This window comes from Rhizobium sp. PEPV16 (genome assembly GCF_008919455.1).
Lineage (GTDB): Bacteria > Pseudomonadota > Alphaproteobacteria > Rhizobiales > Rhizobiaceae > Rhizobium > Rhizobium leguminosarum_Q.
This window is the reverse complement of sequence record NZ_VSZV01000317.1, coordinates 1-46102: the sequence shown is the minus strand read 5'-3', so window position 1 is coordinate 46102 and position 46102 is coordinate 1. Positions and strand designations below refer to the sequence as shown.

45 protein-coding genes and 1 riboswitch are annotated in these 46102 nt (G+C 61.5%); of the genes, 18 read left to right on the top strand and 27 right to left on the bottom strand.

The window, feature by feature from the left end:
• Positions 1–95 precede the first annotated feature (95 nt).
• The 13 genes from thiD to FY112_RS19705 all read right to left on the bottom strand — a co-directional run bounded on the left by thiD (position 96) and on the right by FY112_RS19705 (position 14356).
• On the bottom strand, positions 96–905 hold the full coding sequence (gene thiD / locus FY112_RS19765) for a bifunctional hydroxymethylpyrimidine kinase/phosphomethylpyrimidine kinase (protein WP_151519095.1): 810 nt from the start codon (positions 903–905) through the stop codon (positions 96–98).
• Positions 902–1537: a thiamine phosphate synthase gene (gene thiE, locus FY112_RS19760; RefSeq protein WP_151519094.1), complete on the bottom strand. Its 636-nt coding sequence runs from the start codon at positions 1535–1537 to the stop codon at positions 902–904. The genes thiD and thiE overlap by 4 nt, the downstream gene beginning before the upstream one ends.
• A complete protein-coding gene (gene thiM / locus FY112_RS19755; RefSeq protein ID WP_151519093.1) occupies positions 1534–2337 on the bottom strand; it encodes a hydroxyethylthiazole kinase in 804 nt (267 codons plus the stop codon). Before thiM ends, thiE begins: the two co-directional genes overlap by 4 nt.
• 50 nt (positions 2338–2387) lie before the next feature.
• Positions 2388–2484, bottom strand: a riboswitch (TPP riboswitch).
• 89 nt (positions 2485–2573) lie between these two features.
• Positions 2574–3902, bottom strand: coding sequence for a hypothetical protein (locus FY112_RS19750; protein WP_151519092.1), 1329 nt, complete (start codon positions 3900–3902; stop codon positions 2574–2576).
• Between the two features lie 9 nt (positions 3903–3911).
• Positions 3912–5588: a S8 family peptidase gene (locus FY112_RS19745; RefSeq protein WP_151519091.1), complete on the bottom strand. Its 1677-nt coding sequence runs from the start codon at positions 5586–5588 to the stop codon at positions 3912–3914.
• A 135-nt stretch (positions 5589–5723) separates the two neighbouring features.
• Entirely contained in the window at positions 5724–7412 is a 1689-nt protein-coding gene (locus FY112_RS19740) for an ABC transporter ATP-binding protein (RefSeq protein ID WP_151519090.1), read from the bottom strand.
• Positions 7409–8353, bottom strand: coding sequence for an acetamidase/formamidase family protein (locus tag FY112_RS19735; protein WP_094088635.1), 945 nt, complete (start codon positions 8351–8353; stop codon positions 7409–7411). The genes FY112_RS19740 and FY112_RS19735 overlap by 4 nt, the downstream gene beginning before the upstream one ends.
• 69 nt (positions 8354–8422) lie before the next feature.
• Positions 8423–10042, bottom strand: coding sequence for an ABC transporter substrate-binding protein (locus tag FY112_RS19730; RefSeq protein ID WP_151519089.1), 1620 nt, complete (start codon positions 10040–10042; stop codon positions 8423–8425).
• 25 nt (positions 10043–10067) lie between these two features.
• Positions 10068–10988, bottom strand: a complete 921-nt coding sequence (locus FY112_RS19725) for an ABC transporter permease (protein ID WP_094088633.1) — start codon at positions 10986–10988, stop codon at positions 10068–10070.
• Positions 10988–11836, bottom strand: coding sequence for an ABC transporter permease (locus FY112_RS19720; RefSeq protein ID WP_003547924.1), 849 nt, complete (start codon positions 11834–11836; stop codon positions 10988–10990). Before FY112_RS19720 ends, FY112_RS19725 begins: the two co-directional genes overlap by 1 nt.
• Positions 11836–12417, bottom strand: a complete 582-nt coding sequence (locus FY112_RS19715) for an ANTAR domain-containing protein (protein ID WP_151519088.1) — start codon at positions 12415–12417, stop codon at positions 11836–11838. The genes FY112_RS19720 and FY112_RS19715 overlap by 1 nt, the downstream gene beginning before the upstream one ends.
• Entirely contained in the window at positions 12414–13547 is a 1134-nt protein-coding gene (locus FY112_RS19710) for a transporter substrate-binding protein (RefSeq protein WP_151519087.1), read from the bottom strand. Before FY112_RS19710 ends, FY112_RS19715 begins: the two co-directional genes overlap by 4 nt.
• 224 nt (positions 13548–13771) lie before the next feature.
• Positions 13772–14356 (bottom strand): DUF1349 domain-containing protein, encoded by a 585-nt coding sequence (locus tag FY112_RS19705; RefSeq protein WP_151519086.1) that lies wholly within the window; start codon positions 14354–14356, stop codon positions 13772–13774.
• A gap of 226 nt (positions 14357–14582) precedes the next feature.
• Between FY112_RS19705 and FY112_RS19700 the strand changes: the two genes are divergently transcribed.
• From FY112_RS19700 to FY112_RS19675, 6 genes are all read left to right on the top strand, one after another.
• Positions 14583–16109 (top strand): ABC transporter substrate-binding protein, encoded by a 1527-nt coding sequence (locus FY112_RS19700; RefSeq protein ID WP_151519085.1) that lies wholly within the window; start codon positions 14583–14585, stop codon positions 16107–16109.
• Between the two features lie 80 nt (positions 16110–16189).
• A complete protein-coding gene (locus FY112_RS19695; protein ID WP_181018245.1) occupies positions 16190–17131 on the top strand; it encodes an ABC transporter permease in 942 nt (313 codons plus the stop codon).
• Complete coding sequence (locus FY112_RS19690; RefSeq protein WP_094088629.1) at positions 17131–18000, top strand: ABC transporter permease; 870 nt, start codon at positions 17131–17133, stop codon at positions 17998–18000. Before FY112_RS19695 ends, FY112_RS19690 begins: the two co-directional genes overlap by 1 nt.
• 50 nt (positions 18001–18050) lie before the next feature.
• Positions 18051–18563 carry a RidA family protein gene (locus tag FY112_RS19685; protein WP_131628851.1) on the top strand — a complete coding sequence of 171 codons (513 nt, stop codon included), beginning with the start codon at positions 18051–18053 and terminating at the stop codon, positions 18561–18563.
• Positions 18564–18631: 68 nt separating this feature from the next.
• The gene (locus FY112_RS19680) at positions 18632–19828 is read left to right on the top strand and encodes an aminotransferase class V-fold PLP-dependent enzyme (RefSeq protein WP_131628852.1); all 1197 of its coding nucleotides are present in this window, start codon (positions 18632–18634) and stop codon (positions 19826–19828) included.
• Between the two features lie 35 nt (positions 19829–19863).
• A complete protein-coding gene (locus FY112_RS19675; RefSeq protein ID WP_131628853.1) occupies positions 19864–21699 on the top strand; it encodes an ABC transporter ATP-binding protein in 1836 nt (611 codons plus the stop codon).
• A gap of 31 nt (positions 21700–21730) precedes the next feature.
• On the opposite strand, the gene phaZ is transcribed toward FY112_RS19675, so the two are convergent.
• The gene (gene phaZ / locus FY112_RS19670; protein WP_131628921.1) at positions 21731–22945 is read right to left on the bottom strand and encodes a polyhydroxyalkanoate depolymerase; all 1215 of its coding nucleotides are present in this window, start codon (positions 22943–22945) and stop codon (positions 21731–21733) included.
• Between the two features lie 123 nt (positions 22946–23068).
• Here phaZ and FY112_RS19665 point away from each other — a divergent pair, with 123 nt between their 5' ends.
• The 3 genes from FY112_RS19665 to FY112_RS19655 all read left to right on the top strand — a co-directional run bounded on the left by FY112_RS19665 (position 23069) and on the right by FY112_RS19655 (position 25209).
• Entirely contained in the window at positions 23069–23722 is a 654-nt protein-coding gene (locus FY112_RS19665) for a glutathione S-transferase (RefSeq protein WP_026158397.1), read from the top strand.
• A 115-nt stretch (positions 23723–23837) separates the two neighbouring features.
• Positions 23838–24656 carry a bifunctional allantoicase/(S)-ureidoglycine aminohydrolase gene (locus FY112_RS19660; protein WP_017958082.1) on the top strand — a complete coding sequence of 273 codons (819 nt, stop codon included), beginning with the start codon at positions 23838–23840 and terminating at the stop codon, positions 24654–24656.
• A 19-nt stretch (positions 24657–24675) separates the two neighbouring features.
• Positions 24676–25209 (top strand): GNAT family N-acetyltransferase, encoded by a 534-nt coding sequence (locus FY112_RS19655; protein ID WP_017958083.1) that lies wholly within the window; start codon positions 24676–24678, stop codon positions 25207–25209.
• Between the two features lie 369 nt (positions 25210–25578).
• On the opposite strand, the gene FY112_RS19650 is transcribed toward FY112_RS19655, so the two are convergent.
• Positions 25579–25947 (bottom strand): helix-turn-helix domain-containing protein, encoded by a 369-nt coding sequence (locus FY112_RS19650; RefSeq protein ID WP_131628854.1) that lies wholly within the window; start codon positions 25945–25947, stop codon positions 25579–25581.
• Between the two features lie 100 nt (positions 25948–26047).
• Between FY112_RS19650 and FY112_RS19645 the strand changes: the two genes are divergently transcribed.
• Positions 26048–26794: an NADPH-dependent F420 reductase gene (locus FY112_RS19645; RefSeq protein ID WP_151519084.1), complete on the top strand. Its 747-nt coding sequence runs from the start codon at positions 26048–26050 to the stop codon at positions 26792–26794.
• A 165-nt stretch (positions 26795–26959) separates the two neighbouring features.
• On the opposite strand, the gene FY112_RS19640 is transcribed toward FY112_RS19645, so the two are convergent.
• Positions 26960–27952, bottom strand: a complete 993-nt coding sequence (locus FY112_RS19640) for a LacI family DNA-binding transcriptional regulator (protein ID WP_151519083.1) — start codon at positions 27950–27952, stop codon at positions 26960–26962.
• Between the two features lie 214 nt (positions 27953–28166).
• On the opposite strand from FY112_RS19640, the gene FY112_RS19635 reads away from it, so the two are divergent.
• The 6 genes from FY112_RS19635 to FY112_RS19610 all read left to right on the top strand — a co-directional run bounded on the left by FY112_RS19635 (position 28167) and on the right by FY112_RS19610 (position 33399).
• The gene (locus FY112_RS19635; protein ID WP_151519082.1) at positions 28167–29114 is read left to right on the top strand and encodes a sugar ABC transporter substrate-binding protein; all 948 of its coding nucleotides are present in this window, start codon (positions 28167–28169) and stop codon (positions 29112–29114) included.
• 129 nt (positions 29115–29243) lie between these two features.
• Complete coding sequence (locus tag FY112_RS19630) at positions 29244–30365, top strand: ABC transporter permease (protein WP_131643722.1); 1122 nt, start codon at positions 29244–29246, stop codon at positions 30363–30365.
• 2 nt (positions 30366–30367) lie between these two features.
• Positions 30368–31168 (top strand): ATP-binding cassette domain-containing protein, encoded by an 801-nt coding sequence (locus tag FY112_RS19625; RefSeq protein WP_131628859.1) that lies wholly within the window; start codon positions 30368–30370, stop codon positions 31166–31168.
• Between the two features lie 25 nt (positions 31169–31193).
• A complete protein-coding gene (locus FY112_RS19620) occupies positions 31194–31991 on the top strand; it encodes a TIM barrel protein (protein WP_131628860.1) in 798 nt (265 codons plus the stop codon).
• Positions 31992–32020: 29 nt separating this feature from the next.
• Positions 32021–33043, top strand: coding sequence for a Gfo/Idh/MocA family oxidoreductase (locus FY112_RS19615; protein WP_131623570.1), 1023 nt, complete (start codon positions 32021–32023; stop codon positions 33041–33043).
• Positions 33044–33075: 32 nt separating this feature from the next.
• Entirely contained in the window at positions 33076–33399 is a 324-nt protein-coding gene (locus FY112_RS19610; RefSeq protein WP_131623568.1) for an RpiR family transcriptional regulator, read from the top strand.
• Between the two features lie 101 nt (positions 33400–33500).
• On the opposite strand, the gene FY112_RS19605 is transcribed toward FY112_RS19610, so the two are convergent.
• Positions 33501–33719, bottom strand: coding sequence for a hypothetical protein (locus FY112_RS19605; RefSeq protein WP_131623566.1), 219 nt, complete (start codon positions 33717–33719; stop codon positions 33501–33503).
• A gap of 60 nt (positions 33720–33779) precedes the next feature.
• The gene (locus tag FY112_RS19600) at positions 33780–34625 is read right to left on the bottom strand and encodes a pirin family protein (RefSeq protein ID WP_131643723.1); all 846 of its coding nucleotides are present in this window, start codon (positions 34623–34625) and stop codon (positions 33780–33782) included.
• Between the two features lie 266 nt (positions 34626–34891).
• On the opposite strand from FY112_RS19600, the gene FY112_RS19595 reads away from it, so the two are divergent.
• Both FY112_RS19595 and FY112_RS19590 read left to right on the top strand, forming a co-directional pair.
• Positions 34892–35374 (top strand): DMT family transporter, encoded by a 483-nt coding sequence (locus tag FY112_RS19595; RefSeq protein WP_131640574.1) that lies wholly within the window; start codon positions 34892–34894, stop codon positions 35372–35374.
• Positions 35371–35811 carry a DMT family transporter gene (locus FY112_RS19590; RefSeq protein WP_131640575.1) on the top strand — a complete coding sequence of 147 codons (441 nt, stop codon included), beginning with the start codon at positions 35371–35373 and terminating at the stop codon, positions 35809–35811. Before FY112_RS19595 ends, FY112_RS19590 begins: the two co-directional genes overlap by 4 nt.
• Positions 35812–35919: 108 nt before the next feature.
• Here FY112_RS19590 and FY112_RS19585 read toward each other — a convergent pair whose 3' ends face one another.
• The 9 genes from FY112_RS19585 to FY112_RS19545 all read right to left on the bottom strand — a co-directional run bounded on the left by FY112_RS19585 (position 35920) and on the right by FY112_RS19545 (position 45991).
• Complete coding sequence (locus FY112_RS19585; RefSeq protein ID WP_151519081.1) at positions 35920–37080, bottom strand: amidase family protein; 1161 nt, start codon at positions 37078–37080, stop codon at positions 35920–35922.
• A 12-nt stretch (positions 37081–37092) separates the two neighbouring features.
• Complete coding sequence (locus FY112_RS19580; RefSeq protein WP_131643725.1) at positions 37093–37800, bottom strand: ABC transporter ATP-binding protein; 708 nt, start codon at positions 37798–37800, stop codon at positions 37093–37095.
• Entirely contained in the window at positions 37793–39550 is a 1758-nt protein-coding gene (locus tag FY112_RS19575; protein ID WP_131708736.1) for an ATP-binding cassette domain-containing protein, read from the bottom strand. Before FY112_RS19575 ends, FY112_RS19580 begins: the two co-directional genes overlap by 8 nt.
• Positions 39543–40376 carry a branched-chain amino acid ABC transporter permease gene (locus tag FY112_RS19570; RefSeq protein ID WP_131628866.1) on the bottom strand — a complete coding sequence of 278 codons (834 nt, stop codon included), beginning with the start codon at positions 40374–40376 and terminating at the stop codon, positions 39543–39545. The genes FY112_RS19575 and FY112_RS19570 overlap by 8 nt, the downstream gene beginning before the upstream one ends.
• A gap of 51 nt (positions 40377–40427) precedes the next feature.
• A complete protein-coding gene (locus FY112_RS19565; RefSeq protein WP_151519080.1) occupies positions 40428–41576 on the bottom strand; it encodes a substrate-binding protein in 1149 nt (382 codons plus the stop codon).
• Positions 41577–41605: 29 nt separating this feature from the next.
• Positions 41606–42451 (bottom strand): nitrilase family protein, encoded by an 846-nt coding sequence (locus FY112_RS19560; RefSeq protein ID WP_151519079.1) that lies wholly within the window; start codon positions 42449–42451, stop codon positions 41606–41608.
• A 188-nt stretch (positions 42452–42639) separates the two neighbouring features.
• Complete coding sequence (locus FY112_RS19555; RefSeq protein WP_062940271.1) at positions 42640–43263, bottom strand: ANTAR domain-containing protein; 624 nt, start codon at positions 43261–43263, stop codon at positions 42640–42642.
• 1 nt (position 43264) lies between these two features.
• Positions 43265–44398 carry a transporter substrate-binding domain-containing protein gene (locus FY112_RS19550; RefSeq protein ID WP_151519078.1) on the bottom strand — a complete coding sequence of 378 codons (1134 nt, stop codon included), beginning with the start codon at positions 44396–44398 and terminating at the stop codon, positions 43265–43267.
• A gap of 144 nt (positions 44399–44542) precedes the next feature.
• Positions 44543–45991 (bottom strand): M20 family metallopeptidase, encoded by a 1449-nt coding sequence (locus FY112_RS19545; protein WP_131623548.1) that lies wholly within the window; start codon positions 45989–45991, stop codon positions 44543–44545.
• Positions 45992–46102: the final 111 nt, after the last annotated feature.

Genomic DNA, 46102 nt, shown 5'->3' with positions numbered 1-46102 from the left:
CCCCAGGGTTTCAACGCAAAGTAGGTGCCGAACGCAAAAACGGCCCGGGAAGGGCCGGGCCGTCTCGATTGGCGATATGTTGGCTGAGCGAGCGTCTATTCGCCCTCTTTCCATAGCGCATGAAAATGCTGCACTGGGCCGTGGCCGGAACCGACGGTGAGGCGTCCGGCAGCCGCGACCGCGCCGGCGAGGTAATCCTTGGCGATGGCGACGGCCTCCCGCGCCGAGGCGCCCTTGGCGAGCTCGGCCGCCAGCGCGCTGGAGAGCGTGCAGCCGGTGCCGTGGGTATTCTTGGTCGGCACGCGCCGGGCTTCGAACCAGTGCAGGCCGGCGGCAGTGGCAAGCACGTCAGGGCTCTCGTCGCTGTCGAGATGTCCGCCCTTGACCAGCACCGCGGCCGGACTAAGCGCCAGCAGGCGCTCGGCCTGTTCCGCCATCTCAGCACGGTTTGTCGCCACCGGCTGGTGCAGCAGGGCGGCGGCTTCGGGCAGGTTCGGGGTCAGCAGTGTGGCAAGCGGAAGCAGCCGGCGGGTGAGCACGTCAACCGCTTCAGGCGCGAGCAGGGCGGCTCCACCCTTGGCGATCATGACAGGGTCGATAACGATCGGAATGTCGCGGTGGTCAGACAGCGCACCGACAACGGCATCGGCGATGCCGGCATTGGCGATCATGCCGATCTTGACCGCATCGACGCGGACATCGGCAAAGACGGCATTGATTTGGTCGGCGACGAATTGCGGCGGCACCAGGTGCACGCCGCTGACGCCTTGCGTGTTCTGCGCCGTCAGCGCGGTCAGCACCGCCATGCCATAGACGCCGCGGGCGGAAAAGGCCTTGAGATCGGCCTGGATGCCGGCGCCGCCGGAGGGATCGGAACCGGCGATGGAGAGAACATTGCGGATCATGCGCGGACCTTTCGAATTTCTGCAGCGATACGGCGCGTAGCGGCTTCCGGATCGGGCGTGCCGCAGATGGCGGAGACGACGGCAAGCCCACTGGCGCCTGCGGCAAACACTTGGGCGACATGATCGGCCTTGAGCCCGCCGATCGCGACCGATGGCACCGGCGAGGCCTTTACCAGCATTGCAAGTCCGTCAAAGCCGATCGGCTGCTTGTGATCGGCCTTGGTCGGTGTCGCAAATACCGGGCCGACGCCGGTGTAATCGACGAGATCAGGATCGACGGCGCCGGCAAGCGCCTCGCTCTCGACAGACAGGCCAAGGATCATCTCAGGGCCGATCATCGCCCTCGCTCTCATCGCATCCATGTCCTCCTGGCCGATATGCAGGCCGTCGGCGCCGATGGCGATTGCCGCCTCGACGTCATCGTTGACAATGAGCAGGGCGCCGGTCCCATCCAGCGCCTGTTTCAAGGCGCGGCCGGTCTCGATCATCCTGATGGTGCCGGCATGTTTGTCACGCAACTGCACCATGGTCGCACCGCCGGCAACGGCAAGGCGCGCGGTTTCGACCATGCCGATCTCCGCGCAGAGATCGGGGTCGAGGACGAGATAGAGCGAAAGGTCGAAAGCCTTCATGCGGCTGATATCCTTGCCCTGGCGTCAAGCATTTCGGCGTCGAGCGCGGCCAGCGCATCGAGAAAACGCCAGGAGAAGGAGCCAGGCCCGGCCGCACCAAGGGCGGCTTCCTCACCGGCGATGGCGAAGGTTGAAAGTGCGGCGACCGTCGCGCCGAAGATATCCTCAGGCGCCGTCGCGGCAAAGGCGCCGACGAGGCAGGTGAGCGAGCAGCCGAGCGCGGTGACTTGCGGCATCAAGGCCGATCCGCCTTCGATGCGCACGGCCCGCTCGCCGTCGGTGACGAAATCCACCGCACCGGTAACGGCAACGACCGCCCGCTGCCGCTCAGCCAGCCATCGCGCCGAACCTTCCGCCTGCTCGACCGGATCGCGGCTGTCGACTCCCTGGCCGCGGCTTTCTCCGCCGGCAAGCGCGATGATCTCGGAAGCGTTGCCACGGATGATGGTCGGTCGCAGGGCGAGCAGTTCGGCGACCGCATTGCGGCGGAAAGCCGTCGCATAATGGGCGACCGGATCGAGCACCCAGGGTTTGCCGGCGGATGTCGCCGCTTTCGCAGCCGCCTGCATGCCGTCTACCCACTGCGTCGACAGCGTGCCGATATTGATGGTCAGCGCACTTGCGATCCCGGCGAATTCGCCGGCTTCTTCCGCCGCATGCACCATGGCGGGCGAGGCGCCAGCGGCGAGCAGAACATTGGCGGCGATATTCATGGCGACGTAATTGGTGATGCACTGAACGAGCGGCGGCTTTTCGCGCATCGCCTTCAGCATCGCTCCTGGTGTGGTCCTGGTCTGCATATGGCCCCTTTCAGGCGGGGGCGGGCACGGGGCGGTTCGTGCGGACGGTGCCGCGGCCCCGAGCGACTCCCTCCGCCGGCATTATCCGGTTCAGGTTCGAAGGGTGCTTCTCAGCCCGTCTGTCGACGAACGCCCCTGTCTCTCATCGCGCTCTTTTCGCAGAGAACGGGACTGATGTCATCCCGAAAATGACAATTCCACGACCAACGCCGCCGCGTCTCTTTTACGAAAGGCGATCAGCCGACGATCTTTGCCAACAGCCGTCCGACATCCTCGTTGTCGACATTGTTATGGGCATCCGACGCCGCCGTCTTGATGATGTACTTGTCCGCCAGGAAGGTGTTGACCTTGCCGGCCTGCGGCGTGAACACGGCATCCGCATCGTCCTCGACGGCCTGTCCCGCCTTCAGGTGCTGCGGACCGTTCGCCCCCATCGCCCCGAACTCGTCGTTGGCATCGCCGATGCTCTTGGCGATATCGCGCGATAGGCGCGACGCCAGCGCATAGGCGAGCGTGCAGGCGAGATCGTTGTGGGTGTGGGTGATGCAGATCGGGCCGGTCGGCTTGCCCACGACATCGGGAAAGGCGCCGGCAAGGCCCGGCTTGATCTCCTTGGCGAAGCCATTGTGCGAGAAGGCCCCCTGCAGCAGGGTGAGCGAGAAGAATTCCAGCTTCGGGACCGGCGCCAGCCCGTTTGCCGCCGCCGCGACCAGCCGGGCGCCGAAGCTGTGGCCGACGAGATGCAGGCGAATTGGCTGCTGCAGCACGAGCTTCGACAGCACGCTTTTCGTCAACGCCTCGCCGACGATGCCGGCGCGCTTCTTCATTTCGTAATAGGTCAGCTGGTTCAAAAACCGCGCCACCGCCGCTCTCGGGCCGGAGATCAGGCCCGAGACGACGTCGCCAAGCCCTTGAGCCTTGCCGACGGAGCTTTCGAGGTTGAATGTCGGCGCCGCGATGAGAGCTTCCATCAGCATTTTGGCGCTGGTGGCATCGTCGGTGGCGAGCGCAATCGGCGCTGAATCCGCTTTGAGTTCGGAGTCCGTTCCCGGAGAACCGAGTGCTTCGTTGCCGTTCTTGACGAGGAAAAACGACGTCGTTTCATCGAGCGTCTTCGCTGCCGCCCGCGCCTTTTCGGCCGTTGCGGCGCCATCCGGCCCGAAGAGATCCTCGAAATCCTTCAGCACGTTTTTGAAGGCCGCATCGTCAAGATCCTCAGGGCCTGCCACCGTTCCATCTGCCGCCAGGGTCCCACCGCCGCCTGGCGTCACCAGCGTCTGTTCGTCGAAATCGGTGCGATAGGCCTTGGCGGGCCAGACGACGCCGGCGACGACGGTGTGGCTCGCCTTGTCGGGCGCAAGCTTCTTGCGGGCGTTCGCCCACAGCGTTCCGTAGAGCTTGAGGGCATCGTCCTTGGTATTCTTCCAGCCATGCGACATGACCACCAGATCGGTCGTTCCGGGCTGGTTGAGCAACGCCGCGAGACTTGTCGTCGTCGCGGGATCGATCGCGCCATTCTTGTCGAATTCGAGCCATAGGAATGGCGAGGGTCCAAGCGTGTCCATATGTCCTCCTTACACAGCCTGTAGCGTTCGCATCAGATCGAGCAGGCCGGCGCCCTGAAACTCCGGCCGCCGCTTGAGATCGGTCGCGGCGCCGATGAAGATCTCCTTGACGCGTTCCGGGTGGCCGAGAAATTCACGCCGAACCGAGAGAAACGCGGCGATCGCGCCGGAGACATGCGGCGTCGCCATGCTCGTTCCGGTATCCTCCCGGAACGGCGCTTCGCCTGACTTGGCACCGTTGTAGAGCGCGCATGAGATGATGCGCTCGCCGGGTGCGACGAGATCGGGCTTCATGCGCCCATCCGCGGTCGGTCCCTTGGAGGAAAAATAGGAGACGCCGTAGGTATGCGGCATGTCGCGATGCGTCGAGCCGACAGTGATGGCGAGCGCTGCGTTGCCGGGATCCATGATCGTGCCGCTATGGGCGGCGCGCTCCGGCGCGCCTGAGAACTGCGTCACCGTACCGTAGCCGGCATTGCCGGCCGCGACCACGACGCAGACGCCCGAACGCACCAGCCTGTCGACCTCGACGCAGAGCGGGCTTTGCCCTGCCGCGAACCAGACCGGATCGAACGGATAGCCAAGGCTGAGATTGATGCCGTGGATCTTGATGTTGCGCCCGTAGTCGTTCGAGCGCTGGACATAGCCGATCGCAGCCAGCAGATTGCTGAGCTTGCCCTGCTTCTCATTGGCCAGCACTTTCAGGCTCAACAGCTTGCAGTGCGGTGCCATGCCGGTGATGACGCCGTCATGAGCATCCTTGACGGTTGATTTGGTCCCATCCTCGTTGCGCACCTCCGATTTCACGCAGATATTCCTGATCGCGTCCGTTTTCGGTTCGTCCAGCACCGATGTGCGGCCGGCGATGATGCCGGCAACATGGGTTCCATGGCCGGCACTATCGATCAGCGCCGCAGCCGACGCCACGGCCGGGTCCGGATTGTCGGCCGTGAAATCCCGATGAAAGAGGCCGTCCGGCAGATCGAGCGTTCTCAGTGTTTTGAAATGCGGATGTGTCCCGTCAATGCCGGTATCGGCCACTGCCCAGACAATGCCTTTTCCGCTGGCTGCGAAGGATGCATGCGCCGCATCGCATTTGATTGTCCTGACGGATTCATAGACGCAGCGTTTGATCTCGTGATCGCACCAGATCTTGTAGACGAGTGGTGTCTTTTTATTCTTGCTGCCGCTTTTGGTTTCACCCTTATTCTTGTCGTCATCCTTTTTGGGCATTGTCCAGCTCGAAAGCCGGTCAATGGCTTCCCGGGTCAGGGTCGCGAAGGCGTAGCTGTCGGTCCAGAGGGATTTGGCGGCAATCCTGCTTCCATTCGAAAAGATCTGCGAGAGGTCCAGTTTGCTGTCCTCCGAGACCGCAGGCATGCCGAGCGGCGGGGACATGCCGAAACGCCACAGGTTGTTGCTCTCGTCAGTCGCCCCAATCCTGTTGAGGTACAACAGGAATGCTTCGAACAAGAGTTGCCGCGCCGCCGTGCCGCCGCCCGGAAAGTCGCGGTTAAATTCGATGATGACATCGAATTGCTTCGCCTTGCCAATCCCCTTGGGGGGATCCGTCTTGCCCTTCATGAACGACGAGAGATCGCCCCCAATCCGCGTCTTGACGAGGTTTTCTTGAATGTTGCTCTCGGATTTTCTCCGAGGCCGTGCTGGCTGCTGCGCTCTCGCCATGCGGTTCTCCTCCCTCTTCGGAAAGAATAACAGCGACAACCATAGGTGCAATATATTTCTGAAATGCAGCTCTATATTTACTAAATATCCGAATGACTTTAAAATCGCCGATCTACACTCGCTCCGGCAATGCGCTCATGCATGAACCCCTTTCACGCGGTAGACCTCCGGATCGGGAATCGGGACCGCGGCGATCAGCGCCCGGGTATAATCATCCCCAGGGTTTTCGAATATCTCTCGCCGCGTGCCGGTTTCGATGATGCGGCCGGCGCGCATGACGGCGACGTTGTGCGACATGCGCTCGACCACCGCCATGTCGTGGGAGATGAAGAGATAGGCAAGCCCCATCGTTTCCTGCAGTTCGAGCAGCAGGTCGAGCACGCGGGCGCGGACAGAGACGTCAAGGGCTGCGACGCTTTCGTCGGCGACAATCAGCTTTGGCTCCAGCGCCAAGGCCCGGGCGATGCAGATGCGCTGGCGCTGGCCGCCTGAAAACTCGTGCGGATAGCGCGTCGCCGCATCAGGCGTCAGGCCGACCCGGCGCAGCAGTTCGGCGACGCGGTCCTGCCGTTCACTCTGGTTGCCGATGCCGTGGATGACCATCGGTTCGCCGATCGCCTTGCCGACGGCCATGCGCGGGTCAAGCGAGGCATAGGGATCCTGAAAGATCATCTGCGCCGAGCGGCGCACGGGCCGCATCTCGCGCTGGCTGAGGCCGGCGATATTGCAGCCGTCGATCAGGACATTGCCCTTGAAGGGGATGAGGCCGAGGACAGCCTTGCCCGTCGTCGATTTGCCCGAGCCGCTTTCGCCGACGAGGCCGAGCGTTTCGCCCGGCAGGATATCGAAGGAAACGCCTTCGACGGCTGCGACCGGCGGCTTGCCCTTGAAAAACCGGCTTGCGGCACTGCCATAGGTGACGGTCAGATCGCGCACGTTCAGCACCGGCGTGCGGTCCGGATGCAGCGTCTCGACCGCGCGTTGGGTGATGCGCGGCGGACGGTCGGTGCCGGCAAGCGCGCCGAGCCGCGGGACGGCGGCGAGCAATTGCTGCGTATAGGCCTCCTTCGGCCGCTGGAAGATGGCGAGCGCCGTTCCCTGCTCGACGATCCTGCCATTCTGCATGATGACGACGCGGTCGGCCATTTCGGCGACGACGCCCATGTCGTGAGTGATGAGGATGATCGAGGCGCCGAATTCGCGCTTCAACTCACGCATCAGCTTGAGGATTTGCGCCTGCACGGTGACGTCGAGCGCCGTCGTCGGCTCGTCGGCGATCAGCACCTTCGGCCGGCAGGAGAGCGCCATGGCGATCATCACCCGCTGGCGCATGCCGCCGGAAAGCTCGTGCGGATATTGCTTCAGCCGCCGGGCCGGCTCGGTGATCTGGACGGCATCGAGCATCTTCAGCGCCACCGCCTCGGCATTGTCGCTGCCCTGGTGCGCGCGGATTGCTTCGGTCAGCTGGTTGCCGACCGACATGACCGGGTTCAGCGAGGTCATCGGTTCCTGGAACACCATGGCGATATCGCCGCCACGGACGCCGCGCATCGCCCGGTCGGAAAGCGTGAGCAGGTCGCGCTCACCGAGCATGATGCTGCCGGAGGCGACCTTCAGCGAGGCCTTCGGCAAGAGCCCCATGATCGACAGCGAGGTGACCGACTTGCCGGAGCCGGATTCACCGGCGATGCAGAGCGTTTCGCCGCTTGCAAGCTCGAAGCTGACGTCCTCGAGCACTGGCTTGCGGCCTTCGGGCGTGCGGGCATCGACGCTCAGCTTGCGAAGGCTGAGCACCGGTGCTGCGGCGGGCATGGCTTCGTTCACGCGAACACGATCCTCGGGAAGTAGAAGGAAACCACCCAGTTCGGCTGGTCGACGATCTCGCTGATCCGGAGATCGCCGCAGACCGAGCAGAGCAAATAGGCATCGATGGCGCTCATGCCGTGTTCGGCGCCGAGAAGATCGATCATGCGCATGACGCTTTCACGCGCCCCGGTCATCAGATCAGGGCCGATGCCTGTCGTGACCTCGTAGCCGGCGCCGTCGAGATGGCGGGTCACCGGTTCGGTGGTGGTGAAGCGCGGCGTTTGCAGCCTGGCGTCCTTGACGAGCTCGATCGTCGCTTCGACGTTCATCTGGCTTTCGATCGCCGTGCCGCAGACTTCGCCATCGCCCTGGGCGGCATGGGTATCTCCGATCGAAAACAGCGCGCCGTCGACCTCGACGGGCAGATAGAGCGTCACCCCCGCCGTCAGGTCGCGGATATCCATGTTGCCGCCGACGCGACGCGGGGGAACGACGGAGTGGGTGCCGGGCTCGGCGGGTGCGACGCCGATCGTGCCGGCGAAGGGCTTCAGTGGCACGCGACCGCCCGGACCGTAAAGGGCGGGCACCATGCTGTTGGCGTCATAGGACCAGACGTGCAGTGCCGGATCCTTGAACTGGTCGGCAAGCAGGCCGAAGCCTGGAATATTCGCCGTCCAGCCGACACCCGAGGGAATGAACTTGCGCAGAGTCACCTTCAGCGCATCGCCGGGCTTGGCGCCTTCGATATAGACTGGGCCGGAGACCGGGTTGATCTTGCCGAAATCGAGCGCGTTCAGCGTTTCCAGGGTGGCGTCGCTTCCGAGCTGGCCACCGGATGAATCCATGCATTCGAAGTGGATCGTCTCGCCGGGCTTGGCGACGACCGCGGGGGTGAAATCCTTGTTCCAGCCGAAATTATGCTGGGCGCGGTGGATGGTGTGGGTGCAGGCGATGCACATGTCATGTGTCTCCCTCGATTTTATAACGCCTTCCCGGGCGGGACCGGGAAGGCTTTGTTTCTTCAGGGCTTATTGCTTGACGTAGATCGCGTCGTAATTGATGACGCGGGTCGGATCGATGTAGATGTTGTCAGCACCGCCCATGCGCAGCGACTTGGCGACGACGCGGCGTTCGTTGATGACAGGGATCCACGGCGCATCGGCCATGATATCGGTGAAGATCTTGCCCCAGGCGACGGTGCGCTCGGCGGCCTTTGCCGGATCGGACATCGAGTCGGCGGCAACGGCGCGCTTGTCGAGATCGGCATTGCAATACCACGACCAGTTCCAGCCGCCCGGAACCGCGCCGGCGCAACCGAGGATCGGGCCGTAGAAGTTGGACGGATCCGGGAAGTCGGCGATCCAGGCCATGCCGCCCGACCAGATCATCGGCGCTTCGCCTTCCGTGCCGCCGGCCGCGATGACGTTTGCCTGGGCGAGTGCCCGGACTTCGGCTTTGACGCCGACAGCGGCCAGGTCTTGCTGTATCGCCTGGGCGATACGCGGCTGCGGGTCGGTGTTGGTCGAGTAGAGCACGGTCTCGAAACCATCGGGATAGCCGGCTTCGGCAAGCAGCGCCTTGGCTTTCGCTACGTCATAGGCGTAGCCGGTGAAGGCCTTGTCGTAGCCCGGCATCAGCGGCGGCAGCGGCTGGTTGGCGGGCGTTGCGCGGCCGTTGAGGATGCGGGTGATGCGGTCCTTGTTGATTGCCATGTTCAGCGCCTGGCGAACCTTGACGTTGTCGAAGGGTTTCACCTTGGTGTTCAGCGTGATGTAGCCGGTGTGCAGCTGCTCGCCGTCGACGATCATCTGCGCGCCATCGGCCGAATTCTTGATTTCGAGGAACTTCGCCGGCGGAATGCCGTCGCCGGCAATATCGACCTCGCCCTTCTGCAGGCGCAAGAGCGCCACCAGCGGCTCCTGGCCGACCTCGACCTTGAAGCTGTCGATATAGGGAACGCCCTTGACGAAATAATCCTTGTTGCGCTCGAAGACGAGCTGCTGGCCGATCGTCCAGTCCTTCAGGATGAAGGTGCCGGAGCCAACCGGCTTCTTGCCGAAATCGCCGGCGGCTGCCTCGACGGCTTCCTTCGGCACGACAGAGGCGAAGTTGATCGCAAGCACGTGCAGGAAGGTGGCGTCGGGGCGCGAGAGGTTGAAGATGACGGTGCCGTCATCCGGCGTCTCAATGCCGGAGAGCGTCGTCGTCTTGCCGCCGGTTTCATCCTCGAAGCCCTTGATGGCGCCGAAGAAACCCGCGCCAGGCCCTTGAGTCTTCGGGTCGACGGCGCGTTCGATCGAATATTTCACGTCGGAGGCGACGACCTCGCGGCCGTTCGAGAACTTTACGCCCTTGTGCAGCTTGAAGGTATAGGTCAAGCCGTCGGGCGAAACGGTGAAGCTTTCGGCAAGCGAGGGAACGGGGTTCGGCGTGCCGGGCGCATAGTCCATCAGGCGGGAATACAGGCTCTTGATCATCGACCAGTTGACCCAGTCGTAGCCGATTGCCGGGTCGAGCGTGGTGATGTCGTCCTTGTAGGTGACGACGATATCGCCACCCTGCTTGGGCGTTTCCTGAGCCATGACGGACAATGGGGCGAGCGCCACCATCGTTGCCATGGTCGTCTGTTGCAGCCAGCGTTTGAACATCTTGGTTCCCCTTCTTTGGTTGCTGTCAGCGTGTGCGGATGCGCGGATCGATGACCGGCGCGACGAGGTCGGCAAGCAGGTTGCCGATGATGATGGCAAGTGCCGAGGTCAGGGTGACGCCCATGATGATCGGGATGTCGACCTGCTGGATCGCCTGCCAGGCGAGCTGGCCGATGCCGGGCCAGCCATAGACCGCCTCGACCACGACCACGCCGCCCATGAACTGGCCGATATCGATGCCGATCATGGCGATGATCGGCAGCACCGCGTTTGGCAGTGCATGGCGCAGGATGACTCGCTTCGAGGAAAGACCCTTGGCGCGCGCCGTGCGGACGTAATCCTGGTTCAGCACGTCGATCATCGACGAGCGCACCATGCGGGCGTACCAGCCGGCGCCGCAGATGCCGAGCGTTACGGCAGGCAGGACGAGATGCGAGAAGCTGCCGTAGCCACTCATCGGAAACCAGCCGAGCGTTGCCGCCAGCAGGTAGAGCAGCAGCAGGGCGACGAGGAACTGCGGCGCCGAGGTGCCGACGAAGGAGGCCATCATCACCATACGGTCGACGAAGCCGCCGCGGCGCATGGCGGCGATGGTGCCGAGCGTCAGGCCGAGCACCACCTCGACGAAGATGCCGGCAAGCATCAGCGTCAGCGTCGCCGGCAGGCGGGCGGCAATCAGCGTCCAGACATCGGTCTTCTGCGCATAGGAGCGGCCGAGATTGCCATGCAGCAGATTGCCGAGATAGGTGCCGAACTGGACCAGCAGCGGCTGGTCGAGGCCGAGCTCATGGCGGATGTTGGCGACCGTCTGGGCGGTGGCGCTGCGGCCGGCGATCATGCGGGCCGGGTCGGCCGGAAGAGCATAGAGCAGCACGAAGGTGATTGCCGCGACACCGAGCAGGATGAGGGCCGCCTGCGCCAGCCGGCGGAGCATGAGTGATGCCATCAGCCCCTCCCGCGCTGGGTCGGGTCGAGAATGTCGCGTAGCGCGTCGCCCACCAGATTGAAGGAAAGCGCCGTCAGGAGGATGATCGCGCCCGGAATGAAGACCAGCCAGGGGGCGGCCTGGAAATAGCTTTGGCTCTCGAAGATGATGTTGCCCCAGGAGGGCTGCGGCGGCTGGACGCCGACGCCGAGAAAGGAAAGCGTGGCCTCGAGCAGCACGGTGGTGGCGATGCCGAGCGTTCCCCAGACGATTGCCGTCGGCATGAGGTGCGGCAGGATATGCATGAAGAGCACGCGCATATGGCCGGCGCCGAGCGAGCGTTCGGCCATGATGAAATCCCGCTCCACCAGCCCGCGGGTTTCGGTATAGACGATGCGGGCGACCTGCACCCAGTTGACCAGCGCAATCACCATGGCGACGATCCAGAGGCTCGGCTTCAGCAATGCGGCGAGCACGATGGCGAGAAGCAATGCCGGAAAGGCCATCATCAGATCGGTGAAGCGCATCAGGATGTTGCCCGCCAGCCCGCGGAGATAACCGGCAACGATGCCGACGAAGAGGCCGATCGTCACCGCGATGCCGTTGGCAACAAGGCCGATGATCAGCGAGGTGCGGGCGCCGAAGAGCAGGCGCGAGAACAGGTCGCGGCCGAGCGTGTCGGTGCCCAGCAGATAGGGACCGCCCGGCGGCAGCGGCGCGCCTTCGAGCGACAGGCCGTCAAACATCTGCTCGTCAGGACTGAACGGCGCGATCCACGGCGCTGCGATGGCGAGCCCGATGACGAGTGTGACGACGATGAGGCCGAAGAGGGCCGTCGGCTGGCGGATCATCTGTTTCAGCACATGCATCAGCCGGCCTCCGGCAGAGGTTCGGCGCCCGCCAGGATGAAGGCTGATATCTGCTCCATCGGCAGGCGGCGGCGCATGGCGCAATTGCGCAGGATTGCGTAAGCGCTCTCCTCGTCGATGCCATGTGCGGCCTGCAGCTTTTCGACGGCGGCGTGAACGAGTGGCCGCAGCCGAACGCGCTCTTCGAGATATTGCAGTTTTTCCGCAGTCGCCTTGCGCTCCCGATGAATGGAGACGGCCATGACAAGCGCCGGATAGACGGCCGATGTGGCGATCGGCTTGGCGATGATCGCACCGGCACCCTGTCCAAGTGCCCAGGCGATGCGGCCGGGCGCTTCCGAACCAAGCAAGGCAACGACGGGGCAGGCAGGCGTTTCGCCGTGCCAGGGCAGCAGATCGTCCCAGCCCTGGTCGGCATCGACGATGACGAGATCGGGCAGTGCCGCGGCCGAAAGCGGCGCCCATTGCAGTGTTGCGTGGATGCCGAGCAGGCGAAGCTGGCGGATCAGCCTTTCGGTGTTGCCGTCCTCGCGATGCAGGACCATCGCCTGCCAGCCGGTGAAATTGGGTGTCTCTCTCATGACACCACCCTTAGCCGTGGAAAGGCCTGGCGGTTGCGGCCGGTCAGATAGGGGTCGGCGGCGAGCGGCGGCCGCGAGGCGACGACATCGAAGCCGTTGTCGGCGTTGATCCGGCCGAGATGGAAGGGCAGGGCGGCATGATTGGTCTCGCGGTCGATCGAAAGCGCGCCGAACAGGGTCGGCCAGGATCGATTGTAGAGCTCGCGCCGGACGGCGTCGGTCTCGTCACCGCCGGCGGCGACGATCGCGTCGACGCAGAGCCGGACGGCCGTATAGGCGCTGGCAAAGACGCTGGAGACACGCCGCTCGGCGCCGTGACGCTGAGTGACACGGGCCTTGAAGGCGGCATTTTCGGCGGTCGCGATACTATCGAAATAGGAAGCGGCGCAAAGCTGGCCGGCAGCAGCTCCGGCGGCGATATCGTCGAGTTCGCATTCCATCAGGTCGCAGCTGACCACCGGGCAGTTTTCCGCGCGGAAGGCCGGGTCGCGATCACCGAGGGCCTTGATCGCCTCCAGGAAGGCGTAGCTCGAGGGGCCGATCAGATTGTTGAGGATGAAGCTCGGGCGGCGCTGCGCGATCTCGGCGACGATGCGTTCGACGGCGGTTTCCTCGAGCGGAAGATAGCGTTCGCCGAGCACTTCGCCGCCGGCATGGGTGATGAGTTCGCGGGCGAGCCGGTTCATCTCCCAGCCCCAGACATAGTTGGCGCCGACGAGATAGGGCCTTGCGCCGTAGCGCGGGATCAGGTGCTCGAACAGCGGCAGCAGATGCTGGTTGGGGCAGCCGCCGACATAGATGACGTTCTCGTTGGCCTCGAAGCCTTCATAGGGGCACATGTACCAGAGCAGGCCGTCATGTTTCTCGACGAGCGGAATGACTTCCTTGCGCGCCGCAGACGTGATCGTGCCGACGATATGGCGGCAGCCGGCGCGCAGAAGATGGCGCGCGCCGTCCAGATAGGCGGCGAGATCGGCATGCGGATCGAAGAAGACCGGCTCGATCGCCAGCCCTTCGACGCCGGCATATTCGGCCATCGCGAAATCGGCGCCGTCGCGCGCGTCGCGGCCCATCGAGCCGTAGGGCCCGGTGGTCGAAAAGAGGATGCCGATTTTCAGCGCGTCATTCATGAAGTGACCACATCAAAAACCCCACGACGCTGGTCCCATCGAGCGATGAGGCGTCATGGGGCGAAACTGCCCGGGGACTATCGAAGTCATGTAATGTGGAAGGCTCTTTGCCTAATCCGCAGGCCTGAGTAAAATACAGGCAGCTTGTCTTTGTCAAGTGTGCTGCGCTGCACTCGCAGTCATTTGATCTTGTTCTTCCGGTAGAGCCACGAAAGGACGCTCTTCTAGCTCAAATCATGCAGATCCTTTGCAGTCGCCGGCCCAATCGAGAATTCGGAGAAGCGGACTGTCAATCCGCTACGCTCCGGCGTGCAGGCCGTGGGTCCGACCTCATAGTGGTCAGCAGCCGGGAAGGGGGCGAGCCGCAGCAGCGGCCAGAAACTGCCATCGCGCGAAGCCTGGATGCGCATCGCGCCGTTGGCGACGGTGACGCGGATGTAGAAATCCTCCAATTCCCTGAAGGGCTGCGCGACGGACCAGTCGGACTTGCCGTCAGTGACGACGGTGCTGAGGAAGGCTTCGCCGTCGGTGAATTCGACGCCTGTTTTCACCCAGCGTCTCTCGTCGATGCGCACCATCAGCCCAGCCTGGTCGTAGAGCGTGCGGAATTCGCCGCGGACGCGGATCTGTGCGGTGAAGCTGTCGGTGGTGGGAAAGGCGAGGAAGTGGCCGCTGTCACGGGTGAAGCCGTAATGGGTCTCCCGCCAGAAATCGGTCTTCTCATCGGTGGTCAGGGTGAGGCCGGTTTCGGTCGCCTGCCAGTGTGCCGGCTCGTTCAGCCATTTGCCGTCGTTGAAATCGATGCTCATCCTGTTCTCCCGTTCCGTTGAAGCCTCACTGGAGGGCGATTGACACACCTTGGCATAATGCGCGGTCTTGTTGCAGGCGGGCGCAGCCAAAGATTGTGTGTTTTTCGGCGTCTCGGTATCCGCCGAGCGCATAATCCGTCGCTCCTGCTTGACAGGATCGATCCATCTCCTATTCTGTTACAAAAAGATGAATTACATAATTGTGGAACTAAACGGGAGTCCTCACATGAAAACACTGGTCGCATTCCTTCTCGGCACCGCGCTCGTCGCCCTGCCTTCGACGCTCCTTGCCCAGGAAAAGGGCGGCGTCATCAATGTCGCGACGATCGGCGAGCCGCCGACGCTCGATCCGATGTCGTCGACGGCCGATCTCGTCGGCATCGTCACGCAGCACATTTTCGAAACGCTCTACACCTTCGACAAGAGCTGGAACGTCACGCCGCTGCTGGCCGAAAGCCTGCCCGAGATCAGTGCCGACGGCAAAACCTATACGATCAAGCTCAGGACCGGCATCAAGTTCCACGACAATAGCGACATGACCTCGGAAGATGTCGTCGCCTCGCTTGGCCGCTGGATGAAGATCGCCTCGCGCGGCAAGCAGGTGGCCGGCTTCATCGATAAGGTCACCGCCGCCGATCCGGCGACCGTGACGATCACGCTGAAGCAGCCCTATGCGCCGCTGACCTCGCTGCTCGCCTTCAACAATTCGGCCGCGATCATCATCCCGTCCGAAAAGCAGGACGAGCCGATGAAAGACTTCATCGGCACCGGTCCCTACATGCTGAAAGAGCGCAAGGCCGACCAGTATATCCAGCTTGTCCGCTTCGATGGCTATAAGTCCCGCGAAGGCGACAGCAATGGTTATGGCGGCGCCCGCCACCAGTATCTCGATGAAATCCGCTTCGTGCCGGTGCCGGATCCGAACACTCGCGTCGAGGCCGCCGTTTCCGGCCAGTACGACTACGTCGACTCGATCCCTGTCGAATCATACGACAAGCTGAAGGCCTCCACCGCCTCGCAGCCGATCATCCTGAAGCCCTTCGGTTATCCCGTCTTCGTCTTCAACACGAAGGAAGGTATTGCTGGGAATGTCGAGGTTCGCAAGGCGATCCGTCAGGCGCTCAGCATGGAAGACATGCTGGCGGCGGCTTTCGGCAGCAAGGATTTCTACGCGCTCGACGGCGCCATCTATCCCAAGACCTTTGCCTGGTCGACAGATGCCGGCGTCGAAGGCGCTTATAATGTTGCCGATCCGGAAGGGGCGGCGGCTGCCGCCAAGAAGGCCGGCTACAATGGTGAGCCGATCCGTATCCTGACCAGCCGCCAGTATGAGTTCCACTACAAAATGGCGCAGGTCGCCGCCGAATATTTGAAGCTTGCCGGCTTCACCGTCGATATGCAGGTTGTGGACTGGGCGACACTGACGCAGCGCCGTACCGATCCGAAGCTCTGGGATATCTACATCACCCATAGCCCCTTCCTGCCGGAGCCTGCCCTGATCGGCTCGCTCTCGACCAGTTCGCCGGGTTGGTGGGATACGCCGGCCCGCAAGGCCGCCGTCGATGCTTTCACCTCGGAAGTCGATCCGAAGAAGCGCGTGGCGCTCTGGGCCGACGTCCAGAAGGCGATCTATGCCGACGCCCCCTTCATGAAGATCGGCGACTTCAACGCCGTTTCGGCAGAATCGACCAAGCTTGAAGGCGTCGATCCGGCTCCGTGGCCGTATTTCTGGAATGCTTCGATCAAGAAGTAAGCATCGCCACCGATACCGGCCATTCCTGGTCGGCATCGGTCTTCTTTTTTGCAGCATCTGCAAAGGTTTGCCAGGGATTCATGATACGCTACATCCTCCAGCGCCTGTTCGGCATGATCGTCGTGATGTTTCTCGTCGTCACGATCGTCTTCGTCATCGTGCGCGTGACCCCGGGCGATCCGGCCGCCGTCATGCTCGGGCCGGATGCGACACCGCAGGATATTGCCGACCTCAGGTCCCGGCTCGGCCTCGATCAGTCGCTCGGCCTGCAATATGTCTATTATATCGGCCAGATGCTGAGAGGTGATCTCGGCCAGTCTATCTTCCTCAACATGCCAGTCACCTCGGCCTTGCTCGACCGGGCCGAGCCGACCTTCTTCCTGACTTTGTTTTCGCTCGCCATTGCCAGCATCATCGCCCTGCCGATCGGCATCTATGCCGCCTATCGGCGCGGTTCCTTCGTCGACCAGGCGGCAACGACGCTCGCCATGTTTGCAGCCAGCATTCCGAGCTTCTGGCTCGGCCTGATCCTGATGCAGGTCTTCGCCGTCAGGCTCAACCTCTTCCCGGTCTCCGGTTACGGCGGTCCGGGCTCGACCTTCTTCGAGCGCATGTATCATCTGACGCTGCCCGCCTTTGCACTCGGCATTGTCTCCTCGGCGCTGATCCTGCGCTTCACCCGCGCGTCGATGCTCGATGTGCTCGGCGACGATTATATCCGCACGGCCCGCGCCAAGGGGTTGATCGAGCGTCGGGTCATTCTCAAGCACGCGCTGAAGAATGCGCTGATCCCGATCCTGACGGTGATCGGCCTGACGGCAGCGGTGCTGATATCTGGCGCCGTCGTCACCGAGACCGTCTTCGGCCTGCCGGGTGTCGGCAACCTCGTCGTCTCCGCGGTGCTGCGCCGCGACTATCCCGTCATCCAGGGCGCGCTGCTCGTTATCGCCGCGCTCTACGTGCTGATCAATTTTGCGATCGACATGCTCTATCTGCTGATCGATCCGAGGGTGCGCTACTGATGGCAGATATCGCAATCAAATCAGTCGAAGGCGAAGGCAGCAAATTCGTCAAGCGCCTGCTGAAGCGCAAGACGGTCGCCTTGGGTCTGCTGATCCTGACGATCTTCGTGCTTCTGGCGGTCTTCGCGCCTGTTGTCGCGCCCTATTCGCCGTCGAAGCTTTCCATCGTCAACCGGCTGAAGCCGCCGAGCGGCACCTTTTTCTTTGGCACAGATGAGTTCGGCCGCGACGTCTTCTCGCGGACGATCTTCGCCGGCCGCCTGTCGCTGCTCGTCGGTGTTGCGGTCGTGACCTTGTCGGCCATAATCGGCGTGACGCTCGGCCTGCTTGCCGGCTTCTTCCAGAAGCTCGATACGCCAATCGCCCGGCTGATCGACGCGATGATGGCGTTTCCGGATATTCTGTTGGCGATCGCGCTCGTTGCCGCCCTCGGCCCGTCGTTGACGACGGTCATCATCGCATTGTCGATCGTCTATGCGCCGCGCCTTGCCCGCATCGTCCGCGCTTCGACGCTGGTCATTCGCGAGCTGCCCTATGTCGAGGCGGCGAGGGCGCTCGGCATCTCGACCTTCCATATCATGACGCGGCATGTGCTGCGCAATCTGCTGTCGCCGATCCTCGTGCAGGCCACGTTTCTCTTCGCCAGCGCAATGCTTGCGGAAGCCGGCCTGTCTTTCCTCGGTCTTGGGGTCAGCCCCGAAATCCCGACCTGGGGAACGATGATCGCCGCCGGCCGGCAGTATATCGGCCAGGCCGACTGGATGACGCTATTTCCGGGTGTCGCCATCATCCTCTCCGTGCTGTCGCTGCAGATGGTCGGCGATGGCCTCAGGGACATGCTCGATCCCAGACTGCGTAAGGATCTTTAATCCGCCGACCAAGCGTCGGCCCAATTGAAATTCGCCAAATCGAAAATTGCATGACAGGAGTTTGCGTGAATCAGTTTCCCACCGCGGCCGGCAAGGTCGAGAACTCGCCTTACGAACGGCTTGCCGCCCTCGGCATTGCGCTTCCGCCCCCGCCGCCGCCGATCGCCAATTTCGTCACGCATGTGATCGAAGGCAACATGCTCTATCTCTCCGGCCAGGGGCCGCGCGAGGCTGACGGCTTCATGCATGCCGGCAAGGTCGGCGGTGGGGTCAGTGTCGAGCAGGCCTACGGCCACGCGCGGCTGACCGGCATAAACCTGCTTGCCGTCATGCAGGATGCGCTCGGTGATCTCTCCCGCGTCAAGCGAGTGGTCAAGCTGCTCGGCATGGTCAATGCCGTGCCTGATTTCGAGGATCATCCAAGCGTCATCAACGGCTGTTCGGATCTGCTGATTGAAGTCTTCGGGCCGGCCGGCGAACATGCCCGCTCTGCCGTCGGCTTCGGCTCGCTGCCCGGCAACATCACCGTCGAGATCGAGGCGATCGTCGCCTTGCACGGCTGACGGGAGCTCGACACAGTTGATCGACCGCACCATGTTTCGTTTTTCGACCCAGAATCCTGGAGATCTCCATGTCCACTGATATCCGCCCGTCGCTTGGCCTTCGCCCTGTCATCAATGTATCGGGCACGATGACCAGCCTCGGCGCCTCGATCGTCGTTCCCGAAGCGATCAGCGCGATGGCATCGATCCTGCCGCACTTCGTCGAGATCAACGATCTGCAGCGCAAGGCAAGCGCCGTCATCGCTAGGCTGACCGGCGGCGAGGCGGGCTTCGTCACCGCCTCCTGCTCGGCCGGCATATCGCTTGCCGTCGCCGGCACGATCACCGGCAACAACCTGCTGGCGATCGAGAAGCTGCCGGATGTGGTGCCGGAGAAGAACGAGGTGCTGGTGCAGATGGGCCATGTCGTCAGTTACGGCGCCCCGGTTGACCAGGCAATCCGGCTTGCCGGCGGCAAGGTCGTGCTTGTGGGGCAGGCGACCTCGACGCACCGCTTCCATATGGAAAACGCCATCACCGACAAGACTGCCGCCGCCGTCTATGTCGTCTCCCACCATGTTGTCGACTACGGCCTGCTGAACCTGAAGGAATTCGTCGAGATCGCCCATACCAGGGGCGTGCCCGTCATCGTCGACGCGGCTTCGGAATACGACCTGCGCATCTTCCTGGAGCAGGGAGCCGATATCGCGCTCTACTCCGGCCACAAATTCCTCGGCGGCCCGACCTCGGGCATCGTTGCCGGCAGGAAGGAGCTGGTGCGCCATGCCTTCCTGCAGAATATGGGCATCGGCCGCGGCATGAAGGTCGGCAAGGAGAGCATCTTCGGCGTGATGGCGGCACTCGAAGCCTGGGAAAACCGCGACCATGCCGGCATCCTGGAGCGCGAGACCGGCTATCTCAACCTGTGGAAGCGCACCCTCGACGACCGCCCTGGCGTCACCGCGCTGATCGAGCCCGATCCGACCAACAATCCCCTCGATCGGCTGCGCCTGATCGTCGATCCCGGGCAAGCCCATATCACCGCATGGGATCTGGCCGATGCGCTTGCCAAGGGCAGCCCGCCGATCATCGTGCGCGATCACGAGGTGGAGCACCGCTATTTCTACCTCGACCCTTGCAACCTGCACCCGGGCGAGGAGACGATCGTCGCGGAGCGCCTGGCGCAGGAACTCGACAAGGCGCGCGCCTCCAACGAGATCATCGCAACGCCGATCGAAAACCGCAGCAGGCACCGCTTCGATGGTGCACTGCGCTGGCCGGATTGATCCGCCGCCGCTCATCTGCCGCAAGAGGAACCGCCATGGCCAGCGCCCAAACCCAACCGATCCAGACGACGACCGACGTTCTTGCCGTCGAAAGGCTGACGACATCCTTCCTGGTGGACGGCGTCTGGAAACCGGTCGTGCGCGACGTCTCCTTCACCGTCGCTCCGGCGGAAACGGTGGCGATCGTCGGCGAATCCGGATCGGGCAAGAGCGTCACCTCGCTCTCGATCATGCGGCTGCTGCAGGCGGATACGAGCCGTGTCGAGGGCCGCGTCATGCTCGGCGGACGCGACCTTTTGGCCCTGCCGGAAAATGCCATGCGGCAGGTGCGCGGCAACGAGGTGGCGATGATCTTCCAGGAGCCGATGACATCGCTCAATCCGCTCTTCACCATCGGCGACCAGATTTCTGAGGCGCTGCTCTGCCATTCCGATATGAGCAGGGCCGATGCCAAAGCCGAGACGATCAGGTTGCTGGAAAAGGTCCGTATCCCCTCGGCCGCCTCGCGCTTCGGCGAATATCCGCATCGTTTCTCCGGCGGCATGCGCCAGCGGGTGATGATCGCCATGGCGCTCGCCAGCCGGCCGAAACTCTTGATCGCCGACGAGCCGACGACGGCGCTCGACGTCACCATCCAGGGCCAGATCCTCGATCTCATCAAGATGCTGCAGGACGAGGAGGGGACCTCCGTTCTCTTCATTACCCATGACATGGGCGTCGTTGCCGAGATCGCCGACCGGACGGTGGTGATGTACCGCGGCGAACAGGTGGAAAGCGGCGCCACCGCCGATATTTTTCACCGCGGCAAACATCCCTACACGAGAGCACTGCTTTCAGCCGTGCCGGTGCTCGGCTCGATGCAGGGCAGGCAAAGGCCGCTGCGCTTTCCCGTGGTCAATACCGCAACGGGTGAATCGGACATTCCCGCCGAGGTCACCGATACGGTGGCAGCGACGCCGGTCCTGCAGGTGAAGAACCTCACCAAGCGCTTCGACATTCATTCCGGCCTGTTTGGCCGGCTGACCAGCCGGGTGCATGCGGTCGAAAACGTTTCCTTCGACCTTCACGCCGGCGAGACGCTGTCGCTTGTCGGCGAATCCGGCTGCGGCAAATCGACAACCGGCCGTGCCATCATGCGGCTCATCGAGCCGCAGGCCGGTTCTGTTCTTGTCGAGGGCAGGGAGGTGCTCGGCCTCGACCGGAAGGATCTGCGCGAGATGCGCAAATCCGTGCAGATGATCTTCCAGGATCCCTTTGCCAGCCTCAACCCGCGCATGACGGTTGGTGCTGCGATCGCCGAACCCTATCTCGAACACAGGATGGGCACCGCGAAGCAGGCGAAAGACGTCGTCGCCGATCTTTTGGTGAAGGTCGGCCTGCTACCGGAGATGGCCGCGCGTTATCCGCATGAATTTTCCGGCGGCCAACGCCAGCGCATCTGCATTGCCCGCGCGCTTGCCTTGCAGCCGAAGGTCATCGTTGCCGATGAAAGCGTCTCGGCGCTCGACGTCTCGATCAAGGCGCAGGTCATCAACCTGATGCTCGACCTGCAGCAGAGCCTCAATCTTGCCTTCCTGTTCATCTCGCACGACATGGCGGTGGTCGAACGCGTCAGCCATCGCGTCGCCGTGATGTATCTCGGCGAGATCGTCGAGATCGGCCCGCGGGCCGCGGTCTTTGAAAATCCGCAGCATCCCTATACGAAGAAACTCATCGCGGCAGTGCCCGTGCCCGATCCGGACCGTCGCCACGAAAAGCGGATGGTGGCGAATGACGAGATCAAGAGCCCGATGCGCCCGGTCGACTATCAGCCTGCAAGCACGTCTTATCGCGAAGTCGGGCCGGGCCACCTGGTCATGGCCGATCGGTAGACTTGCCATCGCGTTTCGGATCTGACGGGCGCTATTCCATCGCCAGAATCATGTTGCGCACGACGGGGTAGATTTCCCCCTCCCAGCGGCGGCCGCTGAAGACGCCGTAATGCCCGACATTGGCCTGAAGATGATGGCGCTTCAGATGCGGGCGCAGTGCACGACAGAGATCGTGCGCGGCCGACGTCTGGCCGAGCGCGCAGATGTCGTCGCGGCCGCCCTCAACGGTCAAAAGTGCCGTGTTGCGGATCTGGCCCGGGTCGACCTTGCGGCCATGGTGGGTGAGGTCGCCGGTCGCGAGTTCCGCCTTCTGGAAGACGCGTTCGATGGTTTCGATGTAGAATTCTTCGGTGAGGTCGAGCACGGCGAAATATTCGTCGTAGAACTTCTTGATCTTGCCGGCTTCGGCCGTCTCGCCCTTCGCCAAATGGTCGTAGAGCCTGCGATGGGCGTCCTGGTGGCGCTGCATGTTCATCGACATGAAGGCGACGAGCTGGAGGAAGCCGGGATAGACCCGCCGCCCGGCGCCCCGATAACGCCAGGGAACGCCGGTGATCAGCGAGCTCTCGAACCAGGCGAGCGACTTCGATACGGCAAGTTCGTTGACCTTCGTCGGGCTCTCGCGCGGATCGATCGGCCCGGCCATCAGCGTCATGGTCCGCGGGGTGGCGGGATGCCGCTCTTCCGACATCACGGCAACGGCGGCCAGCGCCTGTACGCAGGGCTGGCAGACGGCGAGGATATGAGCGCCGGGGCCGATTTCCTCCAGGAAATGCATGATATAATCGACATAGTCGTCCATGCCGAAGCGTCCGGCCGACAGCGGCACGTCGCGGGCGTTCGCCCAGTCGGTAATATAGACGTCGTGATCGCGCAGCAGGGTCTGCACTGTGCCGCGCAGGAGCGTCGCGAAATGGCCGGACAGCGGGGCGACGACCAGCACCCGCGGCCGCTTTGCATCGGTGTCCGTTGCAAAGCGCAGCAACGTGCCGAAGGGCATGTCGAGTACGGTCTCGACGGTGACCGGCACCACGCGATTGCCGATCATGACCGAGTCTATGGCGAAATCCGGACGTTGGTGGGTGATCTCGAAGCGTGAGATCATCTCCAGTGCGGCGGCGAAGTGCCGTCCCATTTCGCTGCCGGATCCCCAGAGCGCTGTCGCGGAGAAGATCTGCAGGCGCCGCGCCAGATCGCGGAGCGGCGCGATGAGATCATCCTGGAACTGATAGGCCTGGTAGAGCATGGCCGAAATCTCCCGCACTGCCGCATCGATGCGGCGGTGCAAAAAATGCTAGTGGAATATGTCCTGCCATGCGAGAAGATTATCGAGGAAGAAGCAACATTGTCCGACAAGGATACGAGCCCGATGTCGCAAGCTGCACTGACGATTTCCTCGAAGAACTACTCCTCTTGGTCTCTGCGCGGCTGGTTGCTGTGCCGGATGGCGGGACTGGACTTCGCCGAAGTGCTTGTGGAGATGGATGACGAGGCGCGCCAGGAACTGCTGCTGCTTTCACCATCGGTTCTGGTGCCGAGGCTGACCCATGACGACGTGACGGTCTGGGACACGCTGGCGATCGCCGAATATCTCCACGAAGTGACGCCCGCTGCCGGGCTCTGGCCCGCCGAGCGGGCGGCGCGCGCGCGCTGCCGGTCGGTCTCGGGCGAGATGCATTCGGGTTTCCATAACCTGCGTTCGGCATTGCCGATGAACCTCAAGGCGCGGCATGCGAGCTTCAAGATATTCTCGGGCGCGCGGCCCGATGTCGAGCGCGTCAAGGCGATCTGGACCGAATGCCTCGAGGCAAGCGGCGGGCCGTGGCTTTTCGGGACCGCGCCGACCGTGGCCGATGCGATGTATGCGCCGGTCTGCACCCGCTTCCGCACCTATGCGGTGGAGCTCGAACCGCAGCTCGAAGCCTATGTCGAAACGGTGCTGTCCTGGCCGCTGATGGGCGAGTGGACCGAAGGCGCGATGGTCGAGCCGGACGAGATCGTCGAACTGGAAGTCGAGTTCTGACGGAAACCCGGCCGGGCGGCTCCCCATCGATTTTCACGGGCCGAATTAAGAGTTGCCTGGAAGGTGAGCGGCGCATAAAGCAGATGCAGTGCCACATGCCGCGAAGCCTGGACCGATGAACAGAGATTATTATTCCAAACTCGGCGGATTGCCGCCGCAAACCGAGCTGCTTTCCAGCAAGGCCGTCTTCACCACAGCCTATGCGGTCATCCCGCGCAGCGTCATGACCGACATCGTCACCAGCGTCCTTCCGCATTGGACGGGGACACGGGCATGGGTTCTCTCCCGGCCGCTCTCCGGTTTCTCCGAGACCTTCTCGCAATATGTGATGGAGGTTCAGCCCGGCGGCGGAAGCGATCGGCCGGAGCCCGACAAGCGGGCCGAAGCGGTCCTGTTCGCCGTCGAAGGCGAGATGACGGTGGAGCTCGATGGCGTCAGTCATGCGCTGCGCTCCGGTTCGTTCGCCTATATTCCGGCGGGTTCGGTCTGGCGCCTGAAAAACAGCGGTTCGACGGCGGCAAAATTCCACTGGATTCGAAAGGCCTTTCAGGAGGTCGAGGGGCTGGAGCCGCCGCCGGCGATCCTCACGCATGAGGACCAGCACCCCATCTCGGCAATGCCGGACACAGACGGACGCTGGGGGACCACCCGGTTCATCGATCCGGCCGATGTCCGCTACGACATGCACGTGAATATCGTGACTTTGGAGCCGGGTGCCGTGATCCCCTTCATGGAAACCCATGTCATGGAGCATGGTCTCTATGTGCTGGAGGGCAAGGCCGTCTATCGGCTGAACCAGGATTGGGTCGAGGTCGAGGCCGGAGACTTCATGTGGCTGCGCTCCTTCTGCCCGCAGGCATGTTACGCCGGCGGCCCCGGCCGGTTCCGCTACCTGCTCTACAAGGACGTCAACCGTCATATGACGCTCTGGTAGGATCTATCGCAGAGGGACGATGAGGCTCGAAAGCGAACGTCTGATTTTGAGACCCTGGCGACCGCAAGATCGCAAGCCCTTCGCTGCGATCAATGCCGAGCCCGACGTTGTCAGATATCTCAATCCTCTGACCGACGAACAGTCGGATGCGATGCTCGACCGTATCGACCGGCACTTCGAGGATCATGGCTGGGGGTTTTGGGCGCTGGAGGAGAAGGCAAGCCGCCAGTTGATCGGCATGTGCGGCCTCGCCAAGATTTCACCTGCTTTGTCATTTGCCCCGGCAGTCGAAATCGGTTGGCGGCTTTCAGCCTCTCGGCACGGCGCCGGATATGCGCGCGAGGCCGCGGAACGGTCTCTCGACTTTGCGTTCAACGAGCTGAAGCTTGACCGCGTCGTCAGCTTCACAGTGCCCGCAAACAGCAATTCCTGGGGTTTGATGACGCGACTGGGGATGAGCCGGATCGGGGAGTTCAATCATCCCAATTTCGCCGAGGGGCATCCATTGCGTCATCACGTGCTTTACGAGCTGCGATCACCAAACAGTATTTGAAGCCAGGCGCCTTTCGACATCAACTGCTACGAGCGGCTCACATATTAAAAACTTATAGTTGCAAAAGTGGCGTAATCTATCTTATGGAACTGAGTAATTGTACAGGCGTACGCGCGATCGGCGAACCGCATTTCGTTAGACTATGCTTTTCATCGCGATCACGCGACCGTCTGTTCACCGTTGATGACCAGTCACCATCAACCGTAGCGCGGCCTTCTTTGGCTGGTCGGCTGTTATCTGGTTCGAAGCGAGTGTGAATGTCCTGTTCCAGATATTGGCACTGGCAGCGCTCGCTTACGGCGTTCTCGCGGCCGCAGCCGTTCTTCAGCGTCGATGTTCTTCCTTCTGCGGACTTCAATCCTTCGCCGTTCAGTCATCGTTCATGCCAGCGCGTCGCAGTAGAGCCCAGTCGATCAACGCTTCCATCGCCGGGCCGAGCGCGACGCCAAGGCTGCTTAAGCTGTACTCTACCCGGGGAGGCACCTCCGGATAGACGGTTCGCATGATTATTCCGTCTTTCTCAAGCTCTTTCAGTTGCTGGATGAGCATTTTCTGGTTCACGCCGTCGACACGCCGTTCCAACTCAGAAAAGCGGAGGGGACCATGCGCTGCAAACAGCTGGCAAATGATGACAGTCTTCCACTTGCCTTCGAGAACCCGCAGCGCCTCACTGGTCGCCGCAGCCCATACCTTTCGCTGCTCGGGATCCTGGCAGTTCCAGTCGTGCTCAGTCCGCATACATACCTCAATCGGCAGTAACACACCAAAAGGTGGGTTCTTGCCTGTTTAGCTATCTGCTCCTATTTCCATTAGTACAGAAATACGGAAGGAATAACATATGAAAATCGGCATCTTTGGCACCGGCAATATCGGCGGTACCCTCGCACGCAAGCTCGCCGCCGCAGGGCATGATGTCAGGATCACCAATTCAAAACCCTCCGAAAAGCTCAACGCATTCGCTGCTGACATCGGCGCCACCCCGGTTGATGCACAGGGCGTGGTGGATGGCGCTGATATGATCATCTTGTCGACCCCATTCCCGGCCGTTGCAGAGCTTCCGCAGGATCTATTCGCAAATCTTCCCGCCAACGTCCCGGTCGTAGATACGGGCAACTACTATCCTGGCATGCGCGATCCGCACATTGCCGCGATCGACGACGGATTGCCGGAAAGCGTCTGGGTTTCGAACCAGATTGGCCGCCGCGTTATCAAAGCCTTCAACAATATTCTGGCTGCGACCCTTGCCGATGGCGGGCGTCCGGTCGGTGCACCCGATCGCATTGCAGCTGCCGTTGCGGGCGACGACGAGGCTCAGAAAAGAATCGTAATGGGCATCGTGGACGAGGTCGGTTTCGATCCCGTCGATTCAGGGTCTCTCGATGAGTCCTGGCGCCAGCAGCCGTCGACGCCCGTCTATTGCTGCGACTGGAACGTCGAGAAGACGCGCAAGGCCCTTGCTCAGGCCGTCAAGGGAAAGGCCGCTGCAACGCGGGATAAATTGCCCGAACAATTCGCGGCACTCGGCCCCAATCCAAAGCACGCCGATGTCATCGCCTCCAATCGGGAGAACAATGCCCCAGCGTAAAGGCAATGAACCAACGACACCGCTCATCAGATACCCAGCGTCTCTAATTTAGCGAGCCTACGCGTTAAAGCGCTCACTTTCTTGAGATATTTGTTTGAACGATGTGGTTCTCCGCCTGCAGGATTTTGCCCGAATCCGTTTTGGTCTATCCTATTGCTTGATCAATCAGGCCGAATCTCTCACCACAAGCTTGCCTTTGAAGTTAACCGTCTCCCTCGGCGCTCTTTCCAGAATCATATCTATTGCCGCTTTGACCATCTGGTCGGTGGGTTGCTCGTAGGTTGTAAGGCCGTATGCCGGTGACGCTGCTGGGGTAGCGTTGTCGAAGCCCACAATGGCGAGATCGTTGGGGACACGTAACCCGAACTCGCTCCGGGCAACATCCATCGCTCCGAACGCGAGGGCATCGTTTTCGCACATGAGAACATCGATCCGGTCTTCCGGCGCGACTTTGGACAGATAGTCCCGGGCGGCCTGCGCGCCGGCTTCTGCGCTGTAGCGCTCGGCAGACATCTCGACGAGCTCGACGCCGCGAGCGGTTCGCCAGAACTCCTTAAAGTTTCTCCGTCTGCCAAGCGCTGTAGACAATGTACGCGCCCCGGCCATAAATCCCGGTCTCCGATACCCCCTTTCCAATAGGTGCTTGCCGATCTCGGCAATCGCCACGACCGCATCGCAGGAGATCGCGGGAACACCTTCGATCTGGCTATCTCGAGCGAGAACAAACATCGGAGGCCCAGTGCGTCCCAGCTTATGATCTGTCAACATCTCGTCCCGAAACGCCGTACCAAAGAGCACGATCGCATCAACCTGCCGCTGGTCGGCATTCAATATGGCGTGCACGTGGTTGTAGTGTTGATTGATATTGATCAACATGGTCACGAGCCCCTCCGCCTGCAGGCTGGCGGTCAGTTTTTCAAGAAACGGAAGCTTGTGCGGGTTTGCGAAGTCATCAACGAGAACCGCGACCTGATGTGTGGAATTGGTGGCAAGGCTCCTGGCCAAGAGATTCGGCCGATAATTGAGCCGCTCTGCCGCCTCCAGCACTTTGGCTTTGCTTGCTTCCGTGATCGATGCACCCGGCGTAAATGCGCGGATGACCGTCCACTTTGAAACGCCGGCCTCCATCGCCACGTTTTGCGCCGTCGCTCGCTTCATAGTCGAACCTCTCCGTTTCGAAACGTTTATTCCATTTCTGCTGGAATGCGAAATGAATGGTTGATTTCTCTTAGCAAGAATCTTATAGCTATGCACGTTTGCTACCGGTAGCAAAAATATGCACCCGGTAGCAACTTTGGAGGACGCGCCGTCTGAGGCGTTTTTGGTGGTTCTCGCGCTGGGAGGTGCGGGACACCCTTTGGGAGGAGTTTTTATGAAATCGTTTCTTCGTAAAATCGTGCTGGGCGCTGCCATGGTTGGCGCGCTTGGCGCTGCATCTGGCATTGCCATCGCACAGGATATCAACATCATCGCCGTAACGCACGGCCAGGCCAACGACCCCTTCTGGTCTGTTGTCAAGAACGGGGTGAGCGCCGGTGCCAAGGATGCCGGTGTCAGCATCGATTATCGCGCACCGGAAACCTTCGACATGGTGGCCATGAGCCAGCTGATCGACGCAGCCGTCAACCAGAAGCCAGCCGGTCTGATCGTCTCGATCCCGGATTCGTCCGCCTTGGGCCCGTCGATACAAAAGGCTGTCGCCGCCGGCATTCCGGTCATTTCCATCAATTCCGGCTCCGATGTCTCGAAGTCACTCGGAGCGCTTCTCCATGTCGGCCAGGACGAATTCAGCGCCGGCAAGGCAGCGGGTGAAAAGCTCAAGGAAATGGGCGGCAAGGTTGCCATCTGCGTCAACCAGGAAGTCGGCAACGTCTCCCTCGATCAGCGTTGCCAGGGCTTTTCCGATGGTTTTGCGGGTACCGTTACGGTCCTACCCGTCTCCAACGATCCGGCCGACGTTCGGGCCAAGGTGAAGGCGGCGCTCAGCTCGAATCCCGACATCGACACCGTTATGGCGCTTGGCGCAAGCACGGCCGGTGAACCATCGCTGGCAGCCGTTGCCGATGCCGGCATGACCGGCAAGATCAAGGTTGCGACCTTCGACCTTTCGGCGGACTTCTTGAAGGCGGTCGCATCCGGTGAAGCCGCTTTCGCCATCGATCAGCAGCAGTTCCTCCAAGGTTATCTGCCTGTCGTCTTTCTCGCAAACTATGCGAAATACGGCCTGATCCCCGGCGGCAATGTGCCTTCCGGTCCGAACCTGATCACCAAGGAAAAGGCAGCCCAGGTCGTCGAACTATCGGCAAAGGGCATCCGCTAATCCACGACTGCCGAAAGGCTTGATTGTCGAACACCCTCCGCTTTCGAAGGGGGTGTTCGACAGGCGACGTGCGTCGTGAGGAATGCCCTCGGCGCTTCGGCGAATTGCATCTATTGGGAGGTAAGTATCATGGCTCCGATCGAGCAAAAAATAGGAGATGCGTCAAACTCAGACGAGCGCATCAAACAGGTGGGCTTTCTCACACATATGATGCGTCGGCCCGAGCTCGGTGCGGTTGCTGGCCTCATCCTGGTGGTGACGTTCTTCTTTCTTACCGCAGACCGTTCGATGTTTTCGCTTTCAGGTGTGATGACGATCCTGGCCCCGGCCTCACAGCTGGGAATTCTCGCCATTGCGGCAGCTCTGCTGATGATTGGTGGCGAGTTCGATCTCTCGATCGGCTCCATGGTGGCCTTCGCCGGATTGATCTTCGGTGCTGCCCTGACCAATTTCGGCCAACCGCTCTGGATTTCCATTATCATCACGATGCTGCTTGCAGCCGCCGTGGGCGCGGTGAACGGACAGATCGTGATCAGGACACGGCTGCCGTCGTTCATCGTCACGCTTGCCTTCCTCTTTATTCTGCGCGGTTTAACCCTTGTTGGCCTGAAATGGGCGACAGGCGGCTCAACGCAGCTTCGCGGCATCGGTGCGGTCGTCGGCGACGGTCTCTTGAAGCGCTTGTTCTCAGGCGTCGCCTTCCAGGATCTTTTCAGCTGGCTTGCAGCCCATGGCCTGATCGAGAAGTTCGACAACGGCGTTCCGAAAGTCACGGGCGTGCCGGTGTCCGTGGTCTGGTTCATCGCCATTGCCGGGCTCGCCACCTGGGTTCTTCTGCGCACCCGGATCGGAAACTGGGTCTTTGCCGCCGGCGGCGATCCGAACGCAGCTAGAAACTCCGGCGTACCGGTCGATCGCGTGAAGACAGGGCTCTTCGCGCTCACGGCCTGCGCCGCCGCGCTTGTGGCCATCATCACAGTGTTGGACGCCGGCTCGACGGACGCGCGTCGTGGCTTTCAGAAGGAATTCGAGGCGATCATCGCTGCCGTGATTGGCGGATGTCTGCTGACCGGTGGTTATGGTTCGGCGATCGGCGCCTTCTTTGGCGCCATCATCTTCGGTCTCGTCTCGATCGGCCTGACCTACACGAAGTTCGACTCGGACTGGTTCCAGGTGTTCCTTGGCTCCATGCTGCTGCTGGCCGTTCTCTTCAACAATTTCATTCGCCGCAAAGTGACAGGGGAGCGCTGATCATGACTGGTAACCAATCGGAAACCGCTCCGCCCGTCATTGAAGTCAAGAATATCGTCAAGCATTACGGCTCCGTCATTGCGCTCTCGGGCGTTTCGATGAAGGTGTCGCGGGGCGAGGTGCTCTGCCTGCTTGGCGACAACGGGGCCGGGAAATCCACACTCATCAAGACGCTCTCGGGTGTGGTCCGTCCCTCGGGCGGCGATTTCCTGGTCGAGGGCAAACCGGTCGCATTCAGCAGTCCGCGCGATGCACTCGATGCTGGCATCGCGACCGTCTATCAGGATCTGGCGATGATCCCGCTGATGTCGATCACGCGAAACTTCTTCATGGGACGCGAACCCGTAAAGGGCATTCCTCCGTTTCGCCATGTCGATTTCAAGTATTGCAGCGAGGTGACTCGCGAGGAGATGCACAAGATCGGCATCGATATCCGCGACCCGAACCAGGCGGTCGGCACCCTTTCCGGCGGTGAGCGGCAATGTGTGGCGATCGCGCGGGCCGTTTATTTCGGAGCCAAGGTGCTCATCCTCGATGAGCCGACGTCCGCATTGGGTGTCGCCCAGACCTCCATGGTGCTGAAGTACATCCATCAGGTCCAGCAGAAGGGCCTTGGTGTGATCTTCATTACACACAATGTCCGCCACGCCTTTGCTGTCGGTAACCGCTTCACGGTTCTCAATCGTGGAAAGACGCTCGGCACCTTCGACAAGAGCGAGATTTCTCTCGAGGAACTGCAGAACCTCATGGCCGGCGGCAAGGAACTGCAAGTGATTTCTCATGAGCTCGGCGGGACGATCTGAACAATAAAAGCATTGGGAAGCAGAAATGACCATGATCCTAAAAACATCGCCTTTCACGCTCGCAATTTGCGCTGAAATGGTGTTTCGCGCCCTGCCCGTCCTTGATCGGCTGAAACGCATCACCGAACTCGGCTTCCAGGCGGAAATCTGGAACTGGACGAAACACGATATCAAGGCGATCGCAAAGTCCGGTGCCACTTTCTCGTCGATGACCGGATACGTGACCGGCACTTTGGCAGACGAGGAAGGTGCGAATGAGCTTCTGCGCACAGCGCGCCTGTCGATCCCCGTCGCCAAGGAATTGAATTGCCCACGCCTCAATCTGCACGGCACGGGGCTCGATGGACAGGGCCTGCCCGTGGTCAAGTCCGAGGTCGTCACCGGCGCCATGTGGCTGAAGGCGGCCGATACGCTAAACCGTATCGCTGATCTCGGCGAGGAGGAAGGCGTCACCTTCGTGCTCGAAAACCTGAACGAGGCCGTCGATCACCCGAAGACGCCATTTGCCAAGGCTGCCGACACGATTGCACTGGTCGCAGCCGTCAACCGACCGTCGCTGAAGCTCAATCTCGACCTCTACCACGCACAGATCGGTGAGGGGAACTTGATCGAGCTTTGCCGCACCGCTCTTCCACATATCGGTGAAATCCAGGTCGCCGACGTTCCCGGCCGCAAGGAGCCGGGCACCGGCGAAATCAACTATCCGGGAATTGCACGCGCACTGAACGAGATGGGCTACCGCGGGACGATCGGCATGGAAGCCTGGCCATCCGGCGATGACGAGCTGGCGCTTTCCCGTTTCCGCGACGCGTTTTCCCTCTGATCCGACAACAGCATTTTCAGGAGCTTTCCATGCCCGCCCACCGTCCCGTCAATCTCGCTCTCATCGGCGCCGGCCGCATCGGTTCGTTCCACGCCGAAAGCGTCGCCCGGCGCCTGGTTGATGCCAATTTGCTCGCCGTCGCCGATCCGGCGCCGGGCGCTGCCGAAAAACTTGCGGCAGCGCTCGATGCACCCAAAGCTTATACCAGCGTGTCGGAGCTCCTCGTCAATCCGGAGATCGATGGCGTCATCATCGCCACGCCGGCGCGTTTCCACACGAGCGTCGTCGTGGAAGCCGCGCGGGCCGGAAAAGCGGTCTTCTGCGAAAAGCCGATGGCGCTGACGCTCGAGGAAGCAGACGAGGCTATCGCTGTCACAAAGTCTGCGAAGGTGCCGCTCCAGGTTGGCTTCAATCGACGTTGGGACCAGGCTTTTTACGAGGGCCGCGCAGCGATCGACGCTGGCAAAGTTGGTTCCGTCCAACTTCTTCGCTCGTTGACGCGAGACCCGGGTCCCTACGACGGCAATCCGGAAAAGACGCCGCTGTGGACGATCTTCTATGAGACGCTGATCCACGACTTCGACACGCTGCTGTGGCTGAACCCGAAAGCAACCCCGATCGAGGTGACGGCGATTGCCGATGCGCTCGTGGTGCCGGACTTTGCCAAAAAGGGTTTTCACGACACCGCCGTCGTCACCATCCGCTTCGACAACGGTTCGATCGCTGTGGCGGAGGCGAATTTCTGCGCCATGTACGGCTACGACATCCGCGGCGAGGTCTTTGGCTCCGGGGGCATGGTGACGATGGGTGACGTGCGCCGTTCCTCGATGACGCTCTACGACAAGAACGGAGTTTCGAACGATACCTGGCGGCGTGACACGGATCACTTTGTCCACGGTTACACCGCCCAGCTCGCCTCCTTCGTCGAGGCCATAAGGACGGGCACCGTCACTGGCCCGACCGGTGAAGATGCCCGCAATGCGCTTGCCATCGCGCTCGCCTGCATCACGTCGGTTACCGAGCGCAGGACGATCCAGCTTTCCGGTCTCTAGGCCGGATCGCAAAAGACGGAGTGTGCCAAGAAATGCCGCAGCATATCCGCAGTCTGAACAGCCCGCCGGCAAGTTTCGAAGAGCTGAAGTCGGCCATCGCTTCCCGCCACGTCACCTTCCCTCTTCGCGTCGAGAATGTGGCGAAGAGGGTCCTGGCCAAACCGGAACTCATGGCCTTTGGTAGCACGACCTCAATCGCGGACGACTGCGGCGTGTCCGTCTCTACGGTCATGCGCTTTGTTGCGCATATCGGCTTCCACGAAATCGCGCAGGCACGCGCAATTTTCAGAAATGAGTTGCGCCGCCGCCTGTCTGTGTTGCCCGGGTCGGGTACGAAAAACGGCAGCGATGGGTAGATGCCTGTCGCCGCTGGCGCATTCATTAGTGCGTTATCTGCCAGCGCAACCCGATCTGTCGGAGTTGCCAGAGATATCGATTATTCTCGGAGGGTTGTCGGTCAGGTCGTTCGTCCAAGGGTGGAAAGTGCGTCCTGCAGTCTGAGCGTCGCCAATGCCTCGGTTGCCTCATCCGAGGACCATCCCGCTTCCAGCGCCGCAGACAGGACCAGCGATTCCGTTTGCAGCTCAAGCTTCTCATAAAGTGGCTCGATGGCTTCGCGCGCTGTTACAACGTGCTGGTCTGGTGGGGTGATGGGTGTGGCGGCAACCGTAGGCATGAAATGCTCCTCCTATTGAACGCTAAGGTTCGAAACCCGTTAGGGGCATCCTTGTTCCATTCATATCGCCCTTTCGGTCTTCGAGCGGCGATGCGAAAGATGACGACGCCACATATGGCGAAATTTCCTCCATCGCAGGAACGCGCGAATGATGATTGCCGGCGGGATCTTCTTGTGGTCGCCGACAGTCCCCTGCCTGGTGATAGATGCGTTCGGGTCGAGCAGAAACGCGACCAACGTGCTTGCACTCTGCGCCTCTACTTCGAGCTTGTCATCCGATAAATGCAGCCCCTGCTCGCCTTCGGCGAACGTCTCCTTATTGACAACTACGGAACCGCTGAAGACATAGAAATAGAGGTCTCGGCCTCGTTTCTGCGGGAATTCCACCCGTAGGCCCGCGTCCAGCCGGATATCGAAGACGTCGATCGCGCTGCGGACATAGAAGGGCGCGCCCTCCCCTTCCGGCCCGACCAGGTGCCGCCAGACGTTTGCCGCGGCAGCTGGCATCGGCCCGTGCTGGATCTTCGGCTCGAGATCGACCGCATAAGGGCGAACGAGGATCTGTAGCATCCGCAGAGGCGGATCGGATGCCAGCGTCTCTTCGGAATGCCAGAAGCCGACCCCGGCATTCATCACCATCAGATGATCGCGGTCAACCACCAGTCGGCCAGCGGCCCTGTCGTCGTGACGCATGACGCCTTCGGGCACCCAGGAAATGATCTCGTCGTTCCGGTGCTCGTGCATGGCGATCAGGCGGCCAGGATCGAGGATGGATTCAACGACCATGGCGAGAGGGCCCTGGCCGTGATCGGTCGGCTTCGGCTTCAACCAGCCCGGCATGTTGACATGTGCGACGAAGCCTCCCGCATCCCGCACCACGAATGTTCGTTCGCCCTTGATCAGCATTGCATCCTCCATGCTTGCAAGGCAGTGACGACACACCCGGCCATTAGCCATCTGCCGGAAGGGCACGTCAATGGAAAGGATGTTTGTCGGACCACGATTGACGCCAGGCAGGAAATCCGCTGAGACGTACCGTCCTAATCAGGAACCATGGTCGACGCATTCGTCCAGGCGAGTGCTGCAGCGTCCTTTGCGCGTCTAAAAGACGCGGCGTTGTAGTGGCAATTTGAAAAATATCGGGCGCAATCGATTCTTTGACAGGATCTGCAATGACCACCGAAGCACGTAATTCGCATCCCATCTACTTCATCGGAGCTTTTGCCACGGGCGGGCTCCTGACTTTCATGGTGCACCTCAATGGGGAATTGGCCCGTTATGGCAATCCCCTGTTCTCATCTTGGGCGGCGCACGGCACAGGCATCATCGCAGCCGTCATTCTGCTCCTGGTGGTCCACCGCCGGCGCACGCCGTTGGTAGGTAAAGCGCCCAATGCACCTTGGTGGGCTTATCTCGGTGGGATATCCGGCGCTGCAACGGTCATTCTGACCTCGACCGCGGTCAACTCACCGCTCGGGCTCTCCGGCACCTTGGCTTTGGGTTTGGCAGGCCAAGTCGCCTTCAGCGTCGCGGCCGACAGCTGGGGACTGTTCGGTCTGCCAAAGCGGCGTCCAGATACACAAGACATCGTAGCGCTCGGCTTGGTCGTCACGGGGGCTGCGCTCATCATCCTGTTTGGGCGAGGTGCGGCGTGACAGTGTTCATTCTCCTGGCCTGCCTGGGCGGTGTGCTCGTCGGCCTCAGTCGTCAGCTCAATGGGCGGTTGAGCATATCGACCACGCCGCTGATCGCATCCTTCTGGAACCATGCCATAGGCTTTGCTGCCCTCACCTGCCTTGGTCTCGTTGTCGGAGGTCTGCTTCCCGCGGGTGCTGCCGAGGCGCCTTGGTATGCCTATCTGGGTGGTCCTATCGGCGTCATCTTCGTGGCGGCGGGCAGTTGGGTCATTGCTCGCATCGGAGCGGTGAATTCGGCTCTGCTGATCATCGGTGGCCAGATGGTAACAGGGGTAGCGTTTGATTATATCAGCGCCGTTCCAGCATCATTTTGGGCGAACGCGGCCGGAATTGTTCTCATCGTCGGCGGAATGATGGTCAGCCGGAGACGACGCAAAGCCGGCGGCTCGCAATAGCCAAGCGCCGTGCTGCGATTACGCTGCCCTTGCGACCGGGCAATTTCATCGGCCGGTCGCAAGGGGCGGATGGACGGTGGGGAATGGCTCCCCGCCGCATCTGCTCGTTCACTCAGCCGTTAATTGCCGGGCCACATTCATAAGCATCCTGTCGGCGCTCCTTGCGCCGAACAAGGAAAGCGAAACATTTCCCGCGCAATTGACAATGGGGAAAGCCAGTTGTGGGCAACCGCCAAGGCCCGAGAGACACAAAAGCTTGATGCAGGCGGAACGAAATGCGGCGAAGCTTTCCGGTTCTGCATCGCGCCTTGGCGGGTTCATGGCCAAGGTCGGAAGAGCGACAACCACATTTTCACGGAGCAACGCGTCGATCTCCGCGGAAAAAAGTTCGCGGATACTGCCTGCCTCGCGCACCTCTTCGTCGTCCAGGCGAGATCCTGACAGAAGACGCGCCGCAATATCGGGCGCAATGGCTTCAGGGCTCCGCTCGAAGAGTGTTCTGTTGCTTTCCCAGGCTTCCCTTTGCAGGATGGTGATGAACGCCAAAGCAAGATCGGAAAGGCTGACCGAGGCGATAGCATTGGTCCTGCGAACAGGCATGCCCGCTGATCGAAGGCTGGCGATCATCTCGTCGGCGACCGCGCCGTCAATGGTTGCGAAAATATCCTCGGGAACGAGAATAGATGGTGGCGGGTCATTTACCGCAGGCATGCCGACGGCGCTCATCAGCGCGGCCATTGGTTCCAGGCTTCTCGTCACGAAGCCCGGCACATCGAAGCTTGGCGCCAGCGGACGCAGCGCCCTGTCGTCGAGGCTTCCATGTGTCGGCCGCCAGCCGATGAGGCCGTTGACGGCGGCGGGCAGACGGATGGAGCCGGACGTGTCTGTTCCAAGGCCGATATCGGCGAAGCCTGCGGCAACCGCGACGGCTGAGCCCGACGACGATCCGCCGGGAATGAGGTGGGGATCGCGCGGATTGATCGGCATGCCGAAATGGATGTTGCCGCCGATAAGGGAATAGGCGAGCTCATCCGTATTGGTTTTGCCGACGAAACAAGCGCCGGCATCAAGTAGCGTCTGGACCAGGGGCGCCGTTGATGTCTTGATGCCGGAGGCAGCAAGCACCGCGGCATTGCCGGCCGCGGTCGGATAGCCGGCAACGTCGAAAAGGTCCTTGACCGCCAGGCGAAGGCCGGAAAGCGGACCGATGGCCGCGTGCCCGACATCCGCATCCGGATAGGGCATGAAAGCGTTCCATAGGTCCCGCACTTGCCCCGCTCCCTAAATCTTCAGATGTTGCAGGACACGGCTGCGGCTATCGGGACCATTGGGGCTTTCGTCTTCGATCGCCCCCAGTTTGAGAATGGCCCAGCGGTCCGCCACCGAAAGGGCGAAATCCAGGTTCTGTTCGACGAGAAGAATGGTCGTGCCGCGCTTTTCGCGGTCGTCCCTCAATGCCTTGGCGATGTTCTGGACGACGGAGGGCTGCAGGCCTTCGGAGATTTCGTCGATCAGCAGTAGTTTTGGACGCAGCATCAGCGCCCGCGCCAGGATCAGCATTTTCTGCTCCCCGCCCGATAGCGTGCCGGCCTTCTGTGCCAGCCGGTCCTTCAGGAACGGGAAATAACCGTAAACCCGCTCCAGTGCGGATGCCAGATCCCGATCGCCCTTGAGCGCCAAGCGCAGATTGTCGCGGATGGAGAGATCCTGAAACAACGGCAATTCCTGAGGAGCGTAGCCGATGCCGGAAGCGATCAGCTCCGCGGGCTTCCTGTCGGTGATACCAGCACCGTCCACCTCGATCTTGCCTTTGCCGACACGCAGGAAGCCAAGGATCGTCTTCAGCAGGGTCGTCTTGCCCATGCCGTTCTTGCCCATGAGAGCGAAGATCTCGCCCGGCCGGATGGCGAGCGACACGCCATTGACGACATCGACCGCGCCATATCCGCTCGATACGCCGCTGAGCTTGAGTTTGAACGTATCAGCCATGGGCGCCTCCTGCGTAGATGGTGCGAACCGTTTCGGAATTGACCACGTCATTCACCGTGCCGTCGAGAACGAGCTTGCCCTGGTGGAGAACCACGATGCGGCTCGATATGTCGCGCACGAAATCCAGATCGTGTTCGACCAAGATGGCGGCGAAGCCCATTTCATCCGTTAGTTTCTTGAGGATGGTTCCGATGGTCATGCGTTCGGTCTTGGTAAGACCCGCGGTCGGCTCGTCGAGAAGAATGATGCGTGGTTCCAGAGCGACGACCATCGCCAGTTCGAGAGCCTGCCTTTGACCATGCGACAGCAGCGAGACCGGCTTGTCCAGCATATCCGCCATGCCGGTAAGCGTCAGGATCTCGGCTGCCGCGGCCGGCAGCATGATCTCGCCAAGCGATCGCATCGGGTTGGGTCTCTCGCGGCTGAAACGCGCCATCTTGAGGCATTCGCCGATGGTCATGCTGTCGAAGATGCTGGCAACCTGGAATTTGCGGCCGACACCGAGGGCGACGATCCGTTCGGGTGCACGACCGGCAATATTCGTGCCGATGATATCCACTTGACCTTCGATCTGCTGGGTACCGTCCGACAGACAACGCATCAGCGTGGTCTTGCCGGCGCCGTTGGGGCCGACCAGGCTGACGAGTTCTCCGGCGCCGATTTCAAGGTCGATGCCCTTGAGGACGGAGAAGCTGCCATAGGACTTGCCGAGACCGCGGATCGACAGAAGGCTTTTGCCTGCCAACGCTCCATCCTTGGCGACGATGCGCGTCGGCAAGGACTTCAGAGTGCTGCTGGAGTTCGCCGACTGCAGGAATCGCGTCACCAAGGAAGCGAGGCCGCCCGGCAAAAGAATGATCATGGCGACGAAGAGCGCACCGATGATCAGTTGCCACAGGAAGGGCAGATCGCCCGAAAGGCTGGCGCTCAGATAATCGATGCCGATTGCACCGAACAAGGGTCCGATAATCGTTCCCCGGCCGCCAAGCGCCGTCCAGACGACGAGTTCGGTTCCAAAAACGAAACCGGTGTTTTCAGGAGCGACGACACCGGACGCGTTGGCATAAAGGAAGCCGGCCAGGCCGCATACGCCAGCCAAAACGCCCGTCAGGACGATCTTCAGCCGGGCGGGGTTCATGCCCAGATAGGCGATGCGGGCTTCGTTGTCGCGGATTGCCACGAGCAGACGGCCGGCGTCCGACCGGACGAAGACTATTGCAAGAACAGCCAAGGCCAGCAGGCACGCGCCCGACAGGCGGAAATAGCCGGGAAGCCCGAGCGGGAGGGTTTCGTAACCGACGAGGCCACTCGAGGAACCAGTCCAGGTGCCGCCCGAAAAGACGAGCTGTGTGACGACGATCGGCACCACGAGCGAGATCACGGTGGCATAGAGCGGTGTCGATCCGTGATAGAACGACAGCCAGCCGACGGCGAGGCCAAGCACGAGCGGAACGAGCACGGCGGCGACAAGGGCGACGACGAAAAGCGCCGGGCTTGCGCCGATATGGGTAAGGACCATGGCGGTGGCATAGGCGCCGACGCCAAAGAATGCCGCCTGCCCGAAGGTGAGAACACCCGTGTAGCCCCAGAGCAAGTCGACGGTGATCGCCAGCATGGCGTAGATCATCGAACGCGTCAGTACGTTGAGGCTGAAGCGGCCGAGAAACATCGGTCCGAAGACGATCAAGAGGAGAGCTGTGAGCGCCAGCGCCAGAAGAAGGACAAGCCGGAGTTTTTGTCTGTCACGCACGGGCAAATCCCTTCGGACGTATGCGCAGTGTGATTGCGCAGAGGACGGCGACGCTGATGCCGCCGAGGATTGGACTGAAATAGATGCTGACAAGCACCTGAGCGGCCCCGAAGATGAGGCAGGCGGCGGCAAGCGCGCCGAAAGAAGAGCCTGCGACCATCACCAGCATGAAGGCGCCCGTCAGCCAGGCGACACCCATATTGGGATCTACGCTGGTCAGCGGCGCGAGCAGTACGCCGGCAAGGGCCGCCAGGCCGGTGCCGATCATGAAGGTCGCGAGCCGCACCTTTTCGGTATCGATACCAAGTCCGCGCGCCAGCGTTTCATTCATGATGACCGCCCGGGCGGAAAGACCAAGCCTTGTCCCATCGAGCAGCAAGGTGAAGCCGAGCCCCAGACCGACAGCCGCGACAATCGCGAAAAGACGGTAGGCCGAGTAGCCGGCGCCAAAGAGATCGAAGGTGCCGGGCAGCAACGCCGGCGTGAACTGGACATCACGGCCAAACCAGAGCGTGATCAACTGGCCGATGACGATGCCAAGGCCCCAGGTTGCAAGAATGGCATCGAGCGGGCGGCGATAGAGAGGTCGCACGATGAACCGTTCGGCAACGCCGCCGAGGATCGCGCCGACCAGAAACGCGAAGGGAATGGCAAGCCACGGATTGAGGCCGAACCCGCTGACGACGACAGCGCAGTAAGCCCCGATGGTCAGCCATGCGCCATGCGCGAAATTGATGATCTTCAGCACGCCGAAGATCGCAAGTAGCCCGGCGGCAACGATGAAGAGAATGGCCGCAGTGCTGACAATATCGAGAAAGAGCGTCATTTCTAGAACTCCGATGCTGGTGGCGGGGCGCCCTGCCCCGCCACGCTGGTTTCAGAGATTCGGGCACTGATCGCCAGGATCGACGTCCTTGAAGCTATCGACGACTGCAACGCTGCCGTCGTCCTTGACCTGGCCAAGATACATCGTCAGCGGCGCGTGGTGCTGCTTGTTCATGGAGATCTTGCCGCGCGGACCGGTGAAGGATACGTCAGGAAGGGCTTTGAGCACGTCCGCCGTATCCGTGCTGCCGGCCTTTTCGACGGCTGCCTTGTAAAGGTAGATCGCTTCATATTGCGGTACCGAAAGATCGTTCGGTGTGCGCAGTTCCTTGCCGAACTTCTTTTCCATGGCCGAAAGAAAAGCCTTGTTTTCCGGGCTGTCGATGCCGGTCACGTAGGATGCGGAGAGGAAAATGTCCTTGGCATCCGTGCCCATGCTCTTGGCGGTGCCTTCGTCGACCGCGAGATTGCCGTAAGGCAAGATGACGCCAGACGAGCGCAACTGCTTGGTCAAGGTCACGTTCGGTGCGCCGCCGGCCGTCGAGGTGATGATGGCATCGGCGCCGGAGGAGCGGAGCTTGGAGATGATCGCCGTCCAGTCGCTGCCATCCATCGGCAGATATTCCTCGCCGACGATCTGAGCGCCGGCTTTTTCGATATAGCCCTTGGCGAAGGTCAGCATGCCGCGCCCGAAGGCATAATCCGAACCGATCAGGAAGAACTTCTTTGCGCCCTGTTTGCTGATGAAATTGTCGACGACAGGCGGCACCTGCTGTTCTGGAACCCAGGCATCGACGAAAAGATTGGCATTACAGGATTTGCCTTCGTAGAAAGACGTGTAGATGTATGGCACGTCACCCTTGGAAATGATCGGCAGGCCGGCATTGCGCGCAGCACTCGTCTCCATGGAGATGACGACGTTCACCTCCTTCTGGAAAACCAGGGAATCGAAGGCCTTTTGCGCGCCGGCGGCCCCTGATGCGTCGTCGGCAATCTCAAGCTGCAGAGGCCGCCCGAGCACGCCGCCTTTGGCATTGATCTCTTCGACGGCAAGCTCCGCAGCTTGGACGACGGATGGCGCGATCACGCTGTTTGCGCCAGACAGCCCCACCGGCACGCCGATCTTGATCGGGTCCTCGGCGAAAGCTGCGGTGGCGAATGCCGCAGATGCCAGCGTCAGGATTATGGTTTTCATTTGCATTTTGTTCCCCTTTCTTGAGTGGGTCGATGTTACCCGTAGACATCGGCTCGGCGGTCGCCGAGCAGATGATTGAAGCTGTTGAGCGTGCGGGTTTCCGTCACGCTCGACAGATCGATATGCGCAAGGAGGATTTCCTCGCGATCGGCACTGGCCGGACCAGATACGGGCCAGCCTTGCGGGCCGACGATAAGGCTTCGGCCGATGAAGGACTGGCCGCGCTCGATGCCGATCCGGTCGGCGCAGGCAATGTAGAGACCATTGGTGTGGGCGGCCGCCTTGTGGAGGATATTGGCCATCGGCTCGGGAACGCTTTCCGCACCGGCCATCGGTACCCAGTTGGTGGGGACGCAGACCAGTTCGGCGCCGGCCAGCGCCAACTGACGAAATGTTTCCGGAAACCAGCCGTCGTAGCAGATAGCGATGCCGATACGGCCGAATGGCAGGTCGAATACCGGCAGCCCGAGATCGCCTTTTCTGAACAGACGGTTTTCGTTGTTCCACAGATGAAGCTTGCGGTATTTGCCGATATATCCCTCGGGACCACAGAGAAGAGCGCTGTTGTAAAACCGGGCGCCATCCTGCTCGGCAACGCCGCTGACGATGTAAAGCCCAAGCTCCTCGGCAAGACGGCAGAGCGTCTCGGCACTCGGGCCGCCGGGTACCGGGCCGGCCAATGCGGCAACCTCGTCGCCGTCACGGAAGTTATAGCCGCTATCGGCGAGTTCCGGCAGAACGACGATCTCTGCGCCCCTGGTCTTTGCCGACCTCACCAGCCGATCGATAGCCGCGAGATTACCGGCGCGATCACCGACGATCGGTTCGAATTGGACGGTTGCGACGGTTACCGTCCGTGCGGCTGAGGTCTTGACGGTCAATCTTGTCTCCAAACGCAAAAAACCTCTGGCACGGAATTCAATCCGTGAACCAGAGGCTACATAGCCATGATGTGAATGCGGCAGCCCTGCCGCCGAGCAAACCTGCTCGTTGTCTTTAGGCTTGCACGAAAGAATGTGACCGTCAAGCCGCTTCAGCAGGCATTTTCAGGGTGCACAGGTTCGGCGACTTAAGGTTGAGTTTTTGGGCCGATGGAAAGTCCGAGGCTTTTCATGGTGTCTTGCGCGGCAATGATGGATTCGGCAATCGTCGCCATCGGAACGCGCTTTGACGTCGCCTGATCGCGCAACAGCTTATAGGCCGCCTCCTCGTCAAGACCATTCATCACCCGCAACGCCGAAACGGCTTTTTCGACCAGCCGGCGACTTTTCAAGGTTTCCTCAAGTTTCTGCACCTTGCCGGCGAGCCGTTTTTCGTAGCTATGCCGATAACGTGCAAGCGCAAATTGCGTCAGAATGCCGAGCGGCCGCAACGGTTTGCTGATCACGCCGTGGGCATTGAGATCGATGATCGCCTGGAGAGCGGTCGGGCTCTCATAGGTTACGATGGCGATGATCGCCGTCTGCTGAAGGTCGATAATCTGCAGCGCATGCTCGACATGCACATCCTCGACGTGCAGGAAGACGGTGTCTACGTCGGGAGGCAAGGCTGGCGGAAGCGGCCAGGTGGCTCGGACCTCGCAGCCAAGGCGCTTGAGGTGGGCGATCAGCACGTCGCCGTCCTCGTCGCGAGGATGGACGACCAGAACGCGTGCGCGCCGCAGATCCTGAACGATCCTGCTCGGTCCCGCCATCTCAGGCCTCCAGCCAAACGTCTTCGAACCGCGAAGCCGTCAGGTAGGGATCCGGCCGGATCGGGCCAGGCGCCTGCCAGGCAATGTCGAAAAGTCCATCGGCGCGCGCCACGCCGATGCGGGGATGCAGCCAGAGGTGGCGGGTATCGGCGTCGAAATTGATCCGGCCCTCCGGAGCAAGAAAATCTTCCAGGAGAATTTCTTCGGAAATGCGATGGGTTTCAAGCGAGCCGGCCCGGGCAAGCGCGCGGGCGAAAAGGTGAACCTGCGCATAGGCCGGCTGCGACCAGACGCTGGTGGTGAAGTCCTGGCCGAAGCGGGCTTTGAATGCCCCTACGAAGCGCTCATTCGCCTCGTTCTCGACCGTCTGGAAATAGGTCGCCGACAGAATATGGCCGGTACAAGCGTCGGCTCCGATCTCGCGAATCTCGCTTTCGGCCATGGTCAGACTGGCAATCGGGACGCGCGTTCGATCGATCCCGGCCTCGGCATACATGCGATAAAAACGCTGCGCCGGCCGGCCGATGATCGTCGAGAAGATGGCATCGGGCTTGAGACGAACGATATCGGAAATAACCGAACGCAAGGTTTGTTCGTCGGCATGAAGAGGAAGATATCGTTCGCTGACGACTTCGCCGCCCTTTGCCTCTACCACATCCCGCATCACCCGATTGGATTCGCGCGGATAAATATAATCCGCGCCGACGAAGAGGATGCGGCGTCCGTGGTGGCGGAGAAGGTATTCCGCGAGCGCGAAGGTGTTCTGATTGAGGGTGGCGCCGGTATAGACCACATTCTCCGAATATTCGAAACCTTCATACATCGACGGATAAAACAGCAGTCCGTTGTGCCGCTCGACGATCGGCAGCACCGCCTTTCGGCTGGCTGACATCGACGCACCGAAAATGATGTTGACGTCGTCATCGGCCAGAAGTCGCCGGGCCAGATTGCGATAGGCGGTTTGATCCCCGCCAGGATCATATGCGATCGGAACGATGGGCTTGCCAAGCACGCCGCCCGCCGCATTGACTTCCTCGATCGCAAGTGCGGTGCCAAGAAAGTGCTCGGTTTCCGTAATTTCGCTAATTCCGCTTCTGGAAAACAGCACTCCCACCCGCCATTCGGAGCTTTTCATCTTTGCCTTTTCCGACGTGTTGGAGGTTCGAAAGCGGTGAATGCCTCAGTTCCGCACTTTCGACTTCCATACCCTTAGTGCTTTTTCATGGGATCCTGCAAGCGGGTGCGATGCAGTCGCTGTCACAGCCGACGGAGACGGGAACTACCGGCTGTGAACGGATGCAGGCATCACATCGTCGGGGATCGGGCACACATAGGCTTTGCCGCTGGTCTTTTCCCGCCACTCGGCCTTTGCGGCTGCCAGGAGGTCGGATGACCGCATCAGGGCGAAGCCCGTCGTGGCAAGCGTTTTGGCCGCATGCGCCATGGCCTTGTGCGCGGCCGGGCTTTTTCCCTGCGCGACGACCTGCCAGGTATGGGGATTGGTGCCGATCGCCCAGGCTGGCGCCCAGCATTGCGCGGTCGGCGTCACCCAGCTGACATCGCCGACATCGGTCGATCCGGCCCGGAAATGCGATTGTCCTTCGAAATCGCGCAGACCGGTGTGCAACGGCGTCGAGCCATCGACCTTGGCGTTGGAGAACACATCGCCCTTGATCTGATAGAGACGGATGCTGCTCCTGATCGCTTCCTGCGTGAAGGTATCCTGGATTTTCCTGGCAAAGGCGATGTCGGCCTCGTCGAAGGCTATCGGCCCGAGTGCGACCATGTTCTCGTGCATTGCCGTTTCCAGCGTGATGTTGGGAAGAAGGTTCGTCGAAGCCGTGTCGAACACGATCTCGACCTCGGTTTCGGTCATCATCGCCGCACCTCGTGCAACTTTCTCGACGCGCCCGGCAAGCTCAAGTGCCTGCGGCATGTCAGGCGCTCTGATCAGATAGAGAACCTCGGCGCTGGCCTGCACGACATTGGCGGCTCTGCCGCCGGTGTCGGTGATCGCGTAGTGAACGCGGCAATCCTGCGGCATGTGTTCGCGCAGGAAATTGACGCCGACATTCATGAGTTCGACCGCGTCGAGCGCCGAGCGGCCGAGATGAGCGCTGTTGGCAGCATGTGCCGCGACACCCCTGAAACGATAGTAATATTCGAGAACGGCAAGATTGTTCGTCGAGCGAACACCGTTGAACGGAGCCGGATGCCAGGTCAGGGCGGCATCGACGTCATCGAATGCGCCGGCGCGAACCATGAAGGTCTTGCCGGAACCGCCCTCCTCTCCCGGGCAGCCGTAATAGCGCACCGTCCCGGGCAGGTTGTTCTCCTTGAGGTGGCGGGCAAGCGCAACCGCCGCCATCAGCGATCCGACGCCAAGCAGATTGTGCCCGCAGCCGTGGCCGGTTGCTCCCGCCGCCTCGGGAAGAGGCTCGGCCAGGTCGGCGGTCTGGCTCATTCCGGCCAGGGCATCGAATTCGCCGAGGAAAGCAATCACTGGCTTGCCGCTGCCGGATTCGCCGATGAAGGCCGTTTCCATGTTTGCCACGCCGCGGCGCACGGCAAAGCCGTTTTCCTCGAGCGTTCTTGCCAGCAATTGCGACGAGCGCCGCTCCTCGAATTTCAACTCCGCGAAGTCCCAGATACTGTCGCTGAGAGCGATATAATCCGGCTTCATTTTTTCGACCGTCGCGGCAATGGAGCTGATCGCGTCAAGATTCATGGTATTCCTCGCTGTCTGCCCTGCCGCCACAGGGACGTGTTGCACCGGACCCGGCAGGACTGCCTGCCGGATCTCCTGTTGACTGTCGAAACGGGATGGCGGCGCCCGACC

What these genes read in the sequence shown, in the direction of transcription:
- FY112_RS19645 (WP_151519084.1), top strand. Translation starts at nt 26,048, where the DNA reads ATGAAAATCGGCATCTTTGGCACCGGCAATATCGGCGGTACCCTCGCA.
- FY112_RS19685 (WP_131628851.1), top strand. Translation starts at nt 18,051, where the DNA reads ATGACAGGAGTTTGCGTGAATCAGTTTCCCACCGCGGCCGGCAAGGTC.
- FY112_RS19705 (WP_151519086.1), bottom strand. Translation starts at nt 14,356, where the DNA reads ATGAGCATCGATTTCAACGACGGCAAATGGCTGAACGAGCCGGCACAC.
- FY112_RS19715 (WP_151519088.1), bottom strand. Translation starts at nt 12,417, where the DNA reads ATGAGAGAGACACCCAATTTCACCGGCTGGCAGGCGATGGTCCTGCAT.
- thiM (WP_151519093.1), bottom strand. Translation starts at nt 2,337, where the DNA reads ATGCAGACCAGGACCACACCAGGAGCGATGCTGAAGGCGATGCGCGAA.
- FY112_RS19660 (WP_017958082.1), top strand. Translation starts at nt 23,838, where the DNA reads ATGAACAGAGATTATTATTCCAAACTCGGCGGATTGCCGCCGCAAACC.
- FY112_RS19565 (WP_151519080.1), bottom strand. Translation starts at nt 41,576, where the DNA reads ATGCAAATGAAAACCATAATCCTGACGCTGGCATCTGCGGCATTCGCC.
- FY112_RS19610 (WP_131623568.1), top strand. Translation starts at nt 33,076, where the DNA reads ATGCCGCAGCATATCCGCAGTCTGAACAGCCCGCCGGCAAGTTTCGAA.
- FY112_RS19745 (WP_151519091.1), bottom strand. Translation starts at nt 5,588, where the DNA reads ATGGCGAGAGCGCAGCAGCCAGCACGGCCTCGGAGAAAATCCGAGAGC.
- FY112_RS19595 (WP_131640574.1), top strand. Translation starts at nt 34,892, where the DNA reads ATGACCACCGAAGCACGTAATTCGCATCCCATCTACTTCATCGGAGCT.
- FY112_RS19600 (WP_131643723.1), bottom strand. Translation starts at nt 34,625, where the DNA reads ATGCTGATCAAGGGCGAACGAACATTCGTGGTGCGGGATGCGGGAGGC.
- phaZ (WP_131628921.1), bottom strand. Translation starts at nt 22,945, where the DNA reads ATGCTCTACCAGGCCTATCAGTTCCAGGATGATCTCATCGCGCCGCTC.
- FY112_RS19680 (WP_131628852.1), top strand. Translation starts at nt 18,632, where the DNA reads ATGTCCACTGATATCCGCCCGTCGCTTGGCCTTCGCCCTGTCATCAAT.
- FY112_RS19625 (WP_131628859.1), top strand. Translation starts at nt 30,368, where the DNA reads ATGACTGGTAACCAATCGGAAACCGCTCCGCCCGTCATTGAAGTCAAG.
- FY112_RS19725 (WP_094088633.1), bottom strand. Translation starts at nt 10,988, where the DNA reads ATGGCATCACTCATGCTCCGCCGGCTGGCGCAGGCGGCCCTCATCCTG.
- FY112_RS19570 (WP_131628866.1), bottom strand. Translation starts at nt 40,376, where the DNA reads ATGACGCTCTTTCTCGATATTGTCAGCACTGCGGCCATTCTCTTCATC.
- FY112_RS19720 (WP_003547924.1), bottom strand. Translation starts at nt 11,836, where the DNA reads ATGCATGTGCTGAAACAGATGATCCGCCAGCCGACGGCCCTCTTCGGC.
- FY112_RS19605 (WP_131623566.1), bottom strand. Translation starts at nt 33,719, where the DNA reads ATGCCTACGGTTGCCGCCACACCCATCACCCCACCAGACCAGCACGTT.
- FY112_RS19580 (WP_131643725.1), bottom strand. Translation starts at nt 37,800, where the DNA reads ATGGCTGATACGTTCAAACTCAAGCTCAGCGGCGTATCGAGCGGATAT.
- FY112_RS19640 (WP_151519083.1), bottom strand. Translation starts at nt 27,952, where the DNA reads ATGAAGCGAGCGACGGCGCAAAACGTGGCGATGGAGGCCGGCGTTTCA.
- FY112_RS19635 (WP_151519082.1), top strand. Translation starts at nt 28,167, where the DNA reads ATGAAATCGTTTCTTCGTAAAATCGTGCTGGGCGCTGCCATGGTTGGC.
- FY112_RS19665 (WP_026158397.1), top strand. Translation starts at nt 23,069, where the DNA reads ATGTCGCAAGCTGCACTGACGATTTCCTCGAAGAACTACTCCTCTTGG.
- FY112_RS19710 (WP_151519087.1), bottom strand. Translation starts at nt 13,547, where the DNA reads ATGAATGACGCGCTGAAAATCGGCATCCTCTTTTCGACCACCGGGCCC.
- FY112_RS19695 (WP_181018245.1), top strand. Translation starts at nt 16,190, where the DNA reads ATGATACGCTACATCCTCCAGCGCCTGTTCGGCATGATCGTCGTGATG.
- FY112_RS19655 (WP_017958083.1), top strand. Translation starts at nt 24,676, where the DNA reads ATGAGGCTCGAAAGCGAACGTCTGATTTTGAGACCCTGGCGACCGCAA.
- FY112_RS19620 (WP_131628860.1), top strand. Translation starts at nt 31,194, where the DNA reads ATGACCATGATCCTAAAAACATCGCCTTTCACGCTCGCAATTTGCGCT.
- FY112_RS19690 (WP_094088629.1), top strand. Translation starts at nt 17,131, where the DNA reads ATGGCAGATATCGCAATCAAATCAGTCGAAGGCGAAGGCAGCAAATTC.
- FY112_RS19630 (WP_131643722.1), top strand. Translation starts at nt 29,244, where the DNA reads ATGGCTCCGATCGAGCAAAAAATAGGAGATGCGTCAAACTCAGACGAG.
- FY112_RS19615 (WP_131623570.1), top strand. Translation starts at nt 32,021, where the DNA reads ATGCCCGCCCACCGTCCCGTCAATCTCGCTCTCATCGGCGCCGGCCGC.
- FY112_RS19735 (WP_094088635.1), bottom strand. Translation starts at nt 8,353, where the DNA reads ATGTGCATCGCCTGCACCCACACCATCCACCGCGCCCAGCATAATTTC.
- FY112_RS19700 (WP_151519085.1), top strand. Translation starts at nt 14,583, where the DNA reads ATGAAAACACTGGTCGCATTCCTTCTCGGCACCGCGCTCGTCGCCCTG.
- FY112_RS19675 (WP_131628853.1), top strand. Translation starts at nt 19,864, where the DNA reads ATGGCCAGCGCCCAAACCCAACCGATCCAGACGACGACCGACGTTCTT.
- FY112_RS19750 (WP_151519092.1), bottom strand. Translation starts at nt 3,902, where the DNA reads ATGGACACGCTTGGACCCTCGCCATTCCTATGGCTCGAATTCGACAAG.
- thiD (WP_151519095.1), bottom strand. Translation starts at nt 905, where the DNA reads ATGATCCGCAATGTTCTCTCCATCGCCGGTTCCGATCCCTCCGGCGGC.
- thiE (WP_151519094.1), bottom strand. Translation starts at nt 1,537, where the DNA reads ATGAAGGCTTTCGACCTTTCGCTCTATCTCGTCCTCGACCCCGATCTC.
- FY112_RS19555 (WP_062940271.1), bottom strand. Translation starts at nt 43,263, where the DNA reads ATGGCGGGACCGAGCAGGATCGTTCAGGATCTGCGGCGCGCACGCGTT.
- FY112_RS19730 (WP_151519089.1), bottom strand. Translation starts at nt 10,042, where the DNA reads ATGTTCAAACGCTGGCTGCAACAGACGACCATGGCAACGATGGTGGCG.
- FY112_RS19550 (WP_151519078.1), bottom strand. Translation starts at nt 44,398, where the DNA reads ATGAAAAGCTCCGAATGGCGGGTGGGAGTGCTGTTTTCCAGAAGCGGA.
- FY112_RS19545 (WP_131623548.1), bottom strand. Translation starts at nt 45,991, where the DNA reads ATGAATCTTGACGCGATCAGCTCCATTGCCGCGACGGTCGAAAAAATG.
- FY112_RS19650 (WP_131628854.1), bottom strand. Translation starts at nt 25,947, where the DNA reads ATGCGGACTGAGCACGACTGGAACTGCCAGGATCCCGAGCAGCGAAAG.